General features: G+C 58.5%; 40 protein-coding genes and 3 pseudogenes (2 of these 43 only partly in view). 21 read left to right on the top strand and 22 right to left on the bottom strand.

What is annotated here, in order from left to right; genetic code table 11:
• The 4 genes in view from AB4Z20_RS13725 to AB4Z20_RS13710 are tightly spaced (at most 16 nt apart) and all read right to left on the bottom strand, a layout consistent with a single transcriptional unit that may run on beyond the window.
• Window positions 1-361, bottom strand: the beginning of a protein-coding gene (locus tag AB4Z20_RS13725; protein WP_320388590.1) for a 3-oxoacyl-ACP synthase. It extends 704 nt beyond the left edge of the window; the window shows 361 of its 1,065 coding nt (coding positions 1-361); its start codon is at window positions 359-361; its stop codon lies off the left edge, out of view.
• The gene (locus AB4Z20_RS13720; RefSeq protein ID WP_442090101.1) at window positions 358-1,500 is read right to left on the bottom strand and encodes a DUF2169 family type VI secretion system accessory protein; all 1,143 of its coding nucleotides are present in this window, start codon (window positions 1,498-1,500) and stop codon (window positions 358-360) included. The genes AB4Z20_RS13725 and AB4Z20_RS13720 overlap by 4 nt, the downstream gene beginning before the upstream one ends.
• A 12-nt stretch (window positions 1,501-1,512) precedes the next feature.
• Window positions 1,513-1,968, bottom strand: a complete 456-nt coding sequence (locus tag AB4Z20_RS13715; RefSeq protein WP_024618952.1) for a DUF6484 domain-containing protein — start codon at window positions 1,966-1,968, stop codon at window positions 1,513-1,515.
• Between the two features lie 16 nt (window positions 1,969-1,984).
• Window positions 1,985-4,210, bottom strand: a complete 2,226-nt coding sequence (locus AB4Z20_RS13710) for a type VI secretion system Vgr family protein (RefSeq protein ID WP_253474807.1) — start codon at window positions 4,208-4,210, stop codon at window positions 1,985-1,987.
• A gap of 528 nt (window positions 4,211-4,738) precedes the next feature.
• On the opposite strand from AB4Z20_RS13710, the gene AB4Z20_RS13705 reads away from it, so the two are divergent.
• Window positions 4,739-5,431: a type 1 glutamine amidotransferase domain-containing protein gene (locus AB4Z20_RS13705; protein WP_442090100.1), complete on the top strand. Its 693-nt coding sequence runs from the start codon at window positions 4,739-4,741 to the stop codon at window positions 5,429-5,431.
• Window positions 5,432-5,526: 95 nt separating this feature from the next.
• On the opposite strand, the gene rtcR is transcribed toward AB4Z20_RS13705, so the two are convergent.
• Window positions 5,527-7,134, bottom strand: coding sequence for an RNA repair transcriptional activator RtcR (rtcR, locus tag AB4Z20_RS13700; RefSeq protein WP_442090099.1), 1,608 nt, complete (start codon window positions 7,132-7,134; stop codon window positions 5,527-5,529).
• A gap of 206 nt (window positions 7,135-7,340) precedes the next feature.
• Between rtcR and AB4Z20_RS13695 the strand changes: the two genes are divergently transcribed.
• The 3 genes from AB4Z20_RS13695 to AB4Z20_RS13685 all read left to right on the top strand — a co-directional run bounded on the left by AB4Z20_RS13695 (window position 7,341) and on the right by AB4Z20_RS13685 (window position 10,424).
• On the top strand, window positions 7,341-8,567 hold the full coding sequence (locus tag AB4Z20_RS13695; protein ID WP_442090098.1) for an RtcB family protein: 1,227 nt from the start codon (window positions 7,341-7,343) through the stop codon (window positions 8,565-8,567).
• Window positions 8,568-8,571: 4 nt separating this feature from the next.
• Window positions 8,572-9,603, top strand: a complete 1,032-nt coding sequence (rtcA, locus tag AB4Z20_RS13690; RefSeq protein WP_442090097.1) for an RNA 3'-terminal phosphate cyclase — start codon at window positions 8,572-8,574, stop codon at window positions 9,601-9,603.
• Window positions 9,604-9,788: 185 nt separating this feature from the next.
• Window positions 9,789-10,424: a hypothetical protein gene (locus tag AB4Z20_RS13685; RefSeq protein WP_214510409.1), complete on the top strand. Its 636-nt coding sequence runs from the start codon at window positions 9,789-9,791 to the stop codon at window positions 10,422-10,424.
• Window positions 10,425-10,465: 41 nt separating this feature from the next.
• On the opposite strand, the gene AB4Z20_RS13680 is transcribed toward AB4Z20_RS13685, so the two are convergent.
• The 4 genes from AB4Z20_RS13680 to AB4Z20_RS13665 form a co-directional block, all read right to left on the bottom strand.
• Window positions 10,466-11,011: a hypothetical protein gene (locus tag AB4Z20_RS13680; RefSeq protein WP_024618963.1), complete on the bottom strand. Its 546-nt coding sequence runs from the start codon at window positions 11,009-11,011 to the stop codon at window positions 10,466-10,468.
• A gap of 96 nt (window positions 11,012-11,107) precedes the next feature.
• A complete protein-coding gene (locus AB4Z20_RS13675) occupies window positions 11,108-12,523 on the bottom strand; it encodes an amino acid permease (protein WP_253474819.1) in 1,416 nt (471 codons plus the stop codon).
• Window positions 12,524-12,695: 172 nt separating this feature from the next.
• Window positions 12,696-13,751: an ornithine cyclodeaminase gene (locus tag AB4Z20_RS13670; RefSeq protein WP_442090096.1), complete on the bottom strand. Its 1,056-nt coding sequence runs from the start codon at window positions 13,749-13,751 to the stop codon at window positions 12,696-12,698.
• Window positions 13,752-13,801: 50 nt separating this feature from the next.
• Window positions 13,802-14,836: a histone deacetylase family protein gene (locus AB4Z20_RS13665; protein ID WP_253474824.1), complete on the bottom strand. Its 1,035-nt coding sequence runs from the start codon at window positions 14,834-14,836 to the stop codon at window positions 13,802-13,804.
• Between the two features lie 119 nt (window positions 14,837-14,955).
• Here AB4Z20_RS13665 and AB4Z20_RS13660 point away from each other — a divergent pair, with 119 nt between their 5' ends.
• Entirely contained in the window at window positions 14,956-15,456 is a 501-nt protein-coding gene (locus AB4Z20_RS13660; protein ID WP_442090095.1) for an Lrp/AsnC family transcriptional regulator, read from the top strand.
• Window positions 15,457-15,482: 26 nt separating this feature from the next.
• A pseudogene (locus AB4Z20_RS13655) lies at window positions 15,483-15,674 on the top strand (MerR family transcriptional regulator); the annotation flags it as partial.
• Here the strand turns inward: AB4Z20_RS13655 and AB4Z20_RS13650 are convergent.
• The 3 genes from AB4Z20_RS13650 to AB4Z20_RS13640 all read right to left on the bottom strand — a co-directional run bounded on the left by AB4Z20_RS13650 (window position 15,657) and on the right by AB4Z20_RS13640 (window position 22,684).
• Complete coding sequence (locus AB4Z20_RS13650) at window positions 15,657-17,198, bottom strand: ATP-binding response regulator (protein WP_253474826.1); 1,542 nt, start codon at window positions 17,196-17,198, stop codon at window positions 15,657-15,659. The pseudogene AB4Z20_RS13655 and the gene AB4Z20_RS13650 overlap by 18 nt on opposite strands.
• A gap of 409 nt (window positions 17,199-17,607) precedes the next feature.
• Window positions 17,608-19,701, bottom strand: coding sequence for a putative bifunctional diguanylate cyclase/phosphodiesterase (locus AB4Z20_RS13645; RefSeq protein WP_253474829.1), 2,094 nt, complete (start codon window positions 19,699-19,701; stop codon window positions 17,608-17,610).
• Between the two features lie 298 nt (window positions 19,702-19,999).
• A complete protein-coding gene (locus AB4Z20_RS13640) occupies window positions 20,000-22,684 on the bottom strand; it encodes a bifunctional diguanylate cyclase/phosphodiesterase (protein ID WP_442090094.1) in 2,685 nt (894 codons plus the stop codon).
• Window positions 22,685-23,172: 488 nt separating this feature from the next.
• Here AB4Z20_RS13640 and AB4Z20_RS13635 point away from each other — a divergent pair, with 488 nt between their 5' ends.
• The gene (locus AB4Z20_RS13635) at window positions 23,173-37,968 is read left to right on the top strand and encodes an autotransporter-associated beta strand repeat-containing protein (RefSeq protein ID WP_442090093.1); all 14,796 of its coding nucleotides are present in this window, start codon (window positions 23,173-23,175) and stop codon (window positions 37,966-37,968) included.
• A 94-nt stretch (window positions 37,969-38,062) separates the two neighbouring features.
• On the opposite strand, the gene AB4Z20_RS13630 is transcribed toward AB4Z20_RS13635, so the two are convergent.
• Window positions 38,063-38,785, bottom strand: coding sequence for a response regulator (locus AB4Z20_RS13630; protein WP_442090092.1), 723 nt, complete (start codon window positions 38,783-38,785; stop codon window positions 38,063-38,065).
• A gap of 819 nt (window positions 38,786-39,604) precedes the next feature.
• Between AB4Z20_RS13630 and AB4Z20_RS13625 the strand changes: the two genes are divergently transcribed.
• The 3 genes from AB4Z20_RS13625 (at window position 39,605) to AB4Z20_RS13615 (ending at window position 42,348) form a co-directional block, all read left to right on the top strand.
• Window positions 39,605-40,513, top strand: coding sequence for a hypothetical protein (locus tag AB4Z20_RS13625; protein WP_442090091.1), 909 nt, complete (start codon window positions 39,605-39,607; stop codon window positions 40,511-40,513).
• Window positions 40,514-40,964: 451 nt separating this feature from the next.
• On the top strand, window positions 40,965-41,252 hold the full coding sequence (locus tag AB4Z20_RS13620) for a putative quinol monooxygenase (protein WP_442090090.1): 288 nt from the start codon (window positions 40,965-40,967) through the stop codon (window positions 41,250-41,252).
• A 208-nt stretch (window positions 41,253-41,460) separates the two neighbouring features.
• A complete protein-coding gene (locus AB4Z20_RS13615) occupies window positions 41,461-42,348 on the top strand; it encodes a helix-turn-helix domain-containing protein (RefSeq protein ID WP_442090089.1) in 888 nt (295 codons plus the stop codon).
• 150 nt (window positions 42,349-42,498) lie between these two features.
• Here AB4Z20_RS13615 and AB4Z20_RS13610 read toward each other — a convergent pair whose 3' ends face one another.
• Window positions 42,499-42,846, bottom strand: a complete 348-nt coding sequence (locus AB4Z20_RS13610; RefSeq protein WP_442090088.1) for a hypothetical protein — start codon at window positions 42,844-42,846, stop codon at window positions 42,499-42,501.
• A 421-nt stretch (window positions 42,847-43,267) separates the two neighbouring features.
• Between AB4Z20_RS13610 and AB4Z20_RS13605 the strand changes: the two genes are divergently transcribed.
• Window positions 43,268-43,528 carry a hypothetical protein gene (locus AB4Z20_RS13605; protein ID WP_442090087.1) on the top strand — a complete coding sequence of 87 codons (261 nt, stop codon included), beginning with the start codon at window positions 43,268-43,270 and terminating at the stop codon, window positions 43,526-43,528.
• Here the strand turns inward: AB4Z20_RS13605 and AB4Z20_RS13600 are convergent.
• Together AB4Z20_RS13600 and AB4Z20_RS13595 are read right to left on the bottom strand one after the other, a co-directional pair.
• Window positions 43,525-43,950, bottom strand: a complete 426-nt coding sequence (locus tag AB4Z20_RS13600; protein ID WP_214510389.1) for a MarR family winged helix-turn-helix transcriptional regulator — start codon at window positions 43,948-43,950, stop codon at window positions 43,525-43,527. The genes AB4Z20_RS13605 and AB4Z20_RS13600 overlap by 4 nt on opposite strands.
• Window positions 43,943-44,431, bottom strand: a complete 489-nt coding sequence (locus AB4Z20_RS13595; protein ID WP_442090086.1) for an AAA family ATPase — start codon at window positions 44,429-44,431, stop codon at window positions 43,943-43,945. The genes AB4Z20_RS13600 and AB4Z20_RS13595 overlap by 8 nt, the downstream gene beginning before the upstream one ends.
• A gap of 247 nt (window positions 44,432-44,678) precedes the next feature.
• Here AB4Z20_RS13595 and AB4Z20_RS13590 point away from each other — a divergent pair, with 247 nt between their 5' ends.
• Window positions 44,679-45,203 (top strand): hypothetical protein, encoded by a 525-nt coding sequence (locus AB4Z20_RS13590; RefSeq protein WP_442090085.1) that lies wholly within the window; start codon window positions 44,679-44,681, stop codon window positions 45,201-45,203.
• Between the two features lie 144 nt (window positions 45,204-45,347).
• Here AB4Z20_RS13590 and AB4Z20_RS13585 read toward each other — a convergent pair whose 3' ends face one another.
• Window positions 45,348-46,355, bottom strand: coding sequence for an NAD(P)-dependent oxidoreductase (locus AB4Z20_RS13585; protein WP_253474922.1), 1,008 nt, complete (start codon window positions 46,353-46,355; stop codon window positions 45,348-45,350).
• A 25-nt stretch (window positions 46,356-46,380) separates the two neighbouring features.
• Window positions 46,381-46,524 (bottom strand): annotated as a pseudogene (locus AB4Z20_RS13580) (hypothetical protein); the annotation flags it as partial.
• A gap of 19 nt (window positions 46,525-46,543) precedes the next feature.
• Between AB4Z20_RS13580 and AB4Z20_RS13575 the strand changes: the two are divergent.
• Window positions 46,544-46,639: pseudogene (locus AB4Z20_RS13575) on the top strand (DNA-binding protein); the annotation flags it as partial.
• Window positions 46,640-46,668: 29 nt separating this feature from the next.
• Here AB4Z20_RS13575 and AB4Z20_RS13570 read toward each other — a convergent pair.
• Entirely contained in the window at window positions 46,669-48,048 is a 1,380-nt protein-coding gene (locus AB4Z20_RS13570; RefSeq protein WP_442090084.1) for an XAC2610-related protein, read from the bottom strand.
• A gap of 155 nt (window positions 48,049-48,203) precedes the next feature.
• On the opposite strand from AB4Z20_RS13570, the gene AB4Z20_RS13565 reads away from it, so the two are divergent.
• Window positions 48,204-48,833, top strand: coding sequence for a LysE family translocator (locus tag AB4Z20_RS13565; RefSeq protein ID WP_214510382.1), 630 nt, complete (start codon window positions 48,204-48,206; stop codon window positions 48,831-48,833).
• A 63-nt stretch (window positions 48,834-48,896) separates the two neighbouring features.
• Window positions 48,897-49,577 carry a class I SAM-dependent methyltransferase gene (locus AB4Z20_RS13560; protein ID WP_253474928.1) on the top strand — a complete coding sequence of 227 codons (681 nt, stop codon included), beginning with the start codon at window positions 48,897-48,899 and terminating at the stop codon, window positions 49,575-49,577.
• Here AB4Z20_RS13560 and AB4Z20_RS13555 read toward each other — a convergent pair.
• The 3 genes from AB4Z20_RS13555 to AB4Z20_RS13545 all read right to left on the bottom strand — a co-directional run bounded on the left by AB4Z20_RS13555 (window position 49,566) and on the right by AB4Z20_RS13545 (window position 53,038).
• The gene (locus AB4Z20_RS13555) at window positions 49,566-50,138 is read right to left on the bottom strand and encodes a phosphoglycerate mutase family protein (protein WP_442090083.1); all 573 of its coding nucleotides are present in this window, start codon (window positions 50,136-50,138) and stop codon (window positions 49,566-49,568) included. The genes AB4Z20_RS13560 and AB4Z20_RS13555 overlap by 12 nt on opposite strands.
• Window positions 50,139-50,396: 258 nt before the next feature.
• A complete protein-coding gene (locus tag AB4Z20_RS13550) occupies window positions 50,397-51,635 on the bottom strand; it encodes an OprD family porin (protein ID WP_442090082.1) in 1,239 nt (412 codons plus the stop codon).
• A 119-nt stretch (window positions 51,636-51,754) separates the two neighbouring features.
• Entirely contained in the window at window positions 51,755-53,038 is a 1,284-nt protein-coding gene (locus AB4Z20_RS13545; protein WP_214510379.1) for an MFS transporter, read from the bottom strand.
• A 262-nt stretch (window positions 53,039-53,300) separates the two neighbouring features.
• Here AB4Z20_RS13545 and AB4Z20_RS13540 point away from each other — a divergent pair, with 262 nt between their 5' ends.
• The 6 genes from AB4Z20_RS13540 to AB4Z20_RS13515 all read left to right on the top strand — a co-directional run.
• Window positions 53,301-54,248, top strand: a complete 948-nt coding sequence (locus tag AB4Z20_RS13540) for a LysR family transcriptional regulator (protein WP_320388637.1) — start codon at window positions 53,301-53,303, stop codon at window positions 54,246-54,248.
• A 92-nt stretch (window positions 54,249-54,340) separates the two neighbouring features.
• Window positions 54,341-55,132, top strand: a complete 792-nt coding sequence (locus AB4Z20_RS13535; protein WP_258687978.1) for a putative hydro-lyase — start codon at window positions 54,341-54,343, stop codon at window positions 55,130-55,132.
• Window positions 55,133-55,172: 40 nt separating this feature from the next.
• The gene (locus AB4Z20_RS13530) at window positions 55,173-55,706 is read left to right on the top strand and encodes a hypothetical protein (RefSeq protein WP_258687980.1); all 534 of its coding nucleotides are present in this window, start codon (window positions 55,173-55,175) and stop codon (window positions 55,704-55,706) included.
• 58 nt (window positions 55,707-55,764) lie between these two features.
• Window positions 55,765-56,685: a LysR family transcriptional regulator gene (locus AB4Z20_RS13525; RefSeq protein ID WP_214510375.1), complete on the top strand. Its 921-nt coding sequence runs from the start codon at window positions 55,765-55,767 to the stop codon at window positions 56,683-56,685.
• A gap of 93 nt (window positions 56,686-56,778) precedes the next feature.
• Entirely contained in the window at window positions 56,779-57,567 is a 789-nt protein-coding gene (locus AB4Z20_RS13520; RefSeq protein ID WP_442090081.1) for a hypothetical protein, read from the top strand.
• 77 nt (window positions 57,568-57,644) lie between these two features.
• Window positions 57,645-57,671: the 5' portion of a fatty acid desaturase gene (locus AB4Z20_RS13515; RefSeq protein WP_301300935.1), read on the top strand. Its footprint extends 789 nt past the window's final position; only the first 27 of its 816 coding nucleotides appear in the window; its start codon is at window positions 57,645-57,647; its stop codon lies off the right edge, out of view.

Raw genomic sequence — 57,671 nt, 5'->3', positions numbered from 1 at the left:
AAGATACGTCCTGTATGACGGCCTGGGCTATTTCCCTGATATTGATTCCGGGGCGCTCCGGTTCAGCCAGGCACAGGAGAAATGGCACTTCTGTCCAATCCAGCTTCGGCGCACCCTGTATCAACTCGACCAGTGCATGCATCATGAGCCCGGACATCCGCACTGCTGCCGGCAGAGCCAAGTCAAGGCTGGGCACCGCCGCGCCGATGATGGGTTCGCACGCGTTGTCAAAAAACGGCAGTTCCTGGAGTGCTGACAGCCCGGCGCGCTTGGCAGCACAGGCGCTGGCGACGCATAAGCCCACGGGACACGCCATGCCCATGCTGGTGACGAAGAGGGGGTGCCCCTGCATGGACGTCATATCTCCTCTTCCGCGGGAGGATAGGCTTCCTTTGTCCACGCGATGAGTTGAGCCAATGACTTGAAGTGTTGTTTTCCTCGCATGCGTTCTTCGTTGGCCTTGGCCTGTTCGAACTGATCGGCGGTTTGCCCGACGATGACCTTGGCCACTTCCTTGATGTTGCGCCCGAGGGGCGAAGAGGCTCGCCATGTCAGCGTCAGGCGATTCGCGTCAGGTTCAAGAATGACTGTGTCGACCACGGCGGCTGCCTCCCGTGTGCTGTCGTCGTGAAAAACGACAAGCATCGCCAGTTTCAGGTTTGCCGGAAGCCTGAATGCCGAGCGGCCTTTATCGCTCAGGTTAAGCAGCGCGACTTCTTCGCCCCCTCGGGGATAATCGATTTGCTGGTCCTCGGGTGCGCATTGGAAATAGCGCAAGTCAAAATCTTCGGGAAGAAATGGAAATTGATGATCAAGCCACGCCTGATCATAAGTGCCGGCCCATTGGATACGCTGCCGCCATGCCCGACCAATCGGGCCAAATGCCATTGGCTTGTAATGTTCGTGGGGAGCGGTGACCGGCCTGTCCAGTTCTTCGGTATTTGGGAGCGGCAAGCCATTGGTCTGGGCACTGCTTGCTGCGGGGTAAAATCCGGCGCCAACCGGGTTCCATGGGTACCATTTGTGTTTGGCCGGGTCTGCATTCGTGCGATCCACGCCGCCAAAAGCCTGCGCGTAGGTAATCGGCATTGTGGTGAATGGAACAGGTTTGCTTATCGAGTGTGAGAGGGCGCTATCCTCATAGATTCGTGCCCCAATCACTTTGAATGCTTTGACGAGAGTCCCCACTTTCAGCGCTACGTTCACCTCCGTCGCCGGCTCTCCATTGGGGGCGTGGCAGTGACCATTGAGCAGAACATCGCAGCGGGGCTTGTGCAGCGCAAAATCGTTTTCGTATAACGCGGCTGATTCGCAGGGCTCCCCTGGGAATACATCGGCCATGATCAGCGGAACCTGTTGTTCGAGCAGGCGCGGCGGATGTCCAGGGTGATCTGGAATGCCGTAGGTTCCTTTCGCCACCACAACCAGCCATTCACGACCCGTTTTATCGGTTGAGGTCGTATAGCCGCCGACGAGGCGGGTCTTGTTTACCAATTCCATGGCGTCACTGCCTCAGTTGATCTGCACCGAACCGCCCTTGATGCGGTTTACACCAGATGATCGGCTCGAGAGGTAGGCCCCTCGGATCAACACCTTGCCTTCGCGCGTGAGGGTAATGCTCGCCTTGCCGCAGCGCAGGACGATCTCCCGTTCTGCGGTGAACTCCAAGCGTTCGCCGTCCAGGTGCGCGACGGCGGGCGTCGTGGTTTGCGGCAGGCGCTGGATACGGCCGATCACCAGTGGCCGGGCCAGGTCGCCGGCCTCGAACATCAGCGCGACCTGGGCGCCAATGTCCTCGCGGCTGAGCGGTGTGGTGGTGCGTGCGGCGAGGCCACCGTCAGCAGGGCAGCCGGGAAATGCCACGACCGGTGCGTCGGCCTTGGGCACATCCAGCAGCAGGCCGATCACGACGCCATCCACGCGCGTCGGCGCAGCGGAGGAGGCGGGCAGGTAGTATTCGACAGTCATCGCACACGCTCCATGGCTAGTTCTGCAGAATCTTCTGGCCTTTGACGACCACATTCTTGCTGGCCTTGATCTTGATGGCGCCGGAGCCGTCGATGGTGATGTTTTTGCCGCTGATCATGATCGTGCCGTCCTTCTTCATGGTGATGCTGGCGTCGCCCGTGGTCAGGCTGATGGAGTCGCCGGCGGTGAGGGCAAAGTGCTTGCCCACGTCCAGGCTGTCGTTCTGCTTGATGTTGGTGGTGCGGTTCTGGGCGACGTCGCGGGATTCGTTCTGGCCAATCTGGGTGCTCTGGTTGCCGCTGATCTCGATGCCTTCGTTGCCCTGGACCGTTTCGTTACGGTTGCCGGTGATGCTGATCGTTTCGTTGCCGCCCACGTCCTCGGTGCGGTTGCTGGCGATGCTGATTTTCTCGTTGGCACCGACTTTTTCCGTGCGGTCGGCACCGATGGTGATGGTCTCGTTACTGCCCACGCTCTCGGTGCGATTGGCGCCAATGGTGATTTTCTCGTTGCTGCCGACATCCTCGGTACGGTTCACACCGATGGAAATGGTTTCGTTATTGCCGACCTTTTCCTTGCGATCCACACCGATGGTGATGGTTTCGTTGTTGTCGACGGTTTCGGTGCGGTCGTGTTTGACGTGCACGGTTTCGTCGTTATCGATGGTTTTGCGGCGGTCATGGCCGACCCAGTGGGTCTCGTCGTTCTCGACTTCGATGTCCTGGTTCTTCTCGGCATGGATAAACAATTGCTCGGCGCCTTTCTTGTCCTCCATGCGGATTTCATTGAAGTTGGCCGGTGAACCGCCCTTGCTTGAACGGCTTTTCGTCCCGCTCTGGGTGGCATTGGCGGGCAGCGCGTAGGGCACAGTCTGTTCGGCGTTGTAGACGCGGCCAGTGATGATCGGCCGATCCGGATCGCCCTCAAGGAAACTGACGATCACTTCCTGACCGATCCGCGGGAGCTGCACGGAGCCCCAGTTCTTGCCGGCCCAGGCCTGGGACACACGAATCCAGCAGGAGCTGTTTTCGTTGGACTGGTCATGGCGATCCCAATGGAAATGCACTTTGACCCGGCCATACTGGTCGGTCCAGATCTCCTCGCCGCTGGGGCCGACCACCACGGCAGTCTGCGGCCCGCGAACAATGGGCATGGGCGTGAGGGGCAGAGGGCGGAAGGACTGGCTGGCATCCATGCAGTCCAGCTCGCTGACGAACTGTTCGGCGACGTCCGACTGGCCGCTTTCATAGGCTTCCTGACGGATCTGATAACGGGCGACCACCACCAGGTACTCGCGGTTCTGGTCTGCACGGTCGTATCCCGTCAGCGTAAACACATGACCGCAACCGATTCCGCGGGCGCGACCGCGTAATTGCACACGCTCGAACTGGCTGTGAATGGCTTCGATGCGGGTACGCGCGTAGTGATCGCCGTCGTTGCTCTGGACGTATTCACCCGGGTAGTCGTAGAGCGGGTAGTCGGCGTTGGTGTGGGTGCGCGGCACACTGGAACGCACCTCAAGGCTGGCACGTGGGCGCAGGAAGTCATAGTCGTTCAGCGCCAGCGAACCGGGTTGCACTTCCCGCGCCAGTTGCCAGTCGTAGAAATGATCGCGCTCGCGCATTTGCCGATCAGGTGGATAGAAGGGCACCGAGGCATAGTCTGGCGCCGTGGTGTGGGCGCCATAGGCGTCGGCCAACACCAACACATGACGCGCCTCTTCATGGCGAAAGAAGTAATAGATACCTTCCTGCTCCATCAACCGGCTGACAAAGTCGAAGCTGGTTTCGCGGTACTGCACGCAATATTCCCACTCGCGGTAGCTGCCGCTCAGGCTGTCCTCGAAATCGGAGAAGCCGAGGTCGCGGAACACCTGCTTGATGATGTCCGGCACCGTCTTGTTCTGGAAAATCCGGCAGTCGGAGGTGCGCGTGAGCAGCCAGAACCAGGGCCGTAGACTGACGCGATAACCGGCGAACTGGCCATGCCCGGTCAGTTGCCGGCAACTGCAGACGATGCCGTGGAAGTAGCGTTTGCCACCGTCGTACAGCTCCAGGGTCAGGCCCATCGGCTTGCCCAACAACTGGTCGAACGTGATCGCCCGGTCTTCAGAAGTGAGATCCAACTCGTAGTGGAACAACCGCCCCAGCTCTTCGCTGCCTTCCATGCTTTGCAACAACAGGACATCGCCGCCGAGAGGACTGTCGACCTGCACCAAACGGTTGTTTTGCGTGATTGCCATGAACGGCTTCCTTTGGCTCGTGTTCGGGCGTCAGTTGGCCGTCGTAAAGAAGGTGGCGTCGCACGCATAGTCGTCGCCATAGGGGATGCCAGGGGGAATCGAGTCCAACACTTGCTGTACATCCACCACAGGGGGATCTCCTTATCGGTCTTGCAGTCTTCAATCAAACTGAACGTACGAGCAGATCCTTATGCTGCGGATTAGCGTGTGTCCGAAGCCATTTGATGGCGTTTCCGAGCCGTCGGATACGTTCCAGCATCCAGCTCGAATTGGCAGATGCTGAGGTCAAGATAGGTGACTGAAAGGGCGTTTGCTTAGTTTCGTTGGCTATATATACGATTATTAAATCGAATAACCAGGAAAGGTACTGACGTCAAAACTCCCGGCCAAAGGCTGCCCATCCGGCGCCGTTGCAGCGGATGGCACTGCTGGACCGTACAACACTTTGAACGTCTCCCCCCACACAGCCTCTGACACTCATGCAGGGCGAGCGCACTTCGTTCATTCACGCGAGGAGGATAGGTTTACATGAAAATTCTAATGGTCCTTACATCTCACGATCAGTTGGGCGACACCGGCAAGAAGACTGGATTCTGGCTGGAAGAATTCGCTGCTCCCTATTACGCGTTCGTCGACGTCAATGCGACGGTGACGCTTGCGTCTCCAAAGGGTGGGCAACCGCCACTGGACCCCAAGAGTGACGAAGAGGAGGCCCAGACCGATGCAACACGTCGCTTCGCGTCCGATGCCAAGGCCCAAGCGGCGTTGGCCAACACCGTGCCGCTGGCTGAGGCCGATCCCTATGCATTCGATGCCGTGTTTTATCCCGGAGGCCATGGGCCCCTGTGGGATCTCGCCGAGAACGCCGACTCCAAGACCCTCATCGAAGCGTTTTATGCTGCTAATAAACCCATCGCGGCCGTCTGCCACGCGCCCGGGGTGTTCAAGAACGTCAACGCACCGGATGGCGAGCCCGTGGTCAAGGGTAAAAAAGTGACCGGATTCACCAATTCCGAGGAGGAGGCGGTGGGGCTGACCCAGGTGGTTCCGTTTCTGGTGGAGGACATGCTCAAGGCCAAGGGCGGCGAGTATTCCAAAGGTGCTGATTGGGGAAGCTATGTGGTCGAGGATGAGCACCTGATCACGGGTCAGAATCCCGCTTCGTCCGAAGCTGCGGCCATTGCCCTGCTCAAGCGACTGAAGCAGGAACAGACGGGCTGAATCAACGTTGCAGGGCGGTCAACTCGGCCGCCTGATGACGGGGCTGGGAGAGCCAATAGCGGTGCGGACGATTAAGGCCCATGGTCGATTCCCGTCTATATAAGCTCACTGACCTGGCTCCATGTGATGTTGAATCGAGCCAGAAATTTTCGGATTCGATCGGAGTCGTTAGATGACGCCTTGGCTGATCGGGTATGTGAAAAGAGCTTGCGCCCCGCATCCGCCTGGCTTGCCGCGGTGCCGCATACCTTCAAGACCGACTCCAGTTGCAGGCGATCAAACAAGTCAATCTCAAGACCAGCATTAGCCAAGTGTTCCGACAGCGGGTCAGAGGCGGTCGGTATCCGCCAGTCCAGACGCAGTCGTTCCAGTTCATCCTCCACCAGCGCCATATCGATCCGGCCACTGTCAGCCAATGTGGCCATCCGGGTGATCGACGCAGAGAGTTGTCGGAAGTTTCCTGGCCAACTGGCATCTTTGCCGGTAGCAAAGGACACATATCGGCGCCGAGCTTCTGCATTGAAGCGAACCATTTGAGCATGATCCCTGGCATACCGCAGTAGTTCAAAATCGATGTTCGGCTCGATGTCCTCCCTCCGGTTGGCCAGTCCGGGCAGGACAAAGGTCCAAATGTTGATTCGGGCTAACAAGTCCTCGCGAAACAGGCCTTCGATAACGCGCGCTTGCAGATCACGATTAGTACCGGCGATCAGAGTGAAGTCAGACTCGACCTCTTTATCAGATCCCATCGGCAAGAACCTCTTCTCCTCAATCGCTTTCAGAAGCATTGCTTGCTCGTCGAGCGGTAACTCTCCAATCTCGTCGAGAAACAGAACGCCTTTGTGCGCCGAGCGCAGCAAGCCCTCTCGCGCCTGTTGAGCGCCGGTGAACGCACCTCTCGTGTGACCGAACAATGTCGACATCGCTGTATCACCACGTAACGTGGCGCAGTTCACCGCGACGAACGGGCCAACGATCTGGTGACGCCCCCGTTTGAGCTCGTAGACCTGCCGTGCCAGAAAGGACTTTCCCGCCCCCGTTGGGCCGCTGATCAAAATCGGCGCCCGGGATCGAACGGCGACCCGTTCGATCTGCTCTATCGTACGGTTGAAGGCCGCGTTGCGGGTCGCAATGCCAGACTTGAGCAGTTCTGTGCCTTCCAGGCGCTCAGCGTGGAATCGCTTCGCGATCTGGTCGTAGCGCTGAAGGTCGAGATCGGTAACAACGTGCTTGCCTGCCGGCGCCGAGTCATCATTGCGCAGGCCATTTGGCTGCGTCTGTATCAGTTTGGCAGGGACGTGCCGGGACTCGGCCAGCAGGAACCAGACGATCTGTTGAACATGGGTGCCCGTGGTGATGTGAACAAGATAATCCTCACTCGCTGTGTCAAAGGGGTAGTCCGCCGCAAAATCATGGAGCGAGGCATAAACCTCTTCGAAATCCCAGGCGTTTTGCATCGCCATGGTGTGCAGGCGGACCTCGGTCTCTGGTGACACCTGAGCAATATCAGCCGCTACCTTCAAGGCGAGATCGGTATCAAAGCGCGCTTGCCCGTGAATCAGTTCAAGGCGATCAATTACCAGGTCGGGCTGTTGGCACAGCGAGACAGTCGGACGCCATTTGTTCCAGCGCTGCTCACCCTTGCCAACTCGGTCGAGCTTGGAGCCTAGGATTCCAATGGCGACTGTCTTCTTGATCTGCATTGCGGAGTATCTCAAAAGATAGGTTGCGATAATAAATTATAGTTTTCTTGGCATGATCATGGATAGCACCGCTGCTTCACGATCTGTTCATTAGAATTTAAAACGTTAAATATCAATCAGATAGTGAAAATTCGCTCCGCCGGCCATAACGTTGGCATGCCGCTCGCTATGGAGCTCCCAAACAGAAAATCACAGGAGCGAAAATAATGACCACCCAAACCTTCGAGCTGCTTGAGGTCGAAAACGGCAAGCCCATCAAAATGTGGACCCGAGGCGTCCCGGTTGAGCCAGAAGCCAAGCAACAGTTGAGGAACACAGCGCAGATGCCATTCGTGTTCAAACACATGGCTGTCATGCCCGACGTTCATTTGGGGAAAGGCTCGACTATTGGGAGTGTGATTCCTACCAAAGGCGCGGTCATTCCGGCTGCCGTCGGGGTCGACCTCGGTTGCGGGATGTCGGCTGTGCGCACGTCGCTGCGCGCCGTCGATCTTCCCGACAGCCTATTCGGCCTGCGTACCGCCATCGAGAAGGCTGTTCCCCATGGACGCACTTCGGGGCGTAGCGGCCGAGATAAAGGGGCCTGGGAAACCGCCCCGGCGATTGTTGATCAAGCCTGGTCGGCGCTTGAGGGGCGTTTCAGCCTGATCACCGACAAGCATCCAAGCTTGGAAAAATCCAACAACCGCAAACACCTCGGAACACTGGGTACAGGGAACCACTTTGTGGAGGTGTGCCTGGACGAGACCGACCACGTGTGGATCATGCTGCACACCGGTTCCCGTGGCGTAGGCAACATGATCGGTACCTACTTCATCGAAAAGGCCCGCGAGGAAATGCGCAAGCACATGGTAAACCTGCCTGACCGGGACCTGGCCTACCTTCGAGAAGGCACCTCGAGCTTCGATGATTACGTTGAAGCTGTGGAGTGGGCCCAGGACTTCGCCAAGCAGAACCGCGCAGTCATGATGGTGGCGGTGTTGGACGCCGTACGATCGATTATCACCAAGCCTTTTGAGTCACGGCTGATCGCCGTCGACTGCCATCATAACTATGTGGAGCGGGGCACCTACTTTGGAGAAGACATTCTCCTCACCCGTAAAGGAGCCGTCTCTGCGCAGAAGGGGCAGATGGGGATCATCCCCGGGTCGATGGGCGCCAAGAGCTTCATCGTGCGCGGCCTGGGGAATGAGGAGGCATTCTGCAGTTGTTCACACGGTGCAGGCCGGGTGATGAGTCGTACCAAGGCCAAGGCGGTGTTCACTGTCGAGGATCAGGTGCGGGCGACCGCTCATGTGGAGTGCCGTAAGGATGAGGCTGTTATCGACGAGATACCGATGGCTTACAAGGACATCGATGCGGTGATGGCTGCCCAGCGCGACCTGGTTGAAGTGGTTCATACCCTGCGCCAAGTCGTATGCGTGAAGGGTTAACGTAATGCACCAGGATCTGATTCTGATCGACGGCACCCATGGAGGAGGGCAGGTGCTTCGTACGGCCCTCAGCCTCTCGATGATCACCGGGCGGGCATTCCGGATGACAGGAATACGCGGCAAACGCTCCCGCCCCGGATTGTTGCGTCAGCACCTGACCGCAGTACGAGCAGCGACTGAGATTTGTGGCGCCAGAACTGTTGGGGCGGAACTCAACTCGACAGCTATTGAGTTCCATCCCGCAAGCATAAAGAGCGGTGAGTATTCATTCGCGATCGGAACGGCGGGTAGCACGATGTTGGTATTGCAGACGTTGTTGCCTGCACTTTTGCAGGCTGACGGGCCGAGCACAGTCCGGATCACTGGCGGGACACATAATCCCGCGGCGCCGCCCTTCGAGTTCATACAGCACGCGTGGTTGCCATTGGTACGGCGTATGGGCGCGCAGGTGGAACTGGTGCTACTCAACTATGGTTTCGTCCCCGGCGGTGGGGGCCTGGTCGAAGCCACTATCAGACCTTCGCTCCTCAAACCGCTGGAGCTGGACGGAGGAATGGACCCCGTCACAATCATTTCGGCTGGAGCGCTGGTTTCAGCCATTCCTGTCTCGATTGGGAATCGAGAAGTCGATCGACTTTCGGCAAGGCTGAAGATCGAACGGCACGACCTCTCCGTGACCGACCTGGGCGACCGGGCGGGACCAGGGAATGCTGTGTCTATCACTGCCTTGAGGGCTGGAGTCATCGCAGTTTTCACCAGTATCGGCCAAGAACGAGTGCGCGCGGAGCAGATAGCGGACGTGGCGATAGACGAGTTCACCGCGTGGACCCAATCGAATACAGCCGTAGAAAACCACCTGGCAGATCAGATGATGTTGCCGATGGCAATTGCCGGCGCTGGCAAGCTGACAACGATGCGCCTGAGCAATCACATCCGAACGAACGCTGTTGTTATCCAGCAGTTCCTCGATATTGAAGTACGCCTCACTCAATCTTGTGATCAAGGGGGCGTTGTTGTTGAGCTTCATGCTCGTTAGGTTGGATTGATCACGCGCCGGTGAACGACACTCAGCCGTAAGCGCCTTCCACTGTAATTGCACGCATTGGAGAAAGCGAATGGACGGGAGTACGGCGTGATGGCCTTTTGATTTTGAGCAGATCCCGCTAGAATTCGTCCCCCTCTCTGTGAGCGGCGTTAGTCAAATTACGCAAGGAAGTCGATATGCAATTTGCAAAAGCCATAGGCCTCGCCTTGGCCTTGAGCCTGAGTGGATGCGCCAGTTTCACCAAAGATGAAGTAGCCCCCGTGAATCTGCCTTCAATGGCCAGCTACTCGAACAAGCCGAACGTCTATGTCGATTTCGATTTCTATCAGGGCGACCCCGACAATGCCAAGGCCACCGAGGTGCCGCAGGCTCGCGACATGCTCAAGCCCGACCTGAAGCGAACCTTCGATGAGTCAGGGCTTTTTGGGCGCGTGGTCTTTGACGAATTCCAGAAGCAACCAGGCGATTACAATCTTCGATTGAAGGTCTATAACCATGCGCCGGGCGGTGGGCAAATGGTCCTGGCGTTCCTCAGTGGCTTCACGTTCACGATCATTCCTGCGTTGGCAACCGACCAGTACACCATGAGCCTGGAAACCCTGGACGAGCAGGGCCAGCCGTTGGGCAAGGCCAGCAATCATGATGCGATCAACACCTGGATGGGCATCTGGTTCCTGCCCCTGGCAGGTAATACGCCCAAGGCGGCCATCACCGACACCTTCAACCGCCAGGTCAATGCGCTGTTGAAGAACTGGGTCGACAACAACCGCATAAAATACTCCGCTGTCGACACCCGCATTCCACGGGGCTGACACCGATAGAAAAAGAGCCGCAATCGCGGCTCTTTTTTTGATCACTTCAACGCTTGAGTGAACTGCGGGTCGTTGTACAAGCTCTTGAGCAGGTCTTGCACCATTGGGTTGTAGTTATTCGCGGCCGCCGGAATGGCGATCGGACCGAAGAAACTGCTGTCCCAATCACGCTGCACATCTTTAGTGGTTTCGTATAAAACCTGATCACCTTTACGCAGCGTGAAGCGCGCAGCCACTTCGCCATGGCCGCTGCTCATGCCTGCGGTGAGCTGGCTTTTGACCAACTGAACCTGCAGCTGCCGGTCAGCCCGAGGGTCCAACAGACCCGCCTGGCGGAGCTCATCGTTGATCGCGGCCTGGATGTGCAGTGGAACGCTGCCCTCGGGCGACGAAATCGGGTTCAGGCGCACCATCAGCGACCCTTGACCTGAATCCGCATTCACCTGCGTCTCGCGCAAGGGCTGCATAGGTGCATTTTTCTTGAGCTGCTGAACGTTCTGAAAGTTGGGTTCATAGCGGGTCATGGTCACACCACAACCTTGTAGCAGCAGCGCGCAGAACGGTAGAGCCAAGTAGAGCTTCTTCACAGCAAATCCTTATGTGCTTTTTTAGAAGGCGTGATTATCGATAGATGGCCCTGAGCTATCAAGGATGAGTTGAGGTTTACGGTGCACCCAAACATCTCAGCCGTATTGGCTGGCAGATCCAGCTGCGGTTTTAGGCTTTCTGGAACAGGTCAGCTGGTAAGCAATTGCCAACCATATGAACCACGCCGGCATGACCATCAACGCAATACGGGTGTCAGGTCTCAATGCCAGCAGACAAAGAACAAAGCTCAGAAACGCCAGGGAAAACCAGGCCATTGGCACGCCGCCAGGCATTTTGTAGGTCGATTTCGCATGCAACTCAGGCCGCTTTTTGCGATAGGCAATATACGACGCAAGGATGGTCGACCAAGTAAAAATCACCAGGATTGCCGATACGGTGGAAACAATGGTGAAGGCGGTCATCACTTCTGGAACGATGAAAAGCAACAGCACGCCCACGAGCATTAACAGCGTGGTAAAGGCCAGACTCAGCAGAGGCACGCTATTGCTCGACAGACGCCGAAAAATCCCCGGGGCGTTGTCCTGGTTGGCCAGTCCGAACAGCATGCGGCTAGACGAAAATACACCACTGTTGGCCGAGGAAGCGGCAGACGTCAGCACTACAAAGTTGACGATACCGGCTGCCGCGGGAAAACCTGCAACCAGGAACAGCTCGACGAAAGGGCTCTTGTTGGGCGAAACCTGTTGCCACGAAGTCACTGCAATAATGCAAGCCAGTGCCAGCACATAAAACAGGATGATTCGCAGCGGAATCGAGTTGATGGCTTTCGGCAGGGTTTTCTCGGGGTTGCGGGTTTCGGCGGCGGCGGTACCGATCAGTTCGGTGCCGGCAAATGAGAAGATCGCCATCTGGAAACCGGCAAAGAAACCGAACAGGCCGTTGGGGAAGGCCGCTTGTTTATCCAGCAGATGGTTCAGCGATGCAGTAACACCGCTGGGTGAGACAAAGGAGCTGGCAATCAGCACCATGCTGACGCCAATCAGGGTGATGACGGCAATGATCTTGATGATCGCGAACCAGAACTCCACTTCACCAAAAAGCCTGACCGTCAGCACATTCAAGGCGAACAGGGTCATCAGCATACCGATGGCCGGTATCCAGGCGGGTACATCGGGGAACCAATACTGAAAAAATCCGCCGACCACAACGCAATCGCCTATCACCGCCACGCTCCAACTCAGCCAATACGACCAGCCAAGAAAGAATGCCGCGCGCGGGCCGAGGTAGGCACCGGCAAAATCCGCGAAGGTTTTGAAGTTCAAGTTGGAGAGCAGCATTTCGCCCATGGCACGCATGACGAAATAAACGAACAGACCGATGATCATGTAGATAAGGATGATCGACGTGCCCGAGAGGGCGATGATCTTCCCGGAACCCATGAACAGGCCTGTACCGATGGCGCCTCCCATGGCCATTAACTGAATGTGACGATTGCTGAGGGTGCGCTGCAGCGCGGGCTGTTCAATCAGCCCTGAGGGAGTCGATTTCATTACAAAACCTCTTGATTTTATGTTTTTGAGTTTTGGCAGAAAAGTGGTGTCTTGCGTTTTTGTTAGAGATGCAACGGCTACTGACGGTGGTTTGTGGATAGCGAGATTTGCCGCGTACCCACAGTGGTGCGTAGCCCCTTGGCACTTTGCTCAGGGGCATCGCCTAGGGTTTTCAGCTCACTGTGCGCAGGCGTGAGGGGACGATTGCTGGCTGCTGGTCCAGGATCTGGTAGAGGTCTTTTATGTTGGCAGGCCTCGGCACCAGATGGATGTGCTCACCGATTGCATGCTCTTGGGCCAGGTCTAGCACGTAGCGCAGTGACGAAAAGTCTTCGAGGGCAAAACCGACCGAATCGAACACGGTGACCTGCGCGTCGTTCTCGCGACCCTTGATTTCGCCCTGAACAATCCGGAAAAACTCGACGACGGGAAAGTCGGCTTCCAATTGCTGGATGTCACCCTCAATCCGGGTCTGAGGTTCAAATTCAACGATGACCCGGGCATTGCGCAAGATCTCGGCGTGCAGCTCGGTTTTCCCCGGACAGTCACCCCCTACGGCATTGATATGCATGCCGGGCTCGATCATCTCGGGCGTCAGGATCGTTGCGTAGGCTTTATCTGCAGTGACCGTGGTGACGATGTCTGCGCCCTTGACCGCTTCTTGCACCGAGCCGGCCAGGATCACTTCAAGATCCGGGAACGCGGCCAGGTTGCGCTTCAACTTAAGCGAGGCGTCGCGATCGATATCGAATATGCGCAGTTCCTTGATCGATAGCATTTCGTGAAAGGCGAGGGCCTGAAATTCGCTTTGGGCGCCATTGCCGATGATTGCCATGATGCGGGCATCCGGGCGCGCCAGGGACTTCGCGACCAAGGCGGAGGTCGCCGCAGTGCGCACAGCGGTGGTCAGCGTCAGTTCACTGAGCAGGGTTGGATAGCCGCTGTGGACATCGGCCAGGACACCGAAGGCCATGACCGTCAGCAAGTTGCTTTGACCGTTGTCCGGATGACCATTGACGTATTTGAACGAGTACTGCTGGCCATCGTCGGTCGGCATCAGCTCGATCACACCCTTGGCCGAATGATTGGCGGTGCGAGGCGACTTATCAAACTGCGCCCAACGTGAATAATCAGCTTCGATGTAACCCGCCATTTCGCGGATTGCGCGACGGATGCCCACCGTGGCGAACAGGCGTGCGGCATGATCGACGTCTATGAAAAGAGTCATGTTTTTATTCTCCGGTTCAGTAGTAACAACGTTGCGGGGCAGGGGACGGCTCAGCTGCGTTTGCTCTCGAAACCATGCAACACATTGACTGCATTGATTCCGATTTCATCGACCATGTAGCCGCCTTCCATCACGAACAGAGTGGGGCAGCCCACACCCGCTATCAGCTCGCCGATGCCGATGAAATCTTCGCTTTCCAGCAGGAAGTGGCTGATGGGGTCGTCCTTGAACGTGTCGACGCCGAGTGAAATAACCAGTACTTCAGGGGCGAATTGCTGAAGTTTCCTGCAGGCGTGGAGCAGGGCATTGCGATAGCTTTCCCAAGTGGTGTTTTTCGGCAACGGGTAGTTGAGGTTGTAACCTTCGCCATGGCCGGCGCCGACTTCGTGACTGAAGCCTGAGTAGTACGGATAAGACACCGCAGGTTCGCCGTGCAGCGACACGAACATGACGTCACTGCGTTCGTAGAAGATGTTTTGGGTGCCGTTGCCATGATGGAAGTCGACGTCCAGTACCGCGACACGTTTCGCGCCTTGAGTGATGGCCTGTTGTGCGGCAATGGCGGCGTTATTGAGATAGCAATAACCCCCCATGTATTCACGCGCTGCGTGATGGCCGGGCGGACGGCACAGGGCGAAGGCACTGTCGTGGCCTTCATCGATCAGCGCCAGGCCGGTGAGGGCGATGTCTGCGCTGGTCTTTACGGCTTGCCATGTGGTCGCGGTAATCGGCGAACCGGCATCCATGGCGAAGAAGCCGAGCTTTCCGTCGATGAAAGTCGGGACTTGATCGTTGGACAAATCGCGCACTGGCCACACCAGCGGCAAGGCGTCGTGGGTACGCCCGGTCGCACACCATTCGGACCATGCGCTTTCAAGAAAGCTGACGTAGCGCTCGCTGTGCGCATTGACGTAACACGACCGGTCAAATGCCCGTGGTTCGACGATCTGGCCAAGGCCTACCTGCTTGACTCGATCATGTACGGTATCGGCCCGGCTGGGCTGTTCGAACGACGGCTTGAGCACACCGTCCTTCAATTCGGTGCCGTGGTGCAAACGGTGGGAATCACTGAAAACTGTAAACATTCTGCGCATCCGTTAATGTGAGCCAGTGCAAATATTCTGTTCTGGACTGGATGCGCTTTCTTTGCTTTATATTCGTGGTTTGCTAGATTTTTCGGGCGTTTTTACTCAGGAATTGCGAAATGCAGAAAAAATCATCCAAACGCATCAGCCTCGACGAGACGGACCTGGCGATACTCACATTGCTGCAAGATGATGCGAGCATTTCCAACGCCGAGCTCAGTGAGCGCCTGTCATTAAGCCTCACGCCTTGCTGGCGCCGGCGTAAGCGAATGGAGGAATCGGGCGTGATCAAGGGCTATCAGGCCAACCTTGATCGACGCATGTTGGGGTTGGATATCATGGCGTTCGTGCACATCCGTTTTTCCACCCACGCCGATCACGCTCCCGACGCCTTCGAGGCGGTGATTGCGCAATTGCCTGAAGTGTTGTCTTGCCACAAGATCACCGGGGATGCCGACTACGTGCTGCAAGTGTTGGCAGAGGATCTTGATAGCTACAGTGATTTTATCGAGCAGGTGCTCAGGCGCCAGGTGGGCATTGCATCCATTCAGTCGAGCCTGGCGCTGCGCGAGGTCAAGACCAGTAGCCGTATTGCGATACCCAAATCGAGCAAGGAGTGAGTGGGTTGACGATTTTCTCCTCTGCACAACTTTTACACTTAGCTGACGGGGCTAAGCTCATTGAAAAGAAGAGGGTGGAAATCAAATAGAAAATCGCCAACTTACGAAGCATTTATCGGTATCTGGATGAAGAGYGTAAAAACCTCAAGGCCAGTGCTGCCAGGCAACTTGAGCTTCAGCGGTTGAACAACTCGTCCCGCTCAACTGTCAGCGTCTAGAACCGGCAGCTGCAACCGTAAGCGTGTCAGATTCGCTTCGTCATCAATCTCCAGCTCCAAGCTTCCTTTCTGGGCTTCAGCTAGTAATTTTGCTGAGTAGGTACCAAGCCCCGTACCGCCAGATTTGCCGTTGCTTGCGTATTTTTCGAAAAACCGTGAGCGAAATTCTACGGGTACAGCTGGCTGGTTCTCCATTACCAATTCGATATGCTCGGCAGGTATCAATGTCAGCCGCACGCGGCTTTTCTCAGGAGCCGCCTCGCAGGCATTCTTCAGCAGGTTGTTCAGTAGAGAAAAGCACAGCAATTCGTCTCCACTGGCTAGCACCGGTGTTGATTCGTTGGTGTGTTCCGTCACGACCTCGATGGTCAGTTTTTTTGCCTGATAGGTCAGCCTGGCCGATTCGCATAGGCGCCGTACCAGGGGCAACAGTTCGACCGCGACCGGCTTAAGTTCGAAACTACCGGTCTCGATTTTGTAGATGTCGCCAGCCATGTCGATCATTCCTAGCAGGTTCTGGCTGTCGGTTTCCAGGCTTTGCAATATTTGCAACTGGCGCGGCAGCAGATTGCCGCCATCAAGCAGGCTGCGGGCCAAGCCGAGGATATTGCACAGCGGCGCCTTCAGATCATGACGTGAAATACAGCTGGCCTCCTCGCGCAAGCGTTCCAGCTCCAGCATGGTGTCGTATTCCTGCTGTAGAGCGTTGCGCTGTTCGACCAGGCGCAACAGATTGCTCACCCGAAGGTGTAGCGACTTGGGATCGATCGGCTTACTGACAAAATCCACTGCGCCCAGCTCCAACCCGCGTAGCTGGGCTGCCGGATCGCTCATGGCGGTGATAAAGATGATCGGGATGCGGCTAGCGCTGGGATGGCTGCGCAGGTGCTGGGCCAGCTCGAAACCATCCATGTTCGGCATCATTACATCCAGCAGAAGAAGATCTGGCGGGGTCTCGGAAGTACAGATGGCCAACGCACGGCGTCCGTCGCGCGCTGCCAGTATGCGGTACTCGTCCTGAAACAACCCGGCAATCAGCGCTAGGTTGTCCGGTACGTCATCGACAACCAGCAATGTCGGACGGTATTCCTCCTTTGACTCTTGAGTTGGTTCAGCAATTACTGGTGATGAATGCAGCCGAGGACGGTGGGTCATTGCACGCGTTATGCGCTGCGAAAGGTCGTTGGCGGTAAAGGGCTTGATAAGAATGTTGCTGACCCCGGCAGCGATGGCTTCGGTGATTTGGGAGCGGGAGCTCTCTGCGGTAATCATGATGAAAGGCAGCATGGCCAACTTGGGGTCACTGCGGACCTTGCGCAACAGGGTGAGGCCATCCATGACTGGCATGTTCCAGTCGGAAAGAATGACGTCGACCTTACGCGTCCTTAGTAGCGCGAATGCCTCTTTACCATTGGCGGCGGTTAGTATGTGTCGTGCCCCCAAGCGCTCTAGTTGGCTACTGTTGACTCTGCGCATGGTGTCTGCGTCGTCGACGACTAAGAATACGGTATCGGCGGTGATCATAACGCCTGGAGCTCCAAGTAGAAGGATGGGGCAACGCCAGTCAGGTGCCTTTAGCTGACTCTCCCAGCAGCAATTCCGGGGCTCGGTCGAAGTCAAACAGCCCGTTATCGATAAGACAGGTCAAGACCGCCAGGATTGGCGCCAAGCAGTACTGCACCTGGATCAATAAGGAATCTGAAAGAAAGGTTAGACCAGTATTAGGAGCGTAGGAGGCTCGTACCGCCGAGTACGCAATCTTGTTGCGGCGACTCAAAACTGTCCGACCGTCAAGCTGAGTGGTCTCGGATCCCTGGCTGGCCGAGCAACTGCGTCGGATCGTCAGGCACGCCGAGCAGTTCGATGTCGACCAAGCCTTGGAGCTGTTGGAGAACCTGACCTGATATCTTGAACATAAATCGTGCCTGTACTGCTAGTGCTGGGCCTGTGGCCGCTGCAGGATTGCGCCTGAGTCTTTGGAGGTGTTAAAGCTTTCCAGCACCGCCTGTGCGCTCATCGGTTTGCCCAGTAGGTAACCCTGCAAGATGTCGCAACCCAGCTCTGTAAGCATCTCTTGTTGTTCAGAGGTTTCCACACCCTCGGCGACGATCCTCAGGCCCAGCGTTTTGCCAAGCGCCACTATCGCCGAAACGATGGCCGCGTCGTCGTTGTTTTTAGCCAGTTCGGTGATGAAGCCTCGGTCGATCTTCAGCTCATTGGCTGGTAGGCGCTTGAGGTAAAGCAGGCTGGAATATCCGGTACCGAAGTCGTCAATGGAAATACTTACTCCCAGCGATGACAACTGATCGAGGACGATCAGCGCGGCTTCCGCGTCGCGCATGGCAGTAGACTCGGTTACCTCCAGGGTCAGAAAGCGAGGTGGCAGACCGTTGCTTTGCAGTGCTGTACGCACGATGTCAACCAGTCCTGCATTGGCCAATTGTACCGTCGATAGATTGACCGCAATATTCCAGCCTTCTTTACCTAGGGCGTGCCATTCGGCCATCTGCCGACAGGCTTCATTTATTACCCAATTCCCGATTGGCACTATCAGCCCAGTTCGTTCGGCCAGGGGCAAAAAGCGGTCGGGCGGCACTAGGCCCCAGTTTGGACTGTTCCATCGCAACAGGGCCTCAACACCCGTCATAGGGCCGTCGGGAGCAATCATTTTCGGCTGGTAGTGCAGGACGAACTCATTCTGCTCGAGGGCCTTGCGTAGATCCTGCTGCAACTGCAGTTGCTGGTGGGCATTGATATTCATGGTTCTTTCGAAGAAACAGTAGCAGTTTCGACCTTGTTCTTTAGCGTGATACATGGCGGCATCAGCGTTGACCATAAGCTCATGCTCGGTATGACCATCGACTGGAAAAATGGCAATACCAATGCTTGTGGAAACATGTACTGTCTGCCGCCCCAAGACGAATGGAGCCTTGATATCTTCCACCAGGCGTTGGGCGAGAGCCGCAGCGTCATCCGGCTCGGCGAGGTCAATCAGCAGTACGAATTCGTCGCCCCCTAAGCGCGCGCCCGTATCTTCGCCGCGCTTGGCATTATTGATACGCGTAGCCACTTCTACCAGCAACTGGTCGCCGGTGTGATGGCCGTAGGTATCGTTCACCATTTTGAATCCGTCCAAGTCCATGAACAGCACGGCAAACTGGCTCTTTTGCCGGGCGGCTTTCTGAATCGCCTGCTCAAGGCGGTCGTTGAGTAGGATGCGATTGGGCAGACGTGTCAGATTGTCGTGCAGGGCCAGTTCCACTAGCTCACTGTTGGCGCGATCAAGGGAGTTGGCCAGTAGGCTGGTACGGACGTCGAGCATCGAGATAATCAGGGCAATTGCGCAGACGGCCAAGGTGACCAGAATCACCAGCACCACCAGCCATTTACTATCGATACCTGTGTTGACCGCACCGCATACACTACCCAGTGGGAATTTTGCTGCTGACATGCCTGTGTAGTGCATTCCGACAATGGCGCAACCCATCACCAGGGAGGAGCAGAGGCGCGCGCGATTGATGTACTTGCCTTCTCCGCGCAGGCGGAAGGCTATCCATAGCGCCGCTCCGGAGGCGAGGATGGCGATCAGCACCGACAGTACAAACAGCGACGGAACGTATTCCACCACGGGATTCATCAGCAGCGCCGCCATGCCGGTATAGTGCATGGCTGCAATGCCGATCCCCATCAACACCGCGCCCACCAGCAGCCAGGACAGCGGCATTTCCTTTTGGCATACCAGCCAAAGGGCGAAGGCCGAGGAGGCGATGGCGATCACCAGCGATAGGCCAGTGAGGGTCAAGTCATAGCCCAATTCGATGGGCAGTTGGAAGGCCAGCATACCGATAAAATGCATTGACCAGATGCCGGTGCCCATGGCGAATGAACCACCAGCCAGCCAAAGTGCCGAGGCTTTTCCTTGGGTGCGCGTGACACGACCAGCCATGTTCAGCGCAGTATAGGAGGCCAAGATCGCGACAATCAGGGATAGCAGGACATATAGTCCGTTATAACTGCTTACAAGCATTGAAACTCCGAAAGTGTAGTCCAGCTCTTTTAGTTATCGGCGGCACGGAAAATTTCTGAAGGAATCAGCTTTGGTGTAGTGGCCTGTCAAAGTTGCCTGCGAAAGGTAAGCGTTCAGGCAATACACGCTGCTCACCAGTACTCTATTTTGATCAAGGTGATGTGCTCGCCGAATTTAAATTTACCAGGCCCTGAAAGAATCATGCCGCTTGACAAATCGACGCTCATCGAGCGTGTAACTTCTGCTTTTGAGAGGAGGGAAGGGTGCATCATGCGTGCTCAACGCTACTATAGATGACTCACTTGTTCCGATCCCCCAAACGGCCTAGACGAACTAGATCAATTCCACCTTCGATGTAATCCTCTAATGCATCTATGTCCATGGGGCGACCAAATAAATATCCCTGATAGTTATGGCAACCAATAACAGCCAGCATGTCATGCTGTGCTCGTGTTTCAACCCCCTCGGCAATGACCGACAAGTTCATACTGTTTGCCAATGCGACCACCGTCTTGGCGATCGCAGCGTCGTTTGGGTCCACTAGGATATCGCGTACAAATCCCTGGTCGATCTTGAGTTGGTCCAGCGGCAGGCGCTTGAGATACGACAGGGAGGAGTAACCGGTGCCAAAGTCGTCCAGCGAAAAGCCAACACCGATGGATTTCAGCGCATTCATCTTGGCAATCACATCCTCGACGTTGGAGACCAGCATACTCTCCGTAATTTCCAACTTGAGACGATGAGGATTGGCACCGCTGCGATTGAGTACAGACCGTATTTGTTCGACAAAGTCATCCTGATTAAACTGTCGAGTACTGACGTTGACGGCGATGGTCAGGTGCGAGAATCCGGATCTCTCTGCCCATACCGCCAACTGCTGACAGGCCATTATCAATACCTGCTGGCCTAGCGGAAAAATCAAGCCAGTCGCCTCTGCCAGTGGAATGAACTCTGCCGGAGAAATCATGCCGTCGCGCAGGCTTTTCCAGCGCACTAACGCTTCCACGCCTGTAATGCGACCTTCATCCGTGACCTGCGGTTGATAGTGCAACAGGATCCGGTGTTGCTTGATGGCCTCGCGCAAACCATCCTCAAGCGTGATTCGCGCGCTGACGATCGCCTGCATTTTGGGGTCGAAAAAGCGCAAGACGTTGCGTCCGCACGCTTTGGCCTGGTACATGGCCAACTCGGCGCGTTTCAAGGGCTCGCTTGCATCCTCATTCTGCTCGCCAAACAGAGTAATGCCGATACTGCAGGTTCGGTGCAGTGTAGAGGTACACAGCTGATAAGGCTGCCCGATCTCCAGCAGCGTTTTTTTGCCAATGTTTTCAGCATGGCTCGCCGCCGCCTGCGGATGGGTGCTCTGGTTCTCCAAAATAAAAGCGAATTTGTCACCCCCAAGGCGGGCGACGGTGTCGCCCTCCCGTACACAGCGCCTCAATCGTTGGGCGATTTCATTCAGGAATAAGTCACCCTGGCCGTGGCCCAAGGTTTCGTTGATGGACTTGAAATCATCAAGGTCGACAAACATCAATGCGCCTATCCATTGATGGCGAGCACTCGAAATCAATGCTTGTTCCAGCCGATCCATAAAGAGTCGGCGATTTGGAAGCCCCGTGAGCTGGTCAGAGAACGATAGTTTCTGGATCTGTTGCTCGGCAGCCTTTCGGTCACTGATGTCCCGGATGATCGCTTGAATGCACAGAGTGTCATCCAGAGTCATAACGTGCGCCGAAACCAGACCGGGCCACGTGCGGCCATCCTTGCTTACAAATTCAGCTTCACGATCAATGAAATATTCATTTTGCTGCAAGAGACGAACCGACGTATGACGCTCTTCCGGATAGCGCCAGATATCGATGTCAAAAACCGTTTTGCCAGTAGTATCCTCCCTCGTCCAGCCAAATACGGGTGTAAATCCGTCATTGACCTCAAGAATTCGCCCATCCTCAAGGCAGGTGATGAATTGACTATCCGGGCTGGTGCGAAACGCGGTACGAAAGAGCTCCATTTTTTTCGCCCTACGCGATTCAGTTTCACGTCTGTAGCTGGTGCGCGTGAAAACAAGAATAACCAGGGTGAAAACGGCCAGTAGTAAAAGCGTTATATCCACTTCCTTTCGCCAGGGAACAAGAAAGTCGTCGGTGCTCTTTGCGACGAAAATATAGAGAGGATAATTCGCAATTTTTCGATAGGTGTAGAGTCGCTCGATGCCGTCTACTGGGGTAACTGCGGTGTAGCTCCCAGCCTCCGGGGACGATCGAGTCGCTTCTGTAGCCTTGGCTGAAACCAACTTGGCGCCAACTTGCCCGCTTTCATTGGCTACTGTCGGATACCGGACGATGAGCGCCATTTCATCATCACGAATAGCAATGACCCCGTGCTTTCCAATCTCAATAGTGGAAAACATGTTGCTGAAATATTCCATCATGCGCAACGAACCCAGCGCCACACCTGCAAAGGAGCCATCAGCGTTGTTGATGCGTCGGGACAGGAGGACCGACCAGTTTTTTGTGGAGCGTCCTATCACAGGCTTGGATACCACCATTCCGAGATGCGAATTCTCATGCAGGCGCTGGAAATACTCTCGATCGGTTATATTCGTTATTTTGCCGGCGGTCATTATTGTTCCCCAGGGAACATCACCTTTCTCATCCGCCACCCACAGCCCTTCGCAGTCCCGAATCTGCGCCTGCTGCTGTGTTAGAAACCCGTTCAGCAACGCCCCATTGATGCCTCCGGCAGCCATTTGCCGTTCTACTTCGCTGGTTATAGCAAACAGGCCGACGTCAACTTTATCAAGGACGCCGGAAACGTTGATTGCCAAGGATCGCGCCAGGTTCTCCGTTGTGGTCACCGCTTGAAGCTCATGCTGGTGTTTGCTCTGGTAGAGCGCCAACCCCGCCAGCGCATAGACAAACAAAATGATGGAAGCAATACCTGCCGTAAGTCGGACCGCTAAAGAATGTGATGGCCACTGCATAATGAAGTCTCGACAAAACCAATTGAGGGCGTAGCGGGACTCTTCGTAGGTTAGTCGGTCAGGAAATACTTGCGTCGAAAAAAATTGACTGCTCGGACGAGATTTTTCGTAGCAACATGCAAGATGGATGCTTTCCAAATCCTCCACGGATAGACATTTTGCGCGTGGTCGTCATTACCCTTAACTTGAGTTGCGCCACTGCCGGATAGCTTCTTTTTTTCGGCATTGCGCGCGCGAACCGCCCCCCGAGGGTGCGCAACCTCCAGAGCGCTCGCAAACTTTAGCCAATCAATTCATGTGCCGCTGGGCATTTCTCCGACCGCCTGTTGGGCGACGCTATGGGCAATTGCGCATTTTCAGAATTTTCTTAGTGATATTTCTGCCTAGATTTGACGTATCGGTGTGCATTTGCTGCGTGGGCGGTCAGCGCGCATCTGTTGAGCGGGAAGCTCGGCAGGGCACACCCAATAAGAAAAAAGGGAAAGTCCATGAATCATGTATTTCGCCTTGTCTGGAATGGACGTGCAGGTACTTTCGTAGCAGTCAGCGAGTATGCGAAATCCCATGGCAAAGGTCGCAGCGGTGGGCGGCGGGGTCGCAGGCTCCGAATACTCGCCTTGTTGCTGTCGGTGGGCATGGCGTTCAGCTCGATGCTGCAGGCAGCCGATCGGTATTGGGATACCAACGGCACGGCACTGGGCTCCGGTGGTACCGGCACCTGGAGTCTTTCCGGCGCTTTCTGGAGTCCCAACAACGACGGTGTCAGCGGCCCCTACAGCATCTGGAACAACGCTGCCCTGGACGACGCCTTCTTCGGTGGCACCGCCGGCACCGTGACCCTGGGCACGCCGATCACCGTGCACAACCTCACCTTCCAGAGCACCGGTTACACGCTCAACGGCAGCACCCTGACCCTGGGGGGGATCACGCCCACCATCACCGTCACTGGCGCAGCCACGATCAACTCGATCCTGGCTGGCAGCGCGGGTTTGACCAAGGCGGGGACCGGTACCCTCAGTCTCAACGGCGCCAACACCTTCAGCGGTGGTGTTGTGGTCAATGCCGGCGGCCTGACCCTCAACGGCGATTCCGCGCTGGGTGCGGCGGGCAACGGCGTCACCATTGCCGGCGGCACAAGCTTGAGCAGTACAGGTGCCCTCGCCACGAGCCGGAACATCACCCTCACCAGCGGCAGCGTCCTGCTGAGCGGCGCCGGCGTGGGCTCGGCCCGCTTCACCGGCGCAGGCGGACTCAGGCTCAATAGCGGTGTCAGCCTCACCAACGCCGCTAGCACCTATACCGGGGCGACCATTTTCGGCAATGGGAATGGCGGTAGCTTTTCGTTCAACTCCATCGCCGATCTGGGCGTGGCCAGTTCCCTGGGTGCGGCAACGACGGTGGCCAATGGCACCATCACGCTTGGGTCCGGCGGTGGCGTTGGTGCAACACTGAGTTATACCGGCAGTGGCAGCAGTTCCAACCGCAACTGGCAACTCAACGCCGCGGGCACCGTGGCGCCGCTCACCTTCCGCAACATTGGGACGGGCGCGTTGACACTGACCGGCAACATGGTCGTGGCCGGTGGTAGCACCTATGGAACTAACTTCAATGCCAATTCGGCCGACATGTCATTGCTGGGCATCATTTCAGGCAATGGGTTGGTCTCCTATACCGGTAGCGCCGGAAGAACCATCACGCTTGGCAACGTCAATACGTATACGACCGCGACCGGCATCAACGGCGTAACCGTGCGGGCCGGTTCGTTCAAGGACATCGGCACCGCCAGTTCCTTTGGCGCCGGCGCGGTGGGGAATGCAATCGGCATCACCAATGGCGCAGTGACCTACACCGGCGCTGGCGACAGCAGTAATCGGACATGGGGGCTAAACGGCGGCGCGATCAACAACGACGGCACCGGCGCGCTTGCGCTCAGCGGCACCCTGGCGCTCACCAACACCGGCACGCTCGGCGGCAGTTACGTGGGTACCGACAACCTCTTCTCGGGCGTCATTTCTGGTACTGGCGGCCTGGCCAAGAGCGACGCCTCCACCTGGGTGGTCAGTGGCGCCAATACCTACACCGGCAGCACCACGGTCAATGGCGGCACGCTCCGCGCCGGTAGCACCACGGCCTTTGGAGCAACCAGTGGGGTCGCCGTGAACAGCGGGGGTACGCTGGACCTCAACGATCTGAACATCACGGTGCGCTCGTTGGCCGGTACGGGCGGCACCGTCGACCTGGGATCGGGGACGCTGACCCTGAACGATGCTGCGGGTATCAGTACCGCCTACGCCGGCAACGTCACCGGCAGCGGCGGCCTCGTCAAGACCGGAGCCAGCACGCAGACCCTCACTGGGACCAACACCTATACGGGCGCGACCACGATCAACGGCGGCACGCTGCGGTTGGACTACGGTGCAGCCACCGCGCCCACCAGCAACATCATTTCCAGCGCCTCGACCCTGAACATGGGCGGCGGGGTGCTCAATGCGATCGGTGCTGCTGGCGAGGCCAACACGCAGACGTTCAACGGTCTCTCCGTCACCGGAGGCAACAACACGATCGGCGCGACATCCGGCACCGGCGGCAGCATGGCGCTCAACCTGGGGGCGATCACCCGCACCAGTGGCCTGGTCAACTTCAACCTGCCGGGCAGCGGCAACCTCACCACCACCAATAGCACCCTGGGCGGTTGGGCCACGGTCAATGGCACCAATTACGCCAAGGTGGTCGGTGGCAACATCCTTGCTTTCACCACGGCTGACTATGTCAACAAGGACAACGCGTCCACCTGGCTGAACAACGAGATCCTCAGCGATGCCGGTGGCACTGCGAACTCGCCTTATTCCGGCACGGTGAGCGGCAGCAAGCAGATCGGCGGCTTGCAGTACACCGCGGCAGCCAACTCCACCGTGACCGTGGGCGCCGGTAATACCCTAGGTGTGGACGGCACCATCATCGTCGCACCGTCGGTCGGGGCCACCAATCAGACAATCACGGGAGGTTCGCTCACCGGTACCTCCGGCGGTGGTGTGCTGGGTATCCAGCAGAACGGAACCGGAAACTTTACCATCGCGTCCCAGATCGTCGATAACGGCGGCAGCATTGGCTTCACCAAGGCCGGCACCGGGCTGGTCACGCTGACTAATGCCAACAACACCCACACCGGCGCCACCACCGTATCGCAGGGGATCCTCTCGGTCGGCAACATCACCAACGGCGGTACGGCGAGCGGCATCGGCGCCTCGTCTGCGGCGTCGTCCAACCTGTTCCTGGGAGGCAGCACACTGCGCTACACCGGTCTTACGACGACCAGCGACCGCGGTTTCACCATCGCCAAATCCGGCGCAATCCTGGGCAGTACCGTCGATGTCACCAGTGCCGCCAGCAACCTGAGTCTCAACGGCCTGGTCACCAGCACCGATGGCGCCAATTTCACCAAGACCGGCGCCGGCACGCTGACGCTGGGCAACGCGGGCAACGACTACACCGGCATCACCTCCGTCACCGGAGGCACGCTGGCGGTCAACACCCTGGCCGCTGGCGGCCTGGTCAGTGGCATCGGTGCGTCCAGCAATGCCTCGGGCAATCTCATCCTCAATGGCGGCACACTCGATTACCTCGGTGGTACGACCAGCACTGATCGTGGCTTCACCCTCGGCACCCCCGGTGCTGGCGGCAGCGTGGGTGCCATTGGTGTCAGCAACGCGGCCACCACCTTGACTGTCAGCGGTACGGCAGTGGGTGATGATGGTTTTCGCAAGGACGGGGCGGGCACCCTGGTGCTCTCCGGCACCAATACCTACTCGGGCGGTACCTCGGTCACTGCCGGCACGCTGCGCGCAGGGTCTACCACGGCTTTTGGCAGCACAAATAACAACCTGAGCGTGGCGAGCGGAGCCACGGCGGATCTCAATGGTTTCAACACCTCGATCGGGGCGCTCCAGGGTCTTGGCAACGTGAACCTGGGCTCCGCCACACTAACGGCGCTCGCCGGCGGGAGCTACGGCGGAGTCATCAGTGGTAGCGGCGGCTACACGCAGGCTGGTGGCGTTCAGGTCATGTCCGGTTGCAACAATACGTACACCGGCGCCACCGCCATCAACAGCAGCAGCCAGATTACCGTCGATTGTCTGGCCAATGGCGGGCAGGCAAGCGGTATTGGCGCAGCGACTGGCGCTGCTTCCAACCTACTGTTCAATAGCGGTTCTCTCAATTACACCGGTGGCAGCGTCAACATCGATCACGGACTCACAATACAGAGCGGGTTTGGCGTGCTTAACGTCACCAATGCGACGACCACCCTGGGCATCAGTGGGGCGGTGGGTGGCGCCGGCACCCTGTACAAGAGAGGGCCCGGCACGCTGGTGCTGTCCGGCAACAATACGTATACCGGCGGCACGGTGGTTGATCAGGCCGGTATCCTGCGCGCCGGCTCAGCCACGGCCTTTGGCAGCGGCTACCTGAACATGGGTAACGTGGCTGGCGCCACGCTGGATGCGAACGGTTTCAATCCGTCGTTCACCTGGTTGCAAGGTGGCGGCACCACGGGCGGCAACATCAACCTGGGCGGGCAGACGCTGACGATCAACACCGGCAACAATACAGCTGGCGTTGCCTATGCAGGCAACATCAATGGCACCGGCAACCTGGTCAAGAACGGCGCGCAGACCCAGCGAATGACCGGATGCAACAACGGCTACACCGGCACCACTACCATCAACGGCGGCACCCTGGCCGTCGACTGCGTGGCCGACGGCGGCAGCAACAGTGGTACCGGAGCCAGCAGCGCGGCCGCAAGCAATCTGGTCATCAACGGTGGCGCCACCCTGTCTTACAGCGGCGCGGGCCAAAGCAGCGACCGCCTGTTCACGCTCGGCGCGGGCGGTGGCACGCTGGATTCCTCGGGCACAGGCGCATGGAACCTGACCAGCGTCGGCGCCATTGCGTTGAGCGGCACCGGCGTCGCGCGCACGTTGACGCTTAACGGTACCAACACCGACAACAACACGCTGTCGGCACAGCTCGACAACAACGGCGCGGGCGTCAGCTCGCTGACCAAGACCGGCACCGGCACCTGGATCCTGACCAACAATAACAGCAGCTACACCGGTGTCACCACCATCAGCGGCGGCGTGCTTGGGGTCAGCAAACTCAGCAATGGCGGCGCGGCCAGCGGTATCGGTGCAGCGTCCAGTGCGGCCTCCAATCTGGTGATCGGCAATGGCTCGACCCTGCGCTACACCGGCGCGGGCGACAGCAGCAATCGACTGTTCACGCTGGCGAGCGGCGTTTCGTTCCTCGAGTCGTCGGGTACGGGCGCAGTCAACTTCACCAATACCGGCACGATCGGGCTATTGAGTCCGAACTTGGCGCGCACCGTTGCCCTGGGCGGCACCAACACTGGCAACAACACCGTGGCCGGTGTGATCGGCAACAGCGGCACCGGTATCACCACGCTGGCCAAGAACGGCAGCGGCTCCTGGACCCTGACCGGCAATAACACGTACACCGGCAACACCGTCATCAACGACGGCAACCTGACGATCGGCGACGGCAACACGTCGGGCAATCTCGGCACCGGCAACGTGATCGTCGATGCGGCGACCTCGAGGTTGTCGATGAACCGCAGTGACACGGTCATCTTCAATGCCACCCTGAGCGGTCCGGGTACTTTTGCTCAAATCGGCACCGGCACCACCACGCTGACCGCGGACAACAGCATCGGTGCCACCACGGTGAGCGCGGGCACACTGGGCGTGAATGGCGTGCTGAACACCAGCTCCATCGCCATGACTGGCACCTCGACTCTCAACGTGGACGGCACGGTGCAGGCGGCGGGCGGAACGACTGCCGCAATCACCGGTGACGCAGGCGTCAGCACGATCAACGTCAACAGCGGTGCGACCCTGCGCGCCAGCGGCGACCTGGGCGACGGCAGCGATGCCCTTACCGTGACCGGCACACTGGATACGGGTGCCGCGGTGTTGAACCTGGGCGCTGGCAACGACACCCTGACCATCAATGACGGAGTGATCAACGGCGCCGGCGTCGACGCGGGTGCCGGCACCGCCGACAGCCTGGTGATCAACGACGCCCTGGCGAAGACCTTCGGTGGTTTCAGTGGCTTCGAGCAACTGACCAAGCAGAACGCGGGCACGCTGACCTTGACCGGTAACCAGAATTACAGTGCCGGTACCGCGATCAACGGCGGCACGCTGGATGTGAACGGCACGCTTGATACCTCGACCCTATCGATGACCGATGCCACCACCTTGAACGTGGATGGCACGGTACGGGGCATGAGCGGGACGACCGCCATCCTCACCGGCAGCGCCGGCGCCAACACAATCAACATCAACAGCGGCGCAACGCTGCAAGCAAACGGCAGCCTTGGCAACGGCACCGACAACGTCATCCTCGCGGGTACGCTCAACGCTGGTGGCGCCGCCCTCGATCTGGGCGCGGGGGACGAAACCTTGACCCTGCGTGACGGCGCCGCGATCAGCGGCGTGGGCATCAACGCCGGAATCGGCAACGACCAGTTGCTGCTCGACAATGCCTTGGCGCTGACTTTCAACGGCGGCGCGACCGCGGGTTTCGAAAGCCTGCTCAAGCAGAACAGCGGCGTCACCACCCTGACCGGCAGTACAAGCTTCAGTGTCGGTGCCACGATCAACGGCGGCGGGATGAATGTGGTAGGGGCACTGGAAACGCCATCGGTGAGTCTGGCCGACAATGTGACGCTCAATGTCGATGGCTCGCTGCAGGGTGTTGGCGGAGCAGCGGCCACGCTCACCGGCAGTGCCGGCGCGAATACCTTGACGGTGGCGGCTGGCGGCAACCTGGTCGCCAGTGGCGATCTGGATGGCGGCAACGATGTCCTGGACGTGGTCGGCACGCTCGACACCGGCGGCGGTGCTTTCGCACTCGGCGGCGGCGATGACACGCTGAGCATCCACGACGGCACCCACATCATCGGCGCCGTGACGGCGGGTACGGGCACCGATACTTTCGCCACTGATATCAGTACCAGCGCAGACGTGGGCGCAGTGCAAGGGTTTGAAACCCTGACCAAGACCGGCGTCGGCGCACTCAACTTCAATGGCCCGACGGGTTCGGACTTCACGACCGTCAACGTGCTGGCCGGCATGTTGAACATCAATGCCGCTGCAGGCTTCACCGGCGTATCCGACGCGACGGTCGCCAGCGGCGCGGTGCTGAACGTCAACGGCAGCCTGGGTTTCACCACAAGTTCTGACAGCCTCACCGTTGCAGGCAATGTAGCGGGGACAGGCACCGTCGACATGCTCAATGGCGACGATCAGCTAACGCTACAGGATGGCGCTGACCTAAGCGGTCTGACGACGGCGATCAACGGCGGCCTCGGCATCGATACGCTGACGGCTGACATCGCCACCACCGCGGCCCTGGGGGGCGCGGTCAATTTCGAAACCTTGATCAAATCCAATGTCGGCACGCTCAACATCAACGGCCCGGTGACTTCGCAGTTCGATACGGTGCTGGTGCAGGGTGGGACGCTGAACATCGCCGCGGGGACGATCGTCGATCCGCAAACCACCGTGGTGTCCTCGGGCGCGACCATGACCGTGGACGGGACGTACCAAGGCACCGCAGGCAACGACACGTTCACCGTGTCGGGCACGGTCAATGGCACGGGCACGATCAACCTGCTCGGCGACGACGACGTACTGACCTTGAATGACGGCGCTGACCTGAGTGGGCTGGCCAATCCACTCGACGGTGGCGCGCATGGCGCAGGCGACACGGTCGTGTTGAACAACGCCGGTGCACTTGCCCTCAATGGCGGCAGCATCGTCAACTTCGAATTCCTGCAGAAGGACAACACCGGCACGGCGACGCTGACCGGGACACAGAGCTTCAGCGGCGGCACCGCGATCAATGGCGGCACGCTGGATGTGGAAGGCGCACTGACTACGCCGACCGTGACGCTTGCCGACAATACGACGCTCAATGTCGATGGTTCGCTGCAGGGCGCGGGCGGTACGGCCGCGACGATTACTGGCAGCGCCGGCATCAATACGGTGGCGGTCAATGGCACGCTGGACGCGACCGGCGACCTCGGGGCCGGCGACGATGTGCTCGATGTGGTTGGCACGCTCGATACGCTGGGCGGAACCTTCGCGCTGGGCGATGGCGACGACACCTTCACGGTGCACGACGGCACTGATGTCATCGGCACCATCGACGGTGGCGCCGGCGTGGATACCCGCGTCTACGACATCAATCTGGCCGTCGACCTGGGCCAGTTGCTCAACTTCGAAGGCGTGACCAAGACCGGTACCGGCACTCTCAACCTCAACGGCCCCGGCGCGACCGATCTGCAGGAAGTCAGCGTGCTGGGCGGTACGTTGAACATCGGGCCCGCCGGCAGCGTGACGGCGACCCTGGGCAGCACGCTCAGCACCGTGGTTGGCAGCGGCGCCACCTTGAACGTCGGCGGCAGCTATGGCTGCGGCGATGGCGACGATTCCATGACAGTGTCCGGCACGGTGTCGGGCATCGGCACCATCGACCTGTGTGACGGCGATGACACGCTGACCCTCAACGACGGCGCGGTACTGAGCAACGTCGTCAGCGGCGGCAACTCCATAACCGTCGGCGATATTGTGCTGCTGAACAACGCCAATGCCTTTACGTTCGACGTTGGCAACACGACCAACTTCGAGCTCCTGCGAAAGGAAAACGCGGGTATCGCGACCTTGATCGGAACCCAGGGTTTCAACAGCGTCAATGTGATGGCGGGCACGCTGGATGTAGACGGTACGCTGGAGACGTCGAATATGCTTCTGCTCGGCGGCACGACGTTCAACGTTGACGGCGTGGTACGAGGCTTCAATGGCGCCGAAGCGGTCATCTTAGGTGACGAAGACGTCAACACGGTAACGATCGGGGCTGGCGGCTTGCTGTTCGCGACAGGCGACTTGGCGGGCGGCAACGACGTGTTGGACGTGTACGGTGAACTCAACACGAATGGCGGCAACTTCAGCGGCGTGCTCTCGCTGGGTGACGGCGACGATTTGTTCACTCTGCACGATGGGGGGAGGGTGGATGGCGTCGTCTACGGCGGCGATGGCACCGACACCGCTATCGCCGATATCAACCTGACTGCTGATCTCGGCGCACTGGTGCAGTTTGAAGTCCTGACCAAGACCGGGAGCGGCACCCTCAACATCAACGGCGATACCGACGGCGTGTTGTTCCCGTCTACCATCCAGAGCGTCAACGTGCTGGAGGGCACGTTGAACGTCGGACCGGATGGCATCGTGGCGGGGCCCGACGACGGTAGTCCGTTCAGCACGCTTGTTGCGAGTGGCGCCACCCTCAACGTGGACGGCAGTTACGGCTGCGGCACCGGCAACGACACAATGACTGTTGGCGGCGCGGTGACAGGCAGCGGCACCATCGATCTGTGTGACGGCGACGACACGTTGACCCTAAACGACGGCGCGGACCTGTCGGGTCTGGCCAACGCGCTGAGTGGCGGAAACGGAACGGATACGGTGTTGGCCGACATCGCCGGCAGTGCGATCCTGGGTGGCGTGGTCAACTTCGAGACGCTGACCAAGACCAACATCGGCACGCTCAATGTCGACGGCCCGGCGTCTTCGTCGTTCACCACGGTCAATGTCCTCGGCGGCACGCTGGATGTCGGTGCCGCCGGCGCGATCAACGGCGTGGTCACCACGACGCTGGCAAGCGGCGCGACCTTGAATGTCGATGGCGTCTACACAGGCAGCGCGGGCAACGACAGCCTCGATGTGTCCGGCACGGTCAGTGGCACTGGTACCATCGACTTGGCCGCCGGCGACGACACGCTGACCCTCAACGACGACGCGCTGCTGAACAACGTCATCGACGGCGGCGCGCATGGCGCAGGCGACATCGTCGTGCTGAACAACGCCAATGTATTGAGCTTCGACGCCGGCAACACGATCAACTTCGAATTGCTTCAGAAGGACAACACCGGCACGGCGACGTTAACCGGGACACAGAGCTTCAGCGGCGGCACCACCATCAACGGCGGTATGCTGGATGTGGACGGTGCCCTGACTACGCCAACCGTGACGCTGGCCGACAGCACGACGCTCAATGTCGATGGTTCGCTGCAGGGCGCGGGCGGTACGGCCGCGACGATCACCGGCAGTGTGGGTATCAATACCGTCACCGTGGGGGTGGGCGGCACACTGCTGGCCAGTGGCGACCTGGGCGTCGGTAACGATGTGCTCGACGTGGTCGGCACGCTCGATACGCAGGGCGGAACCTTCGCGCTGGGAGATGGCAACGATAGCTTCATCGTGCACGACGGCACCAATATCATCGGCACCATCGACGGTGGTGCCGGCCTGGACACCCGCGTCTACGACATCAATCTGACCGCCGATCTGGGCGCATTGGTCAACTTCGAAGGCGTGACCAAGACCGGTATCGGCACTCTTAACATCAACGGCCCCGCCGCGACCGACCTGCTGCAAGTCGACGTGCTCGGCGGCACGCTGAATATCGGTCCAAGCGCCACGGTATCAGTGCAGGACACCACGGTCGGCAACGGCGCGACGTTGAACGTGGACGGCAGCTTCACCGGCACGAGCGGTAACGACACTATGATCGTAGCCGGTATGGTAACCGGTACGGGTACCGTGGACCTGCTCGACGGCGACGACACCTTCACTGTCCAGGACGGCGCCGATCTGTCGGGCCTGGCGAATGCCGTGGACGGAGGGGCGGGCACTGATACCTTCCTGGCGGACATCACAGGCACCGCCACGTTGGGCGGCGCGATTAATTTCGAGACCCTGACCAAGACCAACACAGGCACGTTCCACGTCGATGGGCCCGCGAGCTCGAGCTTCACTGTCGTCAATGTGGAGGGGGGCACGCTGGACATCGGTGCCGGCGGTGCGATCAACGGCGTGCTCACCACGACGGTGGCGAGTGGCACGACCTTGAATGTCGATGGCAGCTACACCGGTAGTGCGGGCAACGACAGCTTCGACGTGTCCGGAACGGTCAGCGGCAGTGGCAGCATCGACCTGGCCGCCGGCGACGACACACTGACCCTCAACGATGGCGCGGTGCTGAACAACGTCATCGACGGCGGCACGAATGGCGCCGGCGACACTGTCGTGTTGAACAATGCGGCTTCGATGACATTCGACGGCGGCTACACAACCAACTTCGAATTCCTCACCAAGGACAATATCGGCGTCGCGACCCTGGCCGGCACCAGTACCTTCTCCGGCGGGACCGCGCTCAATGCCGGCACCCTGGACGTGGACGGCACGTTGAATACACCCACCGTCACGCTGGGTGACGACACCACGCTGAATGTCGACGGCAGGTTGCAGGCAGTCGGCGGTACGGCGGCGACGCTCACCGGCAGCGCCGGCACCAATACGGTGTCGATCGGTGTGGGCGGCACGCTACTGGCCAGTGGCGATCTGGGCGCGGGTAACGACGTGCTGGATGTCGTCGGCACATTCGACACCGGGAGCGGGACCTTTGCACTGGGTGATGGCGACGACCGTTTCGTGGTCCACGACGCCACTGTGGTGCTGGGCACGGTCGATGGCGGCGCGGGGCTGGACACCCGCGTCTACGACATCAACCTGACCGCCAACCTGGGCGAATTGCTGAACTTCGAAGGTGTGACCAAGACCGGAACCGGCGTGCTCAACATCAACGGGCCGGGCGCAACCGATCTCCAGGAAGTCAGCGTGCTGGGCGGTACCCTGAATGTTGGCCCCAGCGCCAGTGTGGTGGCGACCGTTGGCAACACGCTCGCTACCGTGGTGGGCAGCGGTGCGACGTTGAATGTGGACGGCAGCTACGGCTGCGGTGCCGGCAACGACACGATGAGCGTGTCGGGCACTGTCAGTGGTAGCGGCACCATCGATCTGTGTGACGGTGACGACACGCTGACCCTCAACGATGGCGCGGTACTGAACAACGTCATCGACGGTGGCACGAATGGCGCCGGCGATACTGTCGTGTTGAACAACGCAGTTTCGATGACATTCGACGGCGTCAACACAACCAACTTCGAATTCCTCACCAAAGACAATATCGGCGTCGCGACCCTGGTCGGCACCAGTACCTTCTCCGGTGGGACCGCGCTCAATGCCGGCACCCTGGACGTGGATGGCACGTTGAATACGCCGACCGTCACGCTGGGTGACAACACCACGCTGAATGTCGACGGCAGGTTGCAGGCAGTCGGTGGCACGGTCGCGACGTTCACCGGCAGCGCCGGCACCAATACGGTGTCGATCGGTGCGGGCGGCACGCTGCTGGCCAGTGGCGACCTGGGCGCGGGCAACGACGTGCTGGATGTCGCCGGCACATTCGACACCGGGAGCGGGACCTTTGCATTGGGTGATGGCGACGACCGTTTCGTGGTCCACGACGCCACTGTGGTGCTGGGCACGGTCGATGGCGGCGCGGGGCTGGACACCCGCGTCTACGACATCAACCTGACCGCCAACCTGGGCGAATTGCTGAACTTCGAAGGGGTGACCAAGACCGGAACCGGCGTGCTCAACATCAACGGACCGGGCGCAACCGATCTCCAGGAAGTCAGCGTGCTGGGCGGTACCCTGAATGTCGGCCCCAACGCCGGTGTGGTGGCGACCGCTGGCAACACGCTCGCTACCGTGGTGGGCAGCGGTGCGACGTTGAATGTGGATGGCAGCTACGGCTGCGGTGCCGGCAACGACACGATGAGCGTGTCGGGTACCGTCAGTGGTAGCGGCACCATCGATCTGTGTGACGGTGACGACACGCTGACCTTGAACGACGGCGCGGTGCTGGCTGCCGTGATTGACGGCGGCGGCCACGCCATCGGCGATACGGTGGTGTTGAACAATGCCGCGTCGATGACATTCGACAGCGTCAACACAACCAACTTCGAATTCCTCACCAAAGACAATATCGGCGTCGCGACCCTGGTCGGCACCAGTAACTTCTCTGGTGGTACCGCGCTCAATGCCGGCACCCTGAACGTGAATGGCACGTTGAATACGCCGACCGTCACGCTGGGTGACAACACCACGCTGAATGTCGATGGCAGGTTGCAGGCAGTCGGTGGCACGGTCGCGACGCTCACCGGCAGCGCCGGCACCAATACGGTGTCGATCGGTGCGGGCGGCACGCTGCTGTCCAGCGGCGATCTGGGTGCGGGTAACGACGTGCTGGATGTCGCCGGCACACTCGATACCGGGAGCGGGATCTTTGCATTGGGTGATGGCGACGATACGCTGACCATCCACGACGGCACCAACCTCCTGGGCACGGTGGCAGCAGGTGCAGGCACTGACGTCTTCAATGCCGACATCTCGGTGAGTGCTGACCTGGGCGCGGTGCAGAGCTTCGAGACCCTGAACAAGACCGATGTCGGCGTGCTCAACATCAACGGCCCGTTGGGGTCGGAATTCATCACGGTCAATGTGCTCGCCGGCACCTTGATCGTGGGCGCCAACGGCAGCGTCGTGGCGCAAAACACGACGGTCGCCGGCGGTGCCACGCTCGACGCGCAGGGCAGTTACAGCGGTACCGCCGCAGATGATAGCTTCACCTCGAGAGGCACTGTGCGCGGCATGCTGGACTTCGGTGCCGGTAATGACTCGGTCAGCTTCATCGGCGGCGATCTGAGCGGTCTACGCAGTCTGGGTGGGGGGGATGGCGATGACCGCCTCAGTTTCAGCGGTCTGGACCTCAGTACCGGTGCTCCGGTGCTGAACAATTGGGAGCGGGTCGAATTAGCCGACAGCAGCGTCTTCTCGCTGGCCAGTCCGCTCGACCTGAACGGTGGTCTACTGACCATTGGCAGCACTTCGCGCCTGCTCGCGCGCGCCGGTGCAAATGTTGGAGGAAGCGTTCATAACGACGGCCAGATTGATGTCGGATCGCACCGTCTGGCGATCAGCGGCGACTACAGCGGTAACGGTGCCCTCGACGTGCAGGTCGCTGCCTCCGCCGGTACGTCTGGTGGGTTGGACATAGGCGGTGATGTGGTCGGTACGACTCGCGTCAGTTTCGCCAACGATGGTACTGAGGCCCAGCCAGGGGCAACGATCCGAGTCATCAGCAGCCCCAATGACAATCCGTCAACCGCCGGAGGCTTCGTTTCGGACCAGACCGTGCGTTTAAACGGCAGTGTCCTGGCTTGGAATTTCGCTCAGGGCAAGAACGACTCGGACTGGTATTTGAGCTCGGCCGACAAGCTGCTGTTGCCGGAGATTCCCGGCTATACGGTGGTGCCGGATATCGGCTACAGCATGACTCTGGATAACAACCGACTGCTGTTTGACCGCATGGCCGGAGGCCGTGGAGATAACCCCTACTGCAATCGCAGCGAGGAAGAACGCACGCGCATTGGTCTGGAGTGGTTCGGCACCTGCGAAGGGCTGTGGCTGGCCACCATCGGCAGTCACTTGTCGATGGAATCGAATCCGGGGTTTGAATTCGATGGCAACAGCACAGGGCTATATGCCGGCTACGACCACCTGTTTGTGGACGAACAGGCTTACCGCATGCGTGGTGGCCTGTTCATCGGCCAGCAGCAGGGCAATTACTCGACCACAGGTGACAGTTCGACCGGTCTGGTGAGTGTGGGCAGATCCAATGTGGACATGGAAGCACTGGCGTTTGGCGCCTATGGAAGCCTGGATTGGCAGAACGGCACCTATGCCGACATGAGCCTGACGGTTCTGCTGCCCGATACACATGTCCGCTCGGCCGATGGCTTCAGTGAGCAGATACGCGGCGACATCTTGAGTCTCAGTGGGCAAGTGGGGCACCGATATCCCCTGAGCAACGGATGGGTAGTAGAGCCGCAGTTCCAAGCGAGTGCCATCCAAATGCGCTGGGACGACAAGACTGACTCAAGCGGCAAGCAACTGAATATAAAGGACGATGTACTGGGGTTAGTGAGGACCGCGGTGCGCGTCGAAAAGACCGTCAAGACAGATGGCGGCGCGACCCTAACGCCTTGGCTGGCCGTAGGGTTGCAGGACACCCTGGGGGAGAACTCGACAAACCTGGAAGTCACACTGCCAGGCGGGACTCGGCAGAACTTCTCTGGGCATGACCTGGGATTGAACGCAACACTGGATGTGGGGCTGGAGGCCCAGGTCACTCAGGATCTGAGGGTATTTGGCACAGCTTCGGTAATAGGCGCGAACCTGGGAGGCAACGATGTGAGTCAGCAGCAGGTTAGCGTCGGAGTGCGCTGGTCCTGGTAGGGGAGGCTGACGAGTTGCCGAGATCGCGGTTGCGATCGCCCGGTGTTCCGGGACGATCGCGCTTCACACCAAGCGCAGAAAAACAGCTGCAGCGCTACTGCTCCTGTGACGGGTGGAAACACCTGCGACTGGCCGTAGAAACGTTCTGTAATGGCCGTTTTACGCCGCTTGGATCCGTGCAGTCGACCGTCATATCGTTGAGTAGATAGCCCAATCCCTGCGTAGCGAGATAATTCGCCAGCTCGACGCCGGTCCTCAGTCCGAGTTTATTCAGCGCGTTGTATTTGTGAGCGGCGATGGTCTTGTAGTCGCGGCTCTGGCGTTTAGCTACCAGGTGCAAGCATTCGCCACGGGCCAGCGACAGTAGGACATGCCACTCGAGGTCGCTGAGTGAATACCAGGGATGCTTGTGGGCGCTGCCAAGGTCGATCGCCGGATCGCAAAAAGCCTTCCCAGCTTTGAGCGCTTGGATGGCCTCAATGATCATACGATGTCCGCTGGATTTGCAGACGTAAGCACAAGCGCCTTGTTCCAGTGCAGCGAGCGCCAGGCAGGGTGACTTGTTCCCCGAGAAGACCACCACGCCGAGATGCGGCGCCTCACTCAGCGCAGCCCGTAGCATGGCGATACTTTGTCCGGCGCCAGGCATATTCAGATCCAGAATGAGAAAGTCGTAATGCTTGCTCGTCAAACATTTGAGCATTGTCAGACTATCGGCAGCCGCGTCGATGTGGGTTGCATCGGGAAATGCGCCCTTAAGCAGTTCACTCAAGGCATAGGTGATGATGGGCTGATCGTCTACCAACAAAAAGGCCATTTTTCTACCCCTGCCATCGTGCTGTTGGCGCTGATAGAAAATTGCCCCATCCGGCCAATTGCAATTTGACCGACGGCGGACTGCTGATTTCAGCCTCAGCAACTGTGGGTAAATTTAGCAACGGTGCTGCTTTTGAAGCCTTCTTCGATCGTCCAAAACTGCGACTGAATATCTGCCACAAGTGGTCATGCATCGGGTCATCCTTTCCCTAAGATCAAAACGTTTCGTCGTCCGTCGACTGCTAATTTTCTTGTCCGAGCAATGCCGTGCTTTTACTCACTACTAGTGAATGAGCGTACTCAGGACGCACCTCGGTGCTTTGCTCGCGGCACCCGGTGACAGCTCTGACGCCGGTATTGGCCGCTCGCATGACCAAAGGATGCGCGTTGGAGGGCAAAGGCTGCAAGATGTTGGACACCCTATTTTGTTTGGACAATGCCGTAACAACAGCCTGGTTGGCAGCCTGCGGACGCTGCATGAGTGTAAGCAGGTTTACGCGATTCCACACCTTCATCCCCCGTGCGACGAGCTTGTAAGCGTCTGCGAAACATCTTGCTCATGTTCAGCGTTTGTCTGGGAGAAGAAAATCTACTTCGTAGATCCCCCGTGCCGCGCGGACGGTGGCAGAACCTAGGCTGTTCGCTGTGCCATTTTCGAAGTCCACTTTCGGATCCATCTACCGGCCAACCATCTGTAAGTCGTTGTAAAAAAATAACAAACTGACAGTGGCAGCCTCTCAAAAGGTGGCCTATACATGGACAGGCTGGCAAATAGAAGTGCCAGCGCTTTTCCAATTTGATCGGACAAGGAGTCCGTTTTATGGCTACAGAACTGGACGCGTTGCTCTCAAGTATTCGCGACTGCAAAACCTACGACGCGGTAAAAAATCGCCTCGCTATCATCACAGAAAAAAAGGACGCTGCTACTGACCCTGATGTGGTGCGGGCGCTGCGGGATGCCCAGGTGTATGCACTGGTCTGGGGGGTGTTTACTGTCGCCCTCGACCTGGGGGCGCCGATAGTCGCCTACGACAAAGCCCTCAAGGTACTCGAGGCCGCTCAAGCGAGCGCAGATAACAAAACTCTTGAAGCTGCCTACAGCGCCTACGAGGCAGCTTATACCGCCCGCCAAGGGGCCCTAGATGCTGACAACAACCTCATCAACGACGCCATCAAATCCGTAACCGATGACGCAGCCAAGGCTGCACCCGGTAAGAACGGCATCGACGCCATTGCCGATGCTGCCGCCGCCGAAATGGCCTCGGCCGACATCGAGCATCACCTCGAAAGCCAAAACGTCATCTACTCCTCCGAAGGGCCTAGTGGAGACTCCTATCAGGAATACTATGACAGGGAGCGGCAGATCAGAAATATCACCAACCCTGTGAAGCAAGCGTGTGATGCTTATGTCAATGAGTATGTCACCCGTGTTCAAGTGGCGGCCCAACTCAAACAATCACTCAACCGGTATCTGCTCGTCTGGCGCGTGAAAACTACCGGAAACGGGAATCCACTGGCCGTACAAGGCATACTGGAAAGCATCGATGAGAAGAGCGGAACGTTCGTGCTGAGAAGCACTGTCTATGAAGGTCAACGCGACACGGTTTCGTTTTCCGACATAGGAACCATCGATAAATCACGGACGGGCTCAGGGGCACTATCCAGTGCAGTCGCACCCGGCTGGAGGAACGTAGATCTGGGCAAATGGGTTCGCTCCGACAAATATTAAAAATACAAAAGCGCTTAATGCCTGCATAGCGTAACCCTTCACGACAGCGCCCGGAGCTAGCATCCGGGCGCTGTTTTTTCGAAACCCGTCCGCTGGGCGTAAGCGTCCGTCCCTCTCGTAACCAAAGATAGGCCGTTTTTTTACCACGCCTGACTCCCCGTTCCCGCAGGCGCCACACGCCATCGGCCGTCACGCAAAAAAAACGCAAGAATGACTGGAATCGTGCACTTTTAATAATTTTTAATCATTTTCATTTTTTAGCTATATATATAGTAGTTGCTTTCATAGCGAACTTTTTGCGTCATATCGAATCGACACAAAAAACTTTATGTAATGAACTCTAACGAAAGAGGGTTTTTCGCTAGCTGCGCATTATGGCAAAGGAAAAGTCAATCTGCGGCTCCTGCAATCGACGATGTTTCTTGTATTAAAACCCAACTGGAGAAGTAATATGTCTGTCAATCTCATCATCAGCTTTAATGTTAAAGAAGAAAAACTGCAATCGTTCAAGAACATCATGAACGACGTGAAGATCAATCTGCCGAAGGTGGACGGTTGTCAAACGGTCAAGATCCTCAACCATTTGGAAGATCCGCTCGCGTTCACGCTGGTGGAAGCCTGGGATTCGCGTGAAATACACGGCACCCACGTCGACCAGATGATCTCGAGCGGTCAGTGGAAGGTCATCGTCGAGCATCTGAGCAGTGCGCCAGTCAGCGGCTACTTCAGCGAAGTTTGATGCCGTAACGTCAGCGGCAGGGCGCGTGTGCCGAGTCCGGCTGCGCCATCTCGGACATACACGCGCTACTGCTGTTACTTATTTTCTGCTATTTTCCTGGATGTCCTATTCCGTCCCGAACGTTCTACTCGCTTGGGCAGCAGCGTGTCGCGCTACTGGATACCGTCTTGTCCAAATAGGGCGGCCAATTTGTTGAGAAGCCATAGCAATGACACTCGAAGTAGTACCGGCGGCGCTTTATTCGATGCGCAACGTAAAGCCTATCCTCGCTGACGGTAGCTCGTCCATCCTCCATAAAACGCTTGAAACGAACCTGGAAAACAAGGCGATCTATATCGCCACGCCGTTGATCGTCTACATCAAGCAGGGCAAGCAGATTATTCGCGACTATGACGCCATGGCCAATGTAGTCGACGAGAATCATTTGATTTTCCTCTCCAAAGGTATTTATACGGTATCGGACTACGTCACTGGCAAAGATATCTTCGAGGCGGTGCTGCTGTTTTTCGACGACAAGCTGATCGCCAAATACCTGTCGCGAGCGCCCGGCACAGGCAATTCGAACACGGACAGCCCGCAGGAAAAAGTACACGGCACTTATACCCTGCACGCCAATGAACAGATTCAGCGCTATATCGATTCGCTGAATTATGTCTACAAAGGCGCGGAGGGCTCCGACGCGCTGCTGGAATTGAAACTGCTCGAACTACTGCATCTGATCGCCATCCAGGACAAGTCCTTCCGTTTCCTGCGCGAGTTGTCCTGCGGCGGCAGCCGCAAACGCCGCCTCATCACCGATTTCATGGAGCAGTACTATTCGCACAAGCTGAAGATTGAAGACTATGCGCTGCTGACGGGACGCAGCGTATCGACCTTTATCCGCGACTTCAGGCGCAGCTACAACACCACCCCGAACCGCTGGATCATCGAAAAAAAAGTCGACATCGCGCATCAGCTGTTGACGGCAAAAAATTATTCCGTCACCGACGCAGCTGCGGAGGTGGGATATGAAAATACCTCCCACTTCATCAAGGTTTACAAGCAACGGTACGGTGTCACGCCGAAGAAAGCCAAGACCTTCGCGGCAGAACTGTAGTGCGACAAGGCTCAAAGGCTGCAAAAGAGGAGGGCGGCCACCCGCAGATGATCCTGAATGATTTTATGAAGGCTACGATCCGGCTCCGTGTCAATGATCATGTCGTTGCTCTGTCAGCATGGAATGTCCACTTATTCCCTCAACATTCATTCAGAAGCACATGCCGTGGCTTGAAGGCCAAAAGACCGCTACCAAAAGGCCACCGCAGGTACTGGTCACGGGGACGCGATCGATCTGCGGAAAAAGTACCGTTACAGCTTTGCCGATTCGGGCGACCAGGTTGTCGGTTTGACGACTGCTTTGAAGCCAAATGGCGTAGCCGCCCAATAAAGCCAGAATCGCGTAAAAATGGCAGGACAAGATGGTCTCATCGATATCCAGACCTCGAGTTTCGGCATAGGTGTAGAAAGCCTGGATTGCGTGCAGATGTGCCGCTCCGGTCTGCACGAGCAACGGTACACGCTGGCCAGATGAGTAACGGCACTGAATCAGCTTCATCGGCAGCCACCTCATTCAAGGACTCGCCATGAACACGAGCACATGACCCGTTGAGAGAGCGGACGTCAGAAGCGGGTTTGTCGAATCAGCGCCTTGCGAGGCTCATAAACACATTGTTTAACATAATATACATTATGTGTACTTATAGATATTCCCACGGCCCCCATCGATGGCTGGATTTGAAGCCAAGCTCATCCTCTGAATACCGTACTGTGAAGTCCCCGATATTCTTCAGCCAACGGTCGCATAGCTTTGGCATACGCACTGGCATGACCTTGCATTCTTTTTCCCCCAATCCAAGTTTCTCCACGCTCCCACAACCCACAACCCACATAACGTACTAAGGTGTAAATCGCCTGCTGAATCGGCGCGACTTCCTACACGCAGCCACCATGCGACAAACAAGGAAGGAACGAACAGTATGAATGCCAGATCGGCCCCTGGCGGTGACGGCATCGTCCTGTTTCGTCCTTATGCACTCGCCGGACAAGGCCTGGCGCGCTACTCCGAAGTATCGTGTGGAGACACGCTGCTGGGGCGTGGCACGGCCGAAGCGAACGACGATATCGTCCGGCCGCTGGAGTCAACCGCCGATGACATCACCGTACGCGTAACCTTTGACGGCTTCTCCCGCACCTACCAATTATTGAGGCTTCGCGCGCTCGACCCGATCTTTTTTTAACCAGACTTACTCCACTCCCCAACCATCGCCTCATAAACCTCTTGGCAAGCGAACTCCGCCGAGACCTTCGCGTCGGCAAAAACCTGATCGCCTGCTGGCGTGAGGCAGGCGTAACCTACACGCGCATCCCGTGGATCACTTTGTCGAGACACCAACCCTATCTTTTCAAGCGGCAGCAGGGACTTGGTGACCGCCGATGCTGTCAGCCCCATGCTGTCAGCCAGATCAGCTCGGCGCAGTCGAGAGTTGTGCGCATGTTTCAAGTGGTACAGGATCATGAAGTCACTGAAGCTCAGGCCGTGCACAGCAGAGAGCTTGGCATCAACTCGCCGAGCCGCTGAGGTGTATGCGCGGGAGAAGCGTATACAGCGATCAAGCGTCGAGCCGTTCGCGACAGGTGCGGTAGATTCGTTGTCAGACATTGCAGCATTGCTCCAATTCTTGTGAGGAAGGACGTTCAAATCGGGACTCCATGAAATCAAACATGATTCCCGTCACCTCGAAGGCGTAGGTCTCGCCTTTATCGGTATTCCTACGCATGACCCGCTCACGCCGCAGTTGAGGTACTGCGTCGATGAAATAGCTGGACACTGGGTATCCGGCTTTACCGGCCAACAGACGAATACGTGTGCGATCAGCTTCAGTCATGAAGCCTTGATCAAGCACTACGTCGCGCCCCGCTTCCAGAACCTGTAGAGACATCTCCCACATCAGGGCTTCGCAACGTTGTACGCGCGCCGAAATCCACGCCAGGCCCATAGGCGTCGGCAGATCCGGGCCATAAAGCCCGTGCATCCATTCATCGATGGAGAAGCGTACGCCGGTCACTTTGGTATTTAACTGCCTGGCGAACGTCGACTTCCCGGCCCCAAGAGGGCCAAAAACCATATGGACTGATTGCATGCTCGTCTACTTTCTAGATACTTGAATGCTACAGTATCAAGAAATAAGGTTGCCGCAACCCATGTTCGACGAACGGCCGAAGCCGCCCAAACACGCGAGCCGGGATCACTAAGCGTTGGAGCGAGCTTTGCCTTGGGCAGCACGCAAACCTGAGGTTTGGGCCGGAAAGCTATAGCCCGTAGGGTACCTCTCGGCAGTCGGATGCATTTAAACTGCGCCCTCTGATGTCACCTCCAGGAAGGATTCGATGACCTTTCGCCTATTGGGAGCTGCTGCGGCCCTACTGCTGCTATCCGCTTGCTCTAACTACCAGTACAAATCTTTTGTCGGCAATTTAGATGATCCTGCCCTCCGGGTCTTGGACTTGTCCGATGGAGCAGCCGATGCCCCGGTGATCTACTTCGAGACGCTGCAATATCGGGATCTCGGTATACCGTTCCATCGCCTGCTCCTCGCAGTCCGAGTTGATGGCCAGCCGTTACCTTATGCAGGAAAGTATTCAATTCTGGATTACTTCGGTTACCAAGCCATTCGGCTGACGCCAGGCTCGCACTCTTTGGAATGGTGCTGGGTCTCGATGAATAAGCTGGGTACGGGTGGAGGCAAGTGCGGCTTCGGTGCCCCGGACCTCAAGTTGGAAGCCGGCAAGCATTATCTGGCTACCTGGTCATCGTCGACAGCGATGATAGGCGTCTCTGGGAGCGAGCAAATGCAGATCAGCGTGACTTCCTATGTGCTTGACCGGGACACCAAGAAACAGGTCTACCCCTGACAGAAATCTTGGCCTGCATATTGTTAGTGACGGGTAGCCTGCTGCCGTGGGTACGCAACATCAGGTGTTCTGTTGTTTTTGGATAACAATTGATTCAGGACAGTCAGGCCGTCACCTCAGGCGGCCTGACTTGCGATTGATCGCTCATGACTCCTGCAACTGGCGCAACTCACCGCCCTCCTCCTTCAGACGCTCCAGATACGCGGCGGCATCCAACAGTTGATATGGGAAATAAAGCCCTGGCGCCGTTGGTGGCTGACCATCCAACCCTAGCAACCGTTCAAGAATCATTGCGACGCTGAGGCCAGTCAGAGGTGCAGCGCCTGCGGGGTGCACGACGGCATGACGCGTGCGTAGCGGTTCGCCCTTCAGGTCCTCGCCAACGAGTTCGATGATGATCTCGGTAGACATCGGCCTCCCCAGACGTCGGGTTGAGCTAACCGCGGTGGCCAGGTTGAACTGGACATTGGGTGCACCCGTCGCAGCCGCCAGGCCGACGACATCGATGGACGAGAAGCCGGAAGCTTCGATTTGCGTGCCATCCACCGCGCGGAATATTGCCTTGGAGTCGTCCCCTTCGCGCCAGACGAACACACCGTCACGTCGTGTCAGCGCGGCGGGCAGCATTCTGTTCAGGTGCTCGAAGTCGGTGGCGACGGTAGGGCCACCGGTGTCCTGCTCATCGACCAGCGCACTGATACGGATGTCGTGGACCCGGCCGAATGCCCGGGCAATGCTTAGCGTCGACACTGTCGTCGCACCTGCCATCCATTCATAACCGAGAACAATCGGCGAGGCGTCAGGCGTGTGCATGTACGTCGCGATTTCTGGCGCAATCTCGAAAACGCCAGAGGAAATGCTGAGGTGCGGCACTGCGCGCTTCTGCGCAAAACGCAATCCGGTAAGGGCGTGATCCATATAAAAGACTGCAACACCGCTGACCGAGCGATCGCCGAGGCCCAGGTCATCTGCGGCGGAATCAATCACCACGCCCTGCGCCCCGCCCATTTGCTCGGCGGCCCGCTGAGCCTTGGCAAGATCGCGACCACCGATCAATAGTGGTACGTCGGGATGGGCGGCGCGCAGCGCCCGGGCGGTGTGATGACCAATAGCGCCAGAACCGCCCATTAACAAGATAGGATCAAGTGACATCGTGTGTTCTCCTTGTTTCCGGGTTTCAGCCTATCCGGAGCGTCAAACTCCAACCGGGTGATACTTGGCCGGGAACTCGAGCGATGACCTTGATCTCGAAGTCGAACCCCGCGAGCCAGTTGACACCGATTGCCGTCCAGTTCGGATAGGGTGCTTGCGGGAAGAGTTCACTTTTATAACGCGCCAGCGACGCCCTCCATTTCAACGCACAGAAATCTCACCGCCTGCGCACCGTTTCTGACGAGCAGGCAGAGTTGCTAGTCGTCGTGCATAGCTCGGATTAGGCGGTTTGGATTCGATCAGGCCTGGAGGCTCAACGCTGCTTCAAATACACCCCGGCCAGCCCATCCTGTGAATCCGGTACCGCGTTGTAGCCAACGACCGCGAAGCCTTTCACCAATTGAATGTGATACGGACCGTTCTTCTCCAAGGCTTGCGGCTCGCGCACGATGATCAGGTTTTCGGTGTCCATCGGCACGATGTGATGCTCGGTCACGCTGTCCTTCGTGGTCACAGTGAATTCGGCGACTTCTTTTCCGTTGGCGTCGCGGTCCGGCAGGATCTTCAAGTCCAGGTCCGCGTCCCGTCCCAGGGCATCCTGGCGCATCTGGTAATGGCCGCTGCGCTGGTCAGCGTCGACGTCGTCGATGTTGTCGCCATCCAACTCCCGTTCTTCATCGTGCAGCAGGATCGCCAACTTGCGGTCGTCGCCCTGAGTGCCTCTAAACCAGGTGCCGGTGTGATTGTAGGGTTCGACGTTTTCCCGGGAGATCCTCCAGGTACCCGTTTGACGACCATCGCCGGCATATTCATGGAGGCTGACAACGTCGTCATCGTCCTCACGAGTCCCCAACAGCTTGATCGCTTCTCCGTTGCCAGCCTGGGTATAGCGCACCTCGCCAATGATCACTGCGCCTTGCGCCTGGTACCAGAGTTCTACCGGGGTCTTGGCGTCGAGGGTTCCGGCAAGAATCACTGGATCCTCCTTTTCCGGACCTTCCAGGCGTGATTGTTCGCGCCACTGGCCATCTTTCAATTCGCCGGTCGTGCGTAGCGTGTAGCCGCTGGGCATGCTGGTATTTTCGCCTGGCTCGGTCGGCTGGATCTGTTCCTCGGTGTCCGAGTAAAGCAGGACCAACTCGTCGCCGCGCATTTTCCAGTGGGTGGCGCGCGTCCAGCAGCAGTCGCGGTCGGTTTGCGAAAGCAGGACGCCGTCCAGCGGGCTGACGGCGAACATGCCTTTGCTATCCTCCTTTGCCAGGCCCGTCAACGCGGGGTTGAGGACCCATTGGGTTTTCTGCGGGTCTTGCAGGTAGACGTCGAACGCCGGTTTGTAGCTCGCGTCGGGATCGTTGCCGTTACGAATCGCCAAGTCCAGGCGGCCATCGAAGTTGAAGTCGTCGAAGTACAACAGGCTCTGGGGGCCGAGCAGCCAGTTATCGACCTTGCCGTTGCGGTCCACGGGCACATTGCCGGCGGCTGTCTGCAATTGCTGCAGGGTTTCGTGGGTGGCGTTGTCGCGAATGGTGATGAACGCGTGCGCCAGTTGATGCGGGTCTTCCGGCGGCTCCGGGAACAACACTTCAACCAGGTATTGGCCGCTGCGATCATTCACCGAAAACGCCCTTGGCTCGGCCATGACCGGGGTTGCCAGCGTCATGGAAAAAAGCACACTGCTGACGAGCGAACGCATCCACCCACTTCCTTGCTGAAATTCGGGCCAGCAGTTTAGCGATTACCGTGATGCATCGCGAGGAACGACTGTTGCTATCAGATTGGCCCGGACTGTAACTGACGCCCTCCTCGTCATTCGCTTACTGTCGTGGCTCATCCCTCGGAGTGATCCCCATGCCGGATACCGCCAATCTCTACCTGTTCGTGGTTGCTGTCGTGCTTCTGCTGATCGTCCCAGGGCCCAACATGGCCTTCGTCACCAGCCATGCGCTGGCCCACGGCTGGCGTGCCGGCGTTGCCGCCGCCCTTGGCATTTCCTTTTCGGACGTGCTGATGACGATGATGGTCAGCGCGGGCATTGGTGCGCTGGTGATGAGCTGGGCGCCGGCGTTCGACATCCTGCGCCTGGCCGGGGCTGGTTATCTGCTGTGGCTTGCCTGGCAAGCACTGAGAACGCCAGCAGCGACTCAGGATAGCCAGCTCCAGGCGGCTTCGCTGTGGAAAATCTTCTGCCGAGGCGCCCTCAACAGCCTCTTGAATCCCAAGGCGCTGCTGTTCTTCATGGTATTCCTGCCCCAGTTCGTCAACGTCAAGGCTGGCGGCGTCAGTGTGCAGTTGATCTTCCTGGGCGCTTTGCTGGCGCTGATTGCACTCGTATTCCATACGCTGCTGGGTGTTTGCGCCGCTCAGCTCAGGGCGAAGCTGGCAAGCGGCGGGATTTCAAGGCGCCTGGGTACGTATGGTTTTGCCGGGGTCATGGCAGCGCTGGCCGCACGCCTGTTGTTTCTTGATCGCCCGCTTTGACCACTGGCTTCCCTGCGCCAGCGATTGACCTATGCTTAGCCAATCCATTGCGGAGCTGGATCAATGTCGTCCTCGGAAACCACCCTCCTCCAAAGCTGGCACCACAACGCCCAATCCTGGATCGAAGCCATCCGCACGGGTGCCATCGAAAGCCGGCTGACGGTCACGGACCAGGCCATGCTACTGGCGGTACAGAGCCGTCAACCTGCGCGCGTGCTCGATTTGGGTTGCGGCGAAGGCTGGCTGTTGCGGGCGCTGGCTGAACGGGGCATCGAAGCGGTTGGTGTGGATGGCGACGCGACGCTGGTCGATGCGGCGCGGGCGGCGGGTTCCTCGCCGGTGCATCTGGCAAGCTATGACGCGCTGGTGGAGGCAAAGGTGGACGTCGGCAGCGGCTACGACCTGATCTGCGCCAACTTCGCCCTGTTGCACCAGGACATTATCCCATTGCTCGCCGCGATGAATGCCCTGCTCAGCCCAGGCGGCGCGCTGGTGGTGCAGACGCTGCATCCATGGACCGTGGCGGCGGGCGATTATCAGGACGGTTGGCGAGAAGAAACCTTCGATGGGTTCAAGGGCCAATGGCAACGTATGCCGTGGTACTTCCGCACCTTGTCCAGTTGGCTCAATGCCTTGGACATGGCCGGTTTCCGATTGGTGATCCTGCAGGAACCGCAGCATCCACAAAGCCCGGTGCCGCAGTCGTTACTGCTGGTGGCCGAGCAATCCCCGTCATGGCGTTAGCGACTCGACGGTAAAACACCCCGAGCGATACACCCTGCGCGCCTGCAGTCCGCGCTTTTGCAGGGTTTTCCTGACGGTTCTGAGAAACATGCCGTGAGAGACAACGATCGTGGTCTTCCCCGGTTCGCCGCAGCTGTTGTAAAGCTCATCGGCGATACCGAGCGCCCGCTGGTGTTCGGCTTTTCGGCTGGTGGCGCCCAGTGAAATCCCCAGCAACCACAGGATCCTGTGCAAGGCGAACCAATGCCTCACGCCCATTTTCAAGACAGGAATGCTGCTCAGCCGCAAGTCGTATTCACGTAGTCGAGCATCCTGTTGGATACGTGTGGCTTCGAATAGCCGGCATGCCGTCGCGTAGGCTCTGTTGACGGGCGAGGAAATGATGCTGGCTTCGGTCGCCAAAAGCACTTGGGACAAGCCCGGTTGGCTCAGGAATGCGGCAATTTCACCCTCATCGATGGACGAGGTCTGATTGTATTCATCCAGCAGCAGCTTGGCTGAACGCGCGTTGCAGGGTTTGTAATCGATCAGCGGCGTGGCATGGCGTATCAGGTAAATCACAGCGACAGCTCCCTTGCGTTGTCTTGAAAATCCCTTTCGAAGCGCACCTGTATACACGTAACGACGCCATTGATCGAGTTTGGTAAATATCGTGGCGAGGGAGCTTGTGTAGGAGCTGTGTAGGAGCTGTCGAGTGCAACGAGGCTGCGATCTTTCCCCTGACACTTAAATCTCAAGCGAAAGATCAAAAGATCGCAGGCTTCGCCAGCTCCTACAGAGCCCTGGGAGAGCAAGCTCTGGCCAGAAATTGCCGGGAGCTTACCAAAGGGCCATCGTGTAGCTGACGATCAACCGGTTCTCATCCAGGTCGTTGCCAAAATTCGAGCGCACCGTTGCGTTGCGCCATTTCAAGCCCAGGCCCTTCAAGGTTCCATCCTGTACCACATAGGCGATATCCGTGTTGCGCTCCCATTCCTTGCCTTCGCCCGGTGCGCTGCGCTGGACGTTGTCGCCGGTGATGTAGCGGGTCATGAAGGTCAACCCGGGTACGCCAATGGCCGCAAAGTTGTAGTCATAGCGCGCTTGCCAGGAACGCTCGTCGATGTTGGCGAAGTCGCCGATCTGCACGAAGTTGACCAGGTAGGGATCGCTGCGTCCGATGTACGGGAACGGATCGTCGCCGCTCATGCGCTGGTAGCCCAGGCCCAACGCATGGCCCGCCAGGCTGTAGGTGAACATGGCGCCGAAGGCCTGGTTGTCGAGTTCGCGAAAACTGCCGTCTTCGGTGCTGCGCGAATAGCGCACGTCACTCTTGAACGACTGGCCTGCGCCCAGGTCCAGGGTGTGGACGAAGCCGAGGTAGTTCTGCTGGTAGATGTCTTCCAACAGGCTATAGCGGTATTGAGCCGTGAGGTTCGGCAGGAACTGATAGTCCGCTCCGGCGAACTGGAACTTGTCGCTGCTACCGCCGATGCGGTTGGCGGTCATGTCCTGGTAGTCGGTGGAGTCGACAAAATTGATCTGCGTGAGTTGCCCGGCAGTCAGCTTCAAACGATCGATTTCCTGCACGCTCAGCAAGCCACCCTTGAACGTTCCCGGCAACAGGCGCGTGTCGTTGGAACTCACCGCAGGGTCCTTGATCTGCAACGTTCCCAGCTTCAAGGTGCTGTTGGACGCACGGACTTTGGCCGTCAGGCCCAGCTCGCCATAGCGGTCTTGCGAACCGCCAGACAGATCCGCTGGCAGCAGGTTGGTGCCCGCCGTACCGCCCCCGGAGTCCAGTTTGAAACCGGCCATGCCCAAGGCATCGAGGCCGAAACCCACGGTCCCGGCGGTGTATCCCGACTCCATCCGCAGCAGAAAGCCCTGCGCCCATTCTTCGGCCTTGTCCCGTGCCCCTTCCTGGCGGAAGTCGCGGTTGAAGTAGAAATTGCGGGCCTCCAGGCTGCCTTTGCTGTCGGCGATGAAGTCGGCCTGGGCGTTCGGTACGCCGATCAGGCTCAGGCCCAGCAACGTACCGGCGGGGGTATAAAACCAGGTGGATGTGAAATGCCCCATGGCATGCTCCTTTTTTATGGACACGAGCGAACCCTCTCGGGGGCGTTGCAATCGCGTCCGATGGTTGTTGTTTTAAGAGTTGTTGTGGCGTCCGCGCTGTGCGCGGACGTCACGGTTGGTCAGGACTCGAGCTGTCTGCCGCGGGTTTCCGGCAGGCTCAACGCCGCCAGGATCACCACGCCATAGGCGCCGGCGGCAAACACGCCGATCCCGGTGCCGATGGGCAAGGTGTTGCTCAACGCGCCGATGAACAATGGGAACAGCGCCGCGATGGAACGCCCGGCGTTGTAGCAGAAGCCCTGCCCCGACCCGCGCATGCGGGTGGGAAACAGCTCGGTCAGGAATGCGCCCATGCCGGCGAAGATGCCCGAGGCGAAGAAGCCCAGTGGAAAGCCCAGCCAGAGCATCCAGGTGTTATCGATGGGCAGTTGGGTGTAGGCCAGGACGATTGCCATGGAGCCGACTGCGAACAGGATGAAGTTCTTCTTGCGGCCGATGGCATCGGTCAGCAACGCACTGGTCACGTAGCCGATGTAGGAACCGACGATGACCATCGCCAGGTAGCCGCCCGTGCCGAGCACACTCAGGCCGCGTTCGGTTTTCAGGTACGTCGGCAACCACGTAGTGATGGCGTAGTAGCCGCCCAGCGCACCGGTGGTCAACAGCGAGGCGCGCAACGTCGTGCTGAGCATCCGTGGGGCAAATATCTCGAAGAATGCCCAGCGAGAGCCCAGTTCCGGCTTGGCCTGGCGCTCCCGCACCGCATGTTCGAAGGTATCCGACTCCTTGACCAGTCGACGGATCACCAGCACAAACAGCGCCGGCACCAGGCCGATCATGAACAATGCCCGCCAGGCGTCTTCCGGCGGCAGGAAACTGAACAGTCCGGCATACAACAGCGCGGTCAGCCCCCAGCCCAGCGCCCATCCGGCCTGCACCATGCCCACTGCTTTGCCACGGTCCTTGGAACGGATCACCTCGCCGATCAATACCGCCCCCGCGGTCCATTCACCGCCGAAGCCAAAGCCCATCAAGGTCCGGGCCACCAGCAATTGCTCGTAGTTCTGCGCCAGCCCACACAGGAAGGTGAAGAATGCGAACCACAGGACCGTCAATTGCAGGGTCCGTACCCGGCCGATACGGTCGGACAGGATCCCGGCGATCCAACCGCCGGCCGCCGAGGCCAGCAGCGTGCAGGTGCCGATCATGCCGGCGTCGCCCTTGGAAATCCCCCAGGTCGCGATCAGGGTCGGGATGACGAAGCTCAGCATCTGCGTATCCATGCCGTCCAGGGCATAGCCGATCTTGCAGCTCCAGAATGTACGTTTTTCATTTTTCGACAGGGGGCCGTACCAACTGAACGGGCCCGTGCGCCCTGTCCCGGTGGTTACGCAGTCAGTCATGGTCTTTTCCATGGAAGGTTCCTGCGGCAGCAAGCGAAGATGACGGACACGCCTCGTTATTTTTTTGTGAAGGCGTTGTCGTTGGGGATGCGGACGCAGTGGCTGCGTCGTGGAGCGGATTCTTGGTGGCGGATCGGCACAGCGTCAAACGGGAAAAACAACAGATGGGACATAAGAAAACTTGATGCCCCAACGGCCCGATCTGGAGTAACAATTGCAAAACAATTGCAACATAAGAACCACCCGCACCCAGAGAGCCTTCATGAACCTCAAATTCCTCGAAACCTTTGTCTGGGTCGCCCGGCTACAGAGTTTCAGCCTCACCGCCGAGAAGATGTTCAGCACCCAGGCGGCGATCTCCAGCCGAATCGCTTCGCTGGAAGAGGAGTTGGGCCTGCGCCTGTTCGTACGGGATTCGCGCGGGGTTTCGCTGACACCTGAAGGCCTCAAGGTGCTCGACTACGCCGAACAGATGCTCGAAGTGCAGCGGGCGTTGAAGCAGTCACTGGACACCACCAGCCCGCAGCAAGGCCTGGTGCGCATCGGCGTGATGGATACGGTGATCCACACCTGGCTCAGCCCGTTGATGTCGATGCTGATGCAAGCCTTCCCCGCCGTGGAAATCGAAATCACCGCCGACGCCGCGCGCAATCTCTGTGACCAATTGCAAAAAGGCTACCTGGACATCGTGTTCCAGACCGATCTGGTCCGCCACGAAAGCGTGCGCAACCTGGAACTGGGTCACTACCCCATGCACTGGATCGCCGCCAGCCAGTCGATCTATGCCCGCCCCTATGCGTCGCTGGTGGAGATGGCCGGCGAGCGCATCATCACCTTCGTCAAGCATTCGCGACCGCATCAGGATGTACTCAACCTGTTGTACGCCCATGGCGTGAGTGCGCCGCGGGTCAGTTGCGTCAACTCGGTGTCGGCCATGACCCGGCTGATTCGCGACGGATTCGGCATCGGCGCCTTGCCCGCCGCGCTGGTGGCCAAGCCCCTGGCCAGCGGCGAATTGATCCAGCTCGAACCCGGCACCGCCCTGCCCCAACTCGGCGTCGTCGCCTCGTGGCGCGCTGGTGTCGGCCTGGAACTGGTCGAGAATATCGTGCAGATGAGTCGCCAGGTGGTCAGCCAATACGCCGTTGATGTCGGGCCGCAACGCATGGTGGCGGCTCCCGGGCTGAACAGCCAACCACCTCTTGAATAACTTTTAGTTGTCACGGGGTAGCAATATTCCTTGTTGGACGTCATCGCCACGGTGTTCTCAAAGTAGCGAACGAACGCTTGGAGAGCCCCGTAATGATGTCCTTCGAACAACTGCAGCAATGCACGCCCCTGGCCCTGCGCCAAAGCATCGCCGCCGGCCAGTACCAGGGCCACACCAGCGGCCTGGGCCAGGGCCGCGTGCAAGCCAATATCGTGATTCTGCCCGGCGACTGGGCCAATGAATTCCTGCGCTACTGCACCCTCAATCGCCAGGCCTGTCCGGTGCTTGATGTGACCGAGCCAGGCGATCCGTTCTTCCGCAACCTGGGCGTCGCCATCGATATCCGCCACGAGGTGCCTCAATACCGGGTCTACCGCCACGGCGAGTTGAGCGAAGCGCCGCTGGACATCGAACACCTGTGGCAGGACGACCTGGTGGCCTTCGCCCTCGGTTGCTCGTTCTCGTTCGAACAACCCCTGCTGGAGGCCGGCATCCGTTTGCGGCACATTGAGTTGGGGCGCAATGTCGCGATGTTCCAGACCAACATCGACACACGCCCCACCGCTCGCCTGTCTGGCAAAATGGTGGTGACCATGCGGCCGATGAAAGCCGCCGCGGCCATCCAGGCGATCCAGATTACCGGGCGCATGCCCAACGTTCACGGCGCCCCGGTGCACATCGGCGATCCGTCACTGATCGGCATTCAATCCCTGGACTCGCCGGATTACGGCGATGCCGTGCCGGTGGAAGCGGACGAGATCCCGGTGTTCTGGGCCTGCGGCGTGACGCCTCAATCGGTGGTCCAGGCCTCGCGTCCACCGTTGTGCATCACCCACGCCCCGGGCTGCATGCTGGTGACGGACTTATGGAACAGTGATTTGTAAACCTCGGACGAGGCTGTTTTTCAACTTGAAGGGACACACGATGAACACCGCTCAGCAATCGATTCAACAGTACATCAGCGCCAAGGACGGCAACCGCCCTCACCTGCTGGACCAGGCTTTTACGCCGACTGCTATTCTGCACATGGTGGTGCGCACCGGTTCCATCACGTTTCCCGACCACGTCGAAGGCCGTACCGCCATTGGCGACGTGCTGGTCAGTCGCTTTGGCCAGACCTTCGAAAACGTCTACACGTTCTGCCTGGCCGCCCCGCCACCGGCCAACGCCGAGGCGTTCCAGTGCAAATGGCTGGTGGCGATGTCCGACAAGAACAGCGGCGAGGCACGCGTCGGTTGCGGCCTGTATGACTGGCAGTTCGATCCGGCGTCAAGCCTGGCCAAGCGACTGACCATCACCATCGAACACATGAAGACCCTGCCGGCGACCGATCTGCCGATGATCATGGCCTGGGCATCACGGCTGGAGTACCCATGGTGCCAGCCTGAAGCGGTTATCGATAACGTGCCGGACTCAGGCGCGCTTCAGGATGTTATCCGGTACCTGGAAGATCTTTGATCAGGCTGCCCATGCGCTTTCAGGAGTCTTCCACGACTGTTTCAAGGAATCGCCCCAAATGAACATCAAGTTTCTCGAAACCTTCGTCTGGGTCGCCCGCCTGAAGAGCTTTCGCCTCACCGCGGAAAAGCTGTTCACCACCCAGGCGTCCATTTCCAGTCGGATCGCCGCCCTGGAGGACGAAATGGGTGTGCGCCTGTTCGTACGCGATTCCAAAGGTGTGTCGCTGACCTCCGAAGGCCAGCGCGTGCTGGAGTACGCCGAGCGCATCATGGACACCATGCAAAGCATGAAAGCCGTGATCAAGGATCCGCGCCAGGTGCGCGGTCGGATCCGCATCGGTGCGATGGATACGGTGATCCACACCTGGCTCAGCCCCTTGGTGACGCGCCTGATGGAATGTTACCCAGCCCTGGAAATCGAACTGTCGGCCGACACCGCGAGCAACCTGTGCTCGCAACTGGAGAAAGGCTACCAGGACATCATTTTCCAGACCGACATCCTGCGCCTGGACAGCGTACGCAACGCGCTGCTGGCGCGTTACCCGATGCACTGGGTGGTGCGCACCGGCTCCGCCTATGACCGCTCCTATGCGTCGCTGGAGGACTTGTCGCAGGAACGCATCGTGACGTTCTCGCGCAACTCTCGCCCCCACCAGGACATTCTCAACCTGCTGCACTCGGCCAACATCGTCTCGCCCCGCATCAACTGCGTGAACTCGGCCTCGGCCATTACCCGCCTGGTTCGCGACGGCTTTGGCATTGGCGCCATGCCCGCGGCGCTGGTCGTCGGCGAACTGGCCCAAGGCACATTGACGTTGGTGGACGGTGTGCCGCTGCCCTCGGTCATGGACATCGTCGCCAGCTGGCGGACCGGCGCGGGAATGGAACGGGTGGAAGACATCGTCAGTCTGACCCGCGAAGTGGTCAGCGAATTCGTCGCACAATTACCGGCCGAGTACCGACTCGATATGAATTAAGCCGCCCATTCATTTCGTCATCAGATATTCACACCGGTGACATACCGTGGGCACCGATTGATCCCGTCCCTCGATCGGTGAGCCATCTGCCTGATGCAAGCATTCCTGAAAAACAGCCCCCCCGAAGCGCCGACTAAAACGCCAACTCATAGGGAACACAGGCATGACGCGCAGAACAGCGACAGGTCCCGTGAAGGTGAGATCTGTGTTCGGTTCCTGTCGTGTGCAGACATCCCCTCGCTGCTTGAGCTCGAACAAAAGAAATGGACGGACGATCAGCGGGCCGATGCCGCCATGCTGGCCTCCCGAATCGCCGCATTTCCTGCCCTGAGTGTCGGTGCGTTTTGCACTCGCAGCGGCACCGCGCAGGCATCGCTGTTCATGAAACCGACCCGGCACGACCATATTCGCCAGTGCCCGACCTGGGCAGATTGCGCGAGGAAACAGCACGGTGACGAATCGGCCAGAACGGATGCGTTGTTTGGCATCAGCCTGAGCAGCGTCGATCCGAAAGCGGCCAATGCGATTTTCGAGTTCTTCTGGCCCTATGCGCTGAAACAAGGCTGGTCGGTCATCTATCTGGGATCCCCTGTCCCGGGCCTGAGGGATTGGCGCTCGAAAAACCCCGGTATCACAGCGGCACACTACATCCTGGGTAAACGCCAGGGAGTGCCGTTGGACCCACAACTGCGGTACTACTTCAAGAAAGGCTTTCGCAAGATCGTCGCCATCAAAGACAACTACTTCCCCCATGAGCCTTCGCTGGATGTCGGCGTGCTGATCCAAGGCAAAGTGCCGCTGTCGGGCCTTTCGTTCATCTGGAAGAGAGTTCCGTTGCCCTGGTTGCAACGCATGAAAAAACTGGTCTTCGTGTGCCTGTGAACACTTCCCGGGCTGTAGCCGTTGCCCGTGCAGTGGCTTTTGCTTCATCGAGCAGCAATCTTCCCAGCTACCTGTTCATGGCACTGTGCGTCCTGAATACCGCC

The sequence above is a fragment of the Pseudomonas sp. KB_12 genome (assembly GCF_052114545.1).
In the GTDB taxonomy this organism is placed as follows: Bacteria; Pseudomonadota; Gammaproteobacteria; order Pseudomonadales; family Pseudomonadaceae; genus Aquipseudomonas; species Aquipseudomonas brassicacearum.
Note: the sequence above shows the minus strand (reverse complement) of the source record. Positions and strands in the feature narration are given on the sequence as shown.

What these genes read in the sequence shown, in the direction of transcription:
- AB4Z20_RS13705 (WP_442090100.1), top strand. Translation starts at nt 4,739, where the DNA reads ATGAAAATTCTAATGGTCCTTACATCTCACGATCAGTTGGGCGACACC.
- AB4Z20_RS13520 (WP_442090081.1), top strand. Translation starts at nt 56,779, where the DNA reads ATGCAAGCATTCCTGAAAAACAGCCCCCCCGAAGCGCCGACTAAAACG.
- AB4Z20_RS13720 (WP_442090101.1), bottom strand. Translation starts at nt 1,500, where the DNA reads ATGGAATTGGTAAACAAGACCCGCCTCGTCGGCGGCTATACGACCTCA.
- AB4Z20_RS13615 (WP_442090089.1), top strand. Translation starts at nt 41,461, where the DNA reads ATGACACTCGAAGTAGTACCGGCGGCGCTTTATTCGATGCGCAACGTA.
- AB4Z20_RS13670 (WP_442090096.1), bottom strand. Translation starts at nt 13,751, where the DNA reads ATGACTCTTTTCATAGACGTCGATCATGCCGCACGCCTGTTCGCCACG.
- AB4Z20_RS13635 (WP_442090093.1), top strand. Translation starts at nt 23,173, where the DNA reads ATGAATCATGTATTTCGCCTTGTCTGGAATGGACGTGCAGGTACTTTC.
- AB4Z20_RS13715 (WP_024618952.1), bottom strand. Translation starts at nt 1,968, where the DNA reads ATGACTGTCGAATACTACCTGCCCGCCTCCTCCGCTGCGCCGACGCGC.
- AB4Z20_RS13550 (WP_442090082.1), bottom strand. Translation starts at nt 51,635, where the DNA reads ATGGGGCATTTCACATCCACCTGGTTTTATACCCCCGCCGGTACGTTG.
- AB4Z20_RS13695 (WP_442090098.1), top strand. Translation starts at nt 7,341, where the DNA reads ATGACCACCCAAACCTTCGAGCTGCTTGAGGTCGAAAACGGCAAGCCC.
- AB4Z20_RS13710 (WP_253474807.1), bottom strand. Translation starts at nt 4,210, where the DNA reads ATGGCAATCACGCAAAACAACCGTTTGGTGCAGGTCGACAGTCCTCTC.
- AB4Z20_RS13625 (WP_442090091.1), top strand. Translation starts at nt 39,605, where the DNA reads ATGGCTACAGAACTGGACGCGTTGCTCTCAAGTATTCGCGACTGCAAA.
- AB4Z20_RS13595 (WP_442090086.1), bottom strand. Translation starts at nt 44,431, where the DNA reads ATGCAATCAGTCCATATGGTTTTTGGCCCTCTTGGGGCCGGGAAGTCG.
- AB4Z20_RS13570 (WP_442090084.1), bottom strand. Translation starts at nt 48,048, where the DNA reads ATGCGTTCGCTCGTCAGCAGTGTGCTTTTTTCCATGACGCTGGCAACC.
- AB4Z20_RS13675 (WP_253474819.1), bottom strand. Translation starts at nt 12,523, where the DNA reads ATGAAATCGACTCCCTCAGGGCTGATTGAACAGCCCGCGCTGCAGCGC.
- AB4Z20_RS13630 (WP_442090092.1), bottom strand. Translation starts at nt 38,785, where the DNA reads ATGGCCTTTTTGTTGGTAGACGATCAGCCCATCATCACCTATGCCTTG.
- AB4Z20_RS13640 (WP_442090094.1), bottom strand. Translation starts at nt 22,684, where the DNA reads ATGCAGTGGCCATCACATTCTTTAGCGGTCCGACTTACGGCAGGTATT.
- AB4Z20_RS13560 (WP_253474928.1), top strand. Translation starts at nt 48,897, where the DNA reads ATGTCGTCCTCGGAAACCACCCTCCTCCAAAGCTGGCACCACAACGCC.
- AB4Z20_RS13645 (WP_253474829.1), bottom strand. Translation starts at nt 19,701, where the DNA reads ATGCTTGTAAGCAGTTATAACGGACTATATGTCCTGCTATCCCTGATT.
- AB4Z20_RS13545 (WP_214510379.1), bottom strand. Translation starts at nt 53,038, where the DNA reads ATGACTGACTGCGTAACCACCGGGACAGGGCGCACGGGCCCGTTCAGT.
- AB4Z20_RS13540 (WP_320388637.1), top strand. Translation starts at nt 53,301, where the DNA reads ATGAACCTCAAATTCCTCGAAACCTTTGTCTGGGTCGCCCGGCTACAG.
- AB4Z20_RS13685 (WP_214510409.1), top strand. Translation starts at nt 9,789, where the DNA reads ATGCAATTTGCAAAAGCCATAGGCCTCGCCTTGGCCTTGAGCCTGAGT.
- rtcA (WP_442090097.1), top strand. Translation starts at nt 8,572, where the DNA reads ATGCACCAGGATCTGATTCTGATCGACGGCACCCATGGAGGAGGGCAG.
- rtcR (WP_442090099.1), bottom strand. Translation starts at nt 7,134, where the DNA reads ATGCAGATCAAGAAGACAGTCGCCATTGGAATCCTAGGCTCCAAGCTC.
- AB4Z20_RS13650 (WP_253474826.1), bottom strand. Translation starts at nt 17,198, where the DNA reads ATGATCACCGCCGATACCGTATTCTTAGTCGTCGACGACGCAGACACC.
- AB4Z20_RS13530 (WP_258687980.1), top strand. Translation starts at nt 55,173, where the DNA reads ATGAACACCGCTCAGCAATCGATTCAACAGTACATCAGCGCCAAGGAC.
- AB4Z20_RS13665 (WP_253474824.1), bottom strand. Translation starts at nt 14,836, where the DNA reads ATGTTTACAGTTTTCAGTGATTCCCACCGTTTGCACCACGGCACCGAA.
- AB4Z20_RS13565 (WP_214510382.1), top strand. Translation starts at nt 48,204, where the DNA reads ATGCCGGATACCGCCAATCTCTACCTGTTCGTGGTTGCTGTCGTGCTT.
- AB4Z20_RS13590 (WP_442090085.1), top strand. Translation starts at nt 44,679, where the DNA reads ATGACCTTTCGCCTATTGGGAGCTGCTGCGGCCCTACTGCTGCTATCC.
- AB4Z20_RS13535 (WP_258687978.1), top strand. Translation starts at nt 54,341, where the DNA reads ATGATGTCCTTCGAACAACTGCAGCAATGCACGCCCCTGGCCCTGCGC.
- AB4Z20_RS13605 (WP_442090087.1), top strand. Translation starts at nt 43,268, where the DNA reads ATGAATGCCAGATCGGCCCCTGGCGGTGACGGCATCGTCCTGTTTCGT.
- AB4Z20_RS13660 (WP_442090095.1), top strand. Translation starts at nt 14,956, where the DNA reads ATGCAGAAAAAATCATCCAAACGCATCAGCCTCGACGAGACGGACCTG.
- AB4Z20_RS13620 (WP_442090090.1), top strand. Translation starts at nt 40,965, where the DNA reads ATGTCTGTCAATCTCATCATCAGCTTTAATGTTAAAGAAGAAAAACTG.
- AB4Z20_RS13585 (WP_253474922.1), bottom strand. Translation starts at nt 46,355, where the DNA reads ATGTCACTTGATCCTATCTTGTTAATGGGCGGTTCTGGCGCTATTGGT.
- AB4Z20_RS13610 (WP_442090088.1), bottom strand. Translation starts at nt 42,846, where the DNA reads ATGAAGCTGATTCAGTGCCGTTACTCATCTGGCCAGCGTGTACCGTTG.
- AB4Z20_RS13600 (WP_214510389.1), bottom strand. Translation starts at nt 43,950, where the DNA reads ATGTCTGACAACGAATCTACCGCACCTGTCGCGAACGGCTCGACGCTT.
- AB4Z20_RS13525 (WP_214510375.1), top strand. Translation starts at nt 55,765, where the DNA reads ATGAACATCAAGTTTCTCGAAACCTTCGTCTGGGTCGCCCGCCTGAAG.